Here is a 52,728-nt window from a genome sequence, read left to right as displayed (position 1 = left end):
GACTGATGTGAATCATCGGTTAGCTAAGACACTCGTTAGTATCTATGGCTCACGTACGCTCTTTGTTTTAGAAGATTTAACTAATGTGACGTTCAACACAGATGATTTACCTAAAGCTTTGCGTAACAGCCACCGTTCCTGGGCTTTCTTTCAGTTAGAATTATTCCTAACCTATAAAGCGGCAACAATTCAAAGTAAGGTTTTGAAGGTCAGTCCAGCTTTCACCTCTCAGCGTTGTCCGCAATGTGGCCTGATTGAGAAAGCTAATCGGCATCACGAGACGCATGAATATCACTGTTGCCGCTGCCAATATCGCTCCAACGATGATCGACTAGCGGCCATGAACATTAAGCTATTAGGTGAAGAATGGTTGCGTGGGGTCAAACATCCCCAAATAAAAAAGTAACGGCTACCGGGTAAACCTGGTAGTTAAACGGGTAGCTGTCAATTACCCGATGATGTTGCCACTACGAGTAGGAGTCTCAATTGAGATGTTGGACTACTGTGTCGCCAGACACGTGAGCGACAAGCCTCCGAATTTATTCGGAGGTAATTGACAAAGGTTTGCGGGGAGCTCGGCGAACAGTCGTAGGCCCCCTTTTTTAGGTCCACAAGCAACGAAAAGAAATTTCTCGTAGCCGAATCGTCAGAACGCCAAAATTTCTGGTATACTTTTCGGTAACGACTTATAGGAAAGGTGTTCCGGAAGTTATGCTGATTGCAGATACACTTTTAATCGTGCTCCTGGTCGCTGCCGATCAGTGGATCAAGCACGCGGTAGTGGTCAACATCGCCCTTGGCGGCGAGCACCCGGTCATTCCGGGGATACTCTCCTTGACGCACCTGCGTAATGACGGGGCGGCTTGGAGTATTTTACAGGGTCAAATGTGGTTCTTTGCGGTGATTGCCATCGTCGCACTAGGCATCATGGGCTACTTCTTTTGGCAATATCGTAACAAGGGGGATCACTGGGTTGAGGAACTCGGCCTAGCCCTCATGATGGCGGGAACCATCGGTAATTTCATTGATCGATTAACCCAGGGGTACGTGGTCGACATGTTCCAGCTCGACTTCGTTAACTTTCCCATCTTTAACTTCGCTGACAGCTGTTTAACGGTCGGCGTGATTCTAATTGCAATCGGTGTTTATATTACCGATCGGCAGGAGGCTAAATGATGCAAACAGAAGAATTTACGGTAACAGAAACGGAACGGTTAGATAAGTTAGTGGCCGATCAGGTGACGACCATCTCTCGTTCGCAGGCTAAATCAGCTATTGAAGCTGGTCAGATTACGGTCAACGGTGCAGTGGCTAAGCCTAAAGACAAGCCGAAGCCTGGTGACACGGTGCACGTCGAGCTCCCGGATCCGGAACCACTCGACTTGGAACCCGAAAATATTCCGTTGGATGTGATCTACGAAGACGATGACGTGTTGGTCGTCAACAAGCCCCAAGGGATGGTGGTTCATCCCGCTCCCGGGCACCCCAACCATACGTTAGTCAATGCCTTGCTGTATCACAGTCCACTGTCGAGCATTAACGGGACGTTGCGGCCAGGAATCGTCCACCGCATCGACAAGGATACGTCGGGGCTCTTAATGGTTGCTAAAAATGACCACGCCCATCAGAGTTTATCGGCCCAACTCCAGGCGAAGACCAACCTGAGAGAATATGTGGCCATTGTGCACGGTAACTTCAAGGAAGAAGAAGGGGTCATTCGTGCGCCACTAGGTCGCTCACCCAAGGACCGCAAGAAGCAGGCCGTGGTTGCTGATGGTCGTCCCGCCGTCACCCATTTTCGGGTGTTAGAGCGTTACGGCAACTACACGTTGATCGCCTGTCGTTTAGAGACCGGTCGGACCCATCAGATTCGGGTTCACATGGCGTACATCAACCACCCGGTCGCGGGCGATCCGTTATACGGGCCGAAGAAGACCTTGAAGGGTGACGGTCAGTTCTTACACGCTCGTGAGCTGGGGTTCAAACAACCTACAACGGGGGAACAACTCGACTTCACTGCGCCAGTTCCTGATAACTTTGCGCGGATGGTTCGTCACCTGCGTCAACAAGCCGGCTTGCCGGTTGACAAAGCAATCTAGTTTTTTTATGCTGAACGTACTAAGATAAACGGGTTTGCCGAATCAGGCGGGCGGGTTTCTTCACCATTTTGCCGAAGAAACGCGCCCGTTTCCTGCATTTACGTTAACACCGTGAAACTTGAAGGAGGAAATAAAGATGGCAAAGGTAGTTGTGGACGCAATGGCAATGCAACGGGCCCTGACCCGGATTACTTACGAAATCATCGAACGCAACAAGGGGGTCGATGACCTCGTCATTTTAGGTATCAAAACGCGCGGGGTGTACTTAGCCCGGCGAATTGCCAGTCGCTTACAACAGCTGGAAAATGTGACGGTGCCGGTGGGCGACCTTGATATCACGCCGTACAGAGATGATATCGAGCACGATGCCCAAACCGAGCCTAAGGTCACCGCGACCAACATCGACTTCTCCGTTGCGGGCAAGAAGGTCATCTTAGTTGATGATGTCTTGTATACCGGACGGACGATCAGAGCAGCGATGAGTGCCGTGATGGATCTCGGTCGACCAAAGAGTATCAATTTGGCCGTATTAGTGGATCGGGGTCACCGTGAATTGCCGATCAGAGCGGACTTTGTGGGCAAGAACATACCGAGCTCACAACGCGAACGTATCAAGGTCTCCGTCAGTGAAATCGACGACCGGGACGCCGTAGAGATCCAACAAGCATAACACTGGTAAAGGGGCCGATTTTGCATGGCAAAACGCTATTTGATTTTAGAAGACGGCTCGGCCTACGCCGGTGAAGGATTTGGTGCCGGCGCCACTACGAGCGGCGAAGTAATCTCTAACTTAAACCTTTTAGGCTATCAAGAAACGATTACCGATCAAATTTATCATAACCAGATTATTATTTTCGCTCAGCCAGCGATTGGTAACGTCGGCATCAACCATGACAGTTACGAATCGATTTTACCGACAGCTAAAGGAATGGTCGTGCGGGATGTGACCAACATTTCGACCAACCGGCTTTCCCGGCTGTCACTGGATGAGTTTTTACAGCAGCACAACATTCCCGGTATCAGCGGGATCGATACGCGCCACCTGATCCGTAAATTACGTCAGCAGGCCGGACCAATGAAGGGCAGTATCGTCGATGTGGCCGATGCGCACGCGTTTGACCAATTGAACGCAACGGTGCTGACCAATCGCCAAGTCGATCAGGTTGCGACCCCTAAGCCGTATCCCAACCCGGATACCGGCAAGAACGTGGTCGTGATTGACTTTGGCTTGAAGCACGGTATCTTGCGACAATTGTCGGAACGTCGCTGCAATGTGACGGTCTTACCGTGGACGGCGAGTGCCCAGGACGTCTTGAACCTGGATCCGGATGGGGTCTTACTGTCTACGGGACCAGGCTCACCCCTGGACTTAGGCGCGGGGGTCTTAGAAATGATTCGCGAGGTGCAAGCGGAGATTCCGCTCTTTGCAATCGGACTGGGACACGAACTCTTTGCCCTGGCTAACGGTGCGGAGCTAGCAGCTTTACCCGTGGAGTATCACGGGAGCAGTCACCCGATTCGGCGGATCATTACGAATGACATTATTTACGCCACGCAGGGCCAGGGTTATGCGGTCATCGCTAAGTCCATCGACCGCGATCGCCTGATTACGACCTACGTGGACCTGATCAACGGGACGGTGCAGGGATTACGGCACCGTGACTACCCGGCATTCTCCGTTCAGTTCTTTGCGGATGGGGCACCGGGGCCACATGAGAGTCGTGACCTGTTCGATGAATTCATGGAAGCTATGACAGCACGGGAGGGATAGGCTTGCAAAACTTAGATGATTTACAGAAAGTGTTGATCATTGGCGGCGGGCCAACTGAAATTGGTCATGAGACCGAGCTCGACAGTGCCACCGTGCAGATCATTACCGGGTTTAAAAAGCACGGCGTCCGCACCTCAATTATCGACAACAATCCTTTTTCAGTGGCCCTCGAAGAAATTCAACCCACAAATATGTACGTGCAAGCGGTCACGACCGCTAACGTGCGGCACATCCTTGAAAAGGATCGGCCAGACGCAATCTTACCGTCATTGGGTGGCTTGTTGGCCATTCAAATCGTCCAAGAACTCATTGAAAACGGTGATCTTGGTCGTTTTGGTGTGACCATTTTAGGGATGACGGCTAGTACGTTGCGGCAGCTCAATAACCCAGCCGCCTTGAACGCAACGCTAAAGGCCATTCACGAGCCCGTGATCGAAGCACAGATCGTTGATACGACCGATGAGGCCATGGGGTTAGTCGAATCGATTGGCTTCCCCCTGATCGTTAAACCGGTCTCGCCGCGGGTGGATACCAACCGGACCGTCTGTGAGAACGTTGATGAGATGTTGAATGCGCTCAGTCAGGGATTTCAGCAATCGCGCTTTGACCAATGTACCTTGGAGCGGAGCGTCGTTGGTTATAAGGAAGTTGAAATGGTGGCGATTCGCGATGTGGCCGATACTAAGGTCTTACTGTGCGGGTTAGAAAACGTGGACACAATCGGGATTCACTCCGGGGACTCCATTGTCGTCACGCCCCCCCAGACTCTGACGGACCGTGAGTATCAGAATTTACGGGATGCCACCTTTCGGATTGCAACGGAACTGGGAATCGTGGGGGTCTTACACATGCACTTTGCATTGAATCCGGCGAACCAGCATTTCTATGTGACTAAGGTTGCACCTTACTTTTCTCGAGGGGTCGCTCTGGCGGCCAGAACCACAGGCTACCCGATTGCACTGGTTACGGGTGCCCTGTTACTAGGCCAGCGATTAGTCGATATTAAGCTCCCTAGCCGCTATGTGAAGCAAACGGCGATCATGGAGCCGACCATTGACCATGTGAGCGTCCGCATCCCGTTATGGCCCTTTCAGGAGGTCCCAGATGCGGATCAACATTTAGACACGGCCATGAAGGCGGTAGGTTCCACGATCGGCATTGGTCGCTCGGTAGAAGAGGCCATGTTAAAGGCTGTCCGCAGCTCCCAATTTTCTCCGCGAGACGTCCTGCCTAGTGTCAGCAATCTGACGGATGGGGAAATGATCAGTCAGCTGATTCACCCACTGGCGAACCGGATTCTGGTCTTGATCGAAGCGCTACGGCGGGGGTATGCGCCCGATGAACTGAGCGAGTTGACGAAGATCGATAATTTCTACTTCGTGAAGCTGCAACACCTGCTGACAATTGAACGGGAGATCAAGGAAAATCCATTGGACGTGGAGACTCTGCAACGGGCCCGCTACTATGGCTTTGGTGACGGGATGATCGCTCGAATCTGGCAAACGGATACGGCGACGATTCGCCATCTTTCGGCCGAGGCGCACATTATGCCGACCTATAAGATGATCGAGCCGACTGCCGGAGAATTTGCGGAAGATGCTAGCGGTTATTACAGCACGTTTGAATATGAAAATGAAAGTCAATCACTGGGTGACCGGACGGCGTTAGTGCTTGGCCGGGGCGGAAACCAGTTGGGTCCCAATTCGGCGGCAGAGTACTTTACCACGGAAATGCTGAAGCAGTTGAAGCGCGCCGGGTATCACACGGTTTTGATGAACACCAACCCGAATGCGGTCGCCATTGCGCCAGAATTTTCGGACAAACAGTACGTGGATCCGGTGCAACTTGGCGACGTCCTGAATGTGATTCAAATTGAACACCCCGACATCGTTATCGTTCCAGGGAACCGCCACTATTTGACACGTGAATTGGGAAAGCTGGACGTGAACCTCCACGTCTTGCCACCGGACCAAGAGACTGGTGAGCAACCACCAAAGATCGCCACGATTGGGGTGAGCCTCTTTGTTCACGGTCAACAGAAAATCGCGGTAGGCGTGATGGATATGCTTGCACCGGGGATGAACAAGTCAGTGGCCCAGGTCACGGCCTTCCGGATGCCAGCGGAACTCCCCAAGTCAAAGCGCCTCGGTTTAGTGGAATTAGCCAAGCAAGCCGTGAGTGAACGTCAGGTGACGGGGATGATTCAGGTGCTGTTTGCGCCTAAGGGAGATACCAAGCAAATGACCGTTGTGGGTGTGCGCCCAACACGACTGACCGAAATGGCCTTCCTAAGCAAGGTCACGGGAGTCAATTGGGTCCGCATGCTGACCCGGCAGCATATTGAGACGTTGGACGATGGTGAACTCGCGAAGATCAAGATTGATCTGAACAGTAGTCGGGTGGCGTTGATGAATGCAGCATTCCCATTCCGGCAGCTGCACGTCTTGAATCGACCGGGAACGACCGATCAGGAAGTAGGGGCAACGATTGCCTTTGGGTCGAGTGAAGCACTGACTCTCAGCAACCTCAGTGACACGGCTGAGCTTGACCAGATTATCAACCGGACGATTGGCTGAGTTTCGGTTGCCAGCGTGGGCTGCGGTAATTGCCTGTTGAAAATGAAAACCAAACAATTGTAACTAACAAAAAAGCGACCTATCAGCATTTAACTGGTAGGTCACTTTTTTGTTTTAATTTAGTTGTAGTGACCAAGTAAAGTGAATTTAGCCGCTAATTATCGGCTAACCGCTCGACCAGATCACTTTCCGGCGTCACGTAGACGGTATGCTGTCCGGTGAAAATCACGTAGCCGGGTTTGGCCCCGTTAGGCTTATGGAGTCGCTTAACGGGCAGGTAGTCGACAGGGACGTTGCTGGATTCGCGGCCCTTCGAGAAGTAGGCGGCCAGATTGGCGGCTTCCATGATGGTCTCATCGCTTGGATTGTCCGCATGGATGATGACGTGAGAGCCTGGCATATCCTTCACGTGTAACCAAATATCGGTTCGCTTGGCGGTATGGAGACTCAACTGATCGTTTTGCAAGTTGTTCTTACCGACGGAAATCTTGGTGCCATCACTAGCGGTAAACCGGTCGGGCTTGCTGATCTTTTGGCGGCGCTGCTTCTTACTCTTCTTTTGATGGTCGTGATCGCGCAAGTAGCCGCCTTGTTGCAATTCCAAACGAATGTCGACGAGGTCCTTAGGTGCGGCTAGTTCAATCTGCGCCATGATATTGCTGAAGTAATCGACATCGGCTTGGGTGATTGCGAGCTGTTCGTTAACGTAGCTGACGGCATTTTTGGCCTTTTGGTACCGTTTGAAATACTTCTGGGCATTTTGGTTAGGCGAAAGCTGATTGGAAAGGGCAATCTTGATTGGCTGATTATTGTCGTAGAAGTTAGCCAATTCGACTTCAGTCTGACCCCGTTGAACTTGGCCCAGGTAGGTCGTCAAAACTTCACCCTTGATACGGTACTCATCGGCGTTTTCCGTTTCGGCGAGCGTCTTCTTCAATTTCTTCAGCTTATTACGATTCTTTTTTAGTTCATTACGAACCACCCGGATGAGAACGCTCCCTTGTTGTTGAACGCGGTCACGCTCGGCCTTATCCTGATAGTAGGTATCCAGAAGGGCACTCAGGGTGTCAGCGGTCTGTTGCGTTCCCGTGGTGGGGTATGGGAAGGCGATGAAGCTAGTCTTTCCCTTAGGCGTGATATCTAGCGTTGGTTGTGGTGCATCGAATCCCTTGAAGAACGCCGTAAAATTAACCACGGGATCGCCGGGTTCGTGGAGCTTGGCTGCTAGGGCCGCCGCGGTGTCCTTACCAAGGCCCTGATACTGTTGCTGGAGGGTGTGTGCGAGAACTTCCTGGTTGGGAAAATCGCGGACGGTTGCGGCGAGGTCGTCACGTGCACCGGCGAAGGGATCAACCAGATCTTGCTTGGGAGGCATGATGTACTGTGCCCCTGGCAAGAGGAGCCGGTAACGATTTTGATCGGAACCAACGTGCTTGATGGCATCTAAGATCTTCATAGAGGCACTGTCGACTAGGATGACGTTACTGTGCCGCGCCATGATTTCGATGATCAAGAGCAGCTCTTGTTGGTCACCTAACTCGTTACGGGATGTGAAGTGCAGGTGAACGACCCGGTCATTGGCGACCTGCGTAATGTCCTTGAGAATCGCACCCTGCAGGTACTTCCGCAGAATCATGGTAAAGTTGGTGGGAACCGGCGGGTTGACGTAAGGAATCTGCGTCACTTGGATACGTGCGTAGGTCGGATTGGCCGATAGGAGGATGGGATAGTTGTGGCTGTTCGCACGAACGGTCAGGACGATTTCGTTGGCGTAGGGCTGATTGATCTTGCTAACACGGCCGGTCGTCAACGTTTGGCTCAGTTCCTGAACCATTGCGTGGGTAAAGGATCCGTCAAATGACATGGGGTAACAACACCTTTCATAAATAGACTTTATTTTTTGTTAACCGGAAAAACGACACAAGTTCAAGTATAACGGCCCGAGCGGTGAAGTGCAAAGAAGTTCCCCCGTATTCCGATAGAATTCGGTGAAACTGTCATGAAATCGTCATAGTTTTTGACTTGTGATGAGCAAGCTGACCGTTGTACAATACAAGTAATGCCGCAGACCGCATCTTGTGATGCACAAACGGGTAGCGGCAAACAAAGGAGTGAGGGTCGAATGAAATCCAGTCTTGCAGCATTGATGGCAATTAATAAGGTGCAACAGACCTTGCTACAACGGATGACGAAACACTACCAGTTGACGGTTTCTGAGTGGCAGTTGCTGGACCACATTGGGAGTGGTGAGAATACCCAAGAGATTCTGGCAGAACGGACCAAATTAGATACCTCAACGTTGAGCCGGCAGTTAAAGGGCTTGGTCAAAAAAGAAATGGTGACTAAAGAAGCCGTCGGTCGGGATAAACGACAGTTGGTCTACACGATCACAACGGCGGGGACTGAGACAGTGACGGCCATCAATACGGCTTTTGAGAAGCTTTCGGATGACGTGTTTGAACATTGGTCCACCGATGAACGGAACCTGTTGCAGATCTTGTTAAACCGCTTGGATAAGAGTTTAGACCGACAGCGAACGGTTAAGTAACGATTAGGTAAGGAGTGAAGGATTATTCAGCAAAGACTAGTTGTGATTTCATTGGATGCGATGGGTAGTCGGGATCTGGACGAACATTTAGCAGAGTTACCGAACTTAAGACGATTAGTGGTGACCGGGACACGCGTCAGACAGGTTAGGGGAATCTATCCAACGTTAACGTACCCGTCACACACCACGATCATCACCGGCCAATATCCGGTCAAACACGGTATTATCAACAACACTAAGCTACAGCCACAACGTCAGTCACCGGATTGGTACTGGTATCAACGAGATGTACAAGTTCCCACGTTATATGATCTCGTTCGGCAACAACATCGTAAGACGGCGGCCTTTCTGTGGCCCGTGACCGCTGGCAGTCGAATTACCTACAATTTGGCAGAGATCTTTCCAAACCGTATCTGGACCAATCAGGTATTGGTCTCATTAAAGGCCAGCAGTCCGGCGTTTCTCTTACGCATGAATCAGAAATATGGTCACTTACGGCGCGGAATTCAGCAACCTGAACTTGATGATTTTATTACGGCTTGTGCGGTGGACACGTTGACAACGAAGAAGCCGTGGCTCACGTTGATTCACCTGGTCGACATGGACAGTATGCGCCACCGCTATGGCGTGCGCTCGGATGAGGCCATGGCGGCCCTAAAGCGGTTAGACACCCGGGTCGGTAAATTGATTGACGCCACGATTGCGGCTGGCACGTTTGCAACGACCAACTTTGCCATTTTGGGGGATCACTATCAGATCAATGTTGACCACATGATTCATTTGAATCAGCTATTCGCTCAGAAAGGCTGGTTAACCCCAACCGCTGAAGGTACTGTTAAGAACGATTGGCACGTGTGGGCGAAGTCGTGCGATGGGTGTACATATATTTATACCCGCAAGTTTGCGGATACCCAAAACCTCTTGCGGTTGATCAAGGAGACACCGGGAGTTGCGGCCGTGATCGATGGGGCTGCGGCTGCTAAACGGGGAGCTGATCCGCATTGCCAATTTATGGTCGAAGCACAGGCGGGCTATTACTTTACGGATGAGACGAACCGACCGGCCGTAGTCGAAGCCGTTGATCCGGACACATTGGGGCAACCGGACCGCTATCATGGAGTTCATGGTTATGATCCCGACAAACCAGATTACTTCACAACGTTGGTCTTGAATGGGCCAGCGGTGAAAGAAAATCAAGTCATCGCACACGCTAGTCTAGTCGATGAAGCCCCGACCTTCGCAAAGCTGCTGGGCGTTCACTTTCCGGGGACGCTTCCCGGTCACGTCTTAACCGAGGCGCTAAAGGAGGCGGCCACCGATGAAGCTGAATAAGGAACAGTGGAGTTGGGTCTTCTACGATTGGGCAAACTCTGGTTATGGCATCATCGTGACCACGGCAGTCTTGCCGATCTACTTCAAGACGGTGGCAGCGGCTAGTGGTGTGACGGCAGCCAATGCGACGGCTTATTGGGGGTATGCCAACAGTCTGGGCACGTTATTGGTAGCAATCTTGGCGCCGTTTCTGGGGGCACTAGCGGACTATCAAGGGTTTAAGAAACGACTACTGACGGGATTTGCAACCATGGGGATGGTGATGACCTTAGGCCTCGCCCTGGTACCATCAGCACACTGGCAGTGGCTCCTAGTCATCTATATTTTATCTGTTCTGGGCTATTCTGGAGGAAACCTCTTTTATGACAGTTTCTTGACCGATGTGAGTGACGACCAGCAAATGGACCGTATCTCCAGTACGGGGTATGGCTTTGGCTATCTCGGGGGCGTGATCGCTTTTCTACTCTTCATGGTGTTGCAATTCACCCATGGTTTTGGTCAACTGTCGAGTCTCGCAGTTGCACGGTGGGGCTTTGCCCTGGCCGCCGTTTGGTGGGTCATCTTCTTTATCCCGATGCTGAAAAATGTTCACCAACGACATTCGCTGAGTGTCACGCGGGCGCCGCTACGGCAAAGCTGGCAACGGGTGTGGGGAACGGTTCGACATCTGCGTCAACACAAGCAACTGGCCTGGTTTCTAGTGGCTTACTTCTGCTACATCGATGGGGTCGATACTATCTTCACCATGGCAACCTCAATTGGCCTAGATATTGGGATCGACAGTACGACCTTGATCTTAGTGTTGTTGGTCGTGCAATTGGTAGCATTTCCATTCTCGATTTTCTATGGCTGGTTAGCGAACAAGACTAGCACCCGAACGGGGATTTTAATTGCCATTATTGTTTACTTATTGATTTGTGCGGACGCACTCTTTTTGCGTTCAACGATGGATTTTTGGATTCTAGCTGTCTTAGTCGGAACCAGTCAGGGTGGGATTCAGGCCCTCTCGCGGTCCTACTTTGGTCGGCTCGTGCCCAAGGATCGGTCGAGTGAGTTCTTTGGCTTCTATAACATCTTAGGAAAATTTTCAGCCGTACTGGGTCCCATCCTCGTGGGAATCGTCACCCAGATGACGGGACAATCACGAATTGGGGCGGCGTCACTGTCGATTCTATTTGTGATGGGTCTGATTATTTTCTTGTTTATTCCTAAAATGACCACGAATCGCGCTGATCAGTGTTAAGTCGTGGTGTACCGCTGCTGGTGTCGACAAGAGTTCGATTCTCTTGAGCGGTATTACAACTGGCCCAGGGTGGCTCCTTGTAGGGGGGCTTGAGCACCCTCGCAATGGCAAAAAGGTGTGTTTCACCACATTTAATGTTAAACTTAACTTTTAAAATGCCGTTATAAAAGGATTTGCCATAAGTATTGGTTTTCATGGGTCCTGAAAAATGGTATTCTAGGTAGACGAAATGAAAGAAAAAGTAGGTGTAAGAATGAAGATTGCTGTGGTCACCGATAGTACCAGCTATTTGTCCGCAGAAGAGGTCGAGCGGTATCACATTCACGTTGTGCCGATTCCGGTGATCATTGATGGTCGCTCCTATGATGAAGACGTTGATATTACCACGAGTGAATTTTACGACCGCCTCCGTAACTCCAAGTCATTCCCCAGTACGTCCCAACCACCATTGGGGGAAATGATCAATTTATATAATCAATTGGCAGATGAGGGATACGATGCTGTCATCAGTATTCACTTGGCCAGCACGATTTCAGGTTTTGTAAACCAATTGAAAAATATTGCACCCACGATTGAAAACATTCGGGTGATTCCGTATGACTCACAGATCACGGTAAAATTGATGGGTTACTTAGCGATTGAGGCCTCACGGATGGCCGCTAAGGGTGCGGAGCCCGAAGAGATTATTGCGCGCTTAGATGACTTGCGGTCGACGATTGGGGAATATTTTGTCGTTGACGACTTACAAAATTTGGTGCGTGGTGGGCGCTTGTCTAATGCTTCTGGGTTTATTGGAAGTGTTTTACGGATCAAGCCCCTGCTGACATTTGATGATGAGACGCACGAGATTGTGGCCTTCGAAAAGGTTCGGTCGCGCAAAAAGGCACTGGCTCGTGTAGAGGATCTCTTTGTTGAGGCTCAGGCACAGGTCGACTACCCATTGCGGGCGTTAGTCATTAATGCAAACGATCCCGAGGGCGGTCAGAACTGGGCGGCCAAGATTGCGACCCAGTATCCGGAAATTCCGGTAGAGCAGTCCTACTTCGGTCCGGTTATTGGGGCGCATTTGGGTGAAAAGGCCCTGGCCTTAGCCTGGATCAAGGATTTTGATCGCGCGTAAGTCGTGCATGTTTGAGTGGGTTATGGTATGCTATTGCTTGTATTAAAAATTTACGGAGTAGGAAATAGGGCGTCAAGTGCCGGTGGAACGCAATGTGAACACCGGACGAAGGGGATTTCCCCGCGATCTTATTTCCGCATTGGCCGCAGCGATGTGGCAACTCCCTTAGGAGATGTCTGAATTGAAGACAATGGCAAAAACCCAGCTGCCCAAGCTGGACACGTTGAGTGTGGTTACAATGGGACTGTTGATGGCGCTACAACTGGTAATTAGTCGGTTCTCGATTGGGAACACGTTTATCAAGTTTAGCTTTACGTTCTTGGTGGTTGCCTTATTGGCCAAATGGTTTGGCCCATGGTGGGGCATGATGACGGCGGCAGTGGTCGACGTGGTCGGCACCTTGATTTCCGGCGGACCTTACTTTGTGGGCTTTACCGTATCAGCAGTCCTCGGGTCGTTGATCTATGCGGTATTTCTGTACCAGAAGCCAGTGAGCTGGGGACGCATTATTATTGCGTCAGTGCTCATCTCGGTGTTGGTCAACGCATTATTAAATACCTTATGGGTGACGATCATGTACCAGACGCCGTTTTGGAGCTTATTCCCAATTCGGGCGGTCAAACAGTTGATTACCACGCCAATTCAAATCGTATTGGTTTATCTGGTGCTTAAGAGTCACGTGATCCAGATGATTCAGGAAAGACTAAATCGTTAAAATTAGAGACACCATGTCGACACTGTCGGGATGGTGTTTTTCAATGGCGTGCGTTGGGAAACTAGTGTAGACTAAAATAATTACTTTAACTTATGAAGTCAAACCTGACCACCACTAATGCCACACTGTCTAACCAGCAACACGAACTAACCAGTCACCAAGGTTGGCGCAGTGACCAGCGCAACACTTTAATTTTTTATATCAAATAGGCATCGTCCCTTGCACGGCGGGGCAAACTCAGTTATAACGGAGACTAAAGAACACGACCAGAGGAGAATTTCGAATGAACCGGTTAACACAGTTATACGCGAAATATAAAGATGTTCTAGCTTACCTGATCTTTGGTGGGTTGACGACGTTGGTCAATTTGGTCGTCTTTTACGTGACGGTCACGTTGTGGGGGTGGAACTACCAAGTTGGGAATGTCTGGGCTTGGTTCTTATCCGTTCTGTTTGCTTACGTGACCAATCGCGTCTGGGTCTTCCATTCACACTTTGTGTCGGTGAAGCGTTTATTGAGCGAGGCAGTTTCATTCTTTCTGGCCCGTGGCGTGACACTAGTGATGGATATGGCCATCATGTGGGTAGGGGTCTCCCTCCTGCAGCAAAACGAAATGTTAACGAAGCTGGTCGATCAGGTCGTTGTGGTAGTGGCAAACTATTTCTTTAGCAAATGGTTTGTCTTTCGTAAGACGAAAACATCTTCAGTGGACGATTGAAAGACCCGTTGTAATCGTCCTACGGCAGAAACCGGGCGATGCCATAAGTGTTTAACTGGTTGATTAACATTTAAAATATTGATTTTGTAATGGACCGTTGTTCGTTGACGGTCCTTTTTGTTTGGTCAAATGATGGGTCGCGTGTATCGTTAGCTTCGTAAAGAAAACTTTTAGAATTGGGGTGACACGATTCATGACGATAGTGAAAATTTCAGGTAAGGGTCAGGTCGTTATTCCCGCTGAGATTCGAAAGGAACTGAATCTGGTTGCCGGTGACCAGTTAAACGTGACGCTGGTTAACGGCCAAGTGATGATGGCCAGACTACCAGCTGCGGTCGCTTGGCAGGAGATCATTGCTAAAATCTCGGTGGAACAGGTCGGGGTAGACGAGGCGGGGAACTTTGATATGACCCGTGCGCCTCACTTTGAACATTGGTTGCACGGTGAAAATAAATAATAAGACGAAAGTAGCACTCGAGCACGCTGAACTATTCAGTGTGCTCGGGTGCTATATTCATAGGCGATATTGCTAGTGATTATCAGGCAATGGCCTGGGGCCTTTGCCGATGTTTGGCCGCGATCCGGTAGTAAACGGCGATAGCGATGCCGCCCACAACCACGCCCATCGTATTTGAGATAACGTCATTGATGTCGCTACTACGGTTAATTAACCAGTGATGGGATAAGATATACTGAATGGTTTCAAAACTAGAACCGGCAAAAACACCTAATAGGGTAACTCCCCACATGGAAATTTTAGGGAAAACCCATTTGATCAGCATCCCTAATGGAATGGTCATTAGAATGTTTTCTAAGAAGCCCAGGTTGAACATGTCAAGATGGGTCAGATTGACACGGCCAAGCCCGGCTGGCATGATGTAAACGGCCGTACCTGTGAAGGCCAGTGGTGTGAATAAGATGGCACCGAGGCCTGTAAAATAGCTCAGAACGAGCAGCGCAAACCAACGTGTTCGCGTCCGTCGAACGGTAGTGATGATGAGCAGGCCACACAGACTGGCCATGAGTAAGATAATGAGTAAAGGTTCCCAGCGCATCGAATCACCTCCGAATAATGCTCCAAATGTTTCTAACGGTTAACATGTTGCTATCCTACCGCATTTTGCTTAGGCGTGGTCATTTTTTGCTTGGATTTTACGCTTTCTTTGCTGGCTTAGGAAAAACGTAAGGTAGCTGTCAAAGAAAGGTCATACTTCTTCACGCGGGTACTCTCAGTTCCAAGCTGATCAAAATAGTGGTAGGACGCGTGGGAGAACGCTTAAAGCTTACGCGACAGCAGCAGAACTTCACGCAACAAGACGTCGCTAGTCGACTACATGTTGCGCGTCAGACGGTTTCGAGTTGGGAGACGGGTCACAGCTATCCAGACATTGACAGCTTGCTTGCGTTAAGTAACCTGTACCAGCTTTCTTTGGATCAGTTGATGCGAGAGGACGCGCAGGTTGTTCTGGGGATTAAACGGCAAACCGTTCGCGGGCGGCTAAAAAATGTTCGTTGGCCATTGGTGGCCAGTGCAGCACTTTTTTTAGCTGTATGGGGATTATATTCTTTTTCGTCATTACCGCTTGAGCAATGGTTACCCTTAGTTGTTTTTGCCCAAGGGTTTTTGAACCTCTACGTTTTGAACGGGATTAACAAGTTTCAGCAACAGTTAGCGTTGACGCCAAAGCTACTGTTACGGGAACGCTATCCTTGGCTAGTTAGGGTTGGCTGGTTACCGGCGCTCCTATTTTTAGGAATTGGTGGGTGGCTCCTCGCGAGGACGAATTGGCTAGGGCCAGTCTTGTTTACGATGGGCATCATGCTGCTAGCTGCTTGGGGCATTATTTGTACGGAAAAGAAGATTTCTCGGTTGAAATGAGGTAATAAGCACATTAGCAATCGATTCTGGGATCATAAGTTAATTTATAAGCAGGGTTAGTTGCGTCAGGGAATAAGTCTGGTAAAGTTGAAGATATACCCTAAAAGATAAGAGGAGGAACCGCAAGTGACGATTACAGCACATCAAGCCTGGTTGGTCGATTTTTACAAGCAACGTAATTGGTATCAATATTCTCCCTTTGTTCACCTGAATTTTCTGACCGAGGAGGCGGGCGAAGTTTCGCGCGCCATTCGCGCCATCGAGATTGGTCGGGATCATCCGGGTGAGAAGAAGGCAACTCCTGAAGAGCTACAGGCGAACTTAAAAGAAGAGCTGGCGGACGCCTTAGATCAGGTACTAGTCATTAGTAGTTTGTATGGTATTGATGCGGAAGACCTCCTACAGGCAAGTGAGCAGAAGCTGAAGCAGCGGTTTAAGGACGACATGCCGCGTCATTAGTGAAGCGAAGGGTTCATTTTAAGTCAGGAATCATGACTAATCGTGGCTATTGGTTAGCTCACTTAGCACAATACCCAGCTAGTATGCATCATTGACCGAACTATTTGTAACTTCTGCTAATTAGATTCTTTTACTTTTCAAGTAATCAGTCTACACTGATTGATTATGCGAGGAGGAAACTTCCATGGATAAAAAAGCAGAAATTATTCGGCGGTATTTTCAATTATCGGATTTAGCATCTCATGATGAGCACGCTCGAGATCAAATAATTGCGCTCTTTGCAAGTACTGCTGTGGTTCAAGGCGCTAATGGGGTCATGGCTGACACACCGGTAAAAATTGCGAGTTTCTTTACGCATTTTTTCGAAGACAATCAGGAGCTACACCACCTATGTCGGGTCAATGTGACCGATGGGGACTACCAAGCCGAGTGGGCCGTTGCTGGCCGGAAGAGTAGTGGCCAGCTGTTTGCCTTTCACGGGTTTGACACGTATCAATTTGATTCAGACAATCAGATAACTTATTTGCAGGTCGAAATCCGCGATTAGGCGTCTGGTAAGTCTTAATCAGGTAACCAGTAAAAATTGGTTCTGGAAATCAGTGGATGATTTTCTGGAACCAATTTTTACTGCCTGAAAGGAGATATTTTTGTAAGCCGTTGCTGGATTTAGTCCAATCGCTGGCACTTTTGCGGTAAACTTGAATCAACAATCAAAGACGTTAAGGAAATCGAGGAAACCGTATGCTAAAAGACAAACAAATCGTATGGGCTATTCATCAAATGGAAGCGGACATTGGACCAGTGGGCCCCTCATTAGATGCCAGAACACCCTTCCAGTTTCTGGTTTCGGTGATTTTAAGTGCGCAGGCAACGGACGTGTCGGTGAACAAGGTCACGCCAACCTTATTTGCCAAGTACCCGGAGCCCAAAGACCTGATGGCTGCCAACGTGACTGACGTTGAGGCAATCATTAAGAGCGTGGGGCTATTCCATAACAAAGCACGTAACATTATCAAGACGGCTAGAATCGTCCATGAAGAGCTTGATGATGTGGTTCCGACCGACCGAAAGGGCATCATGGCCTTGCCAGGTGCGGGGCGTAAGACGGCCAACGTAGTGTTAAGCGATGTCTTTGGCCAACCGACCTTTGCGGTAGACACTCACGTTTCAGCAATCTCTAAGCGACTTCATTTTGTCGATCAGTCGGCATCCCCGCTGCAGGTTGAAAATAAGATCGTAAGTGTCCTGCAGCCGGAGGAACTGCATCAGGCCCATCATACAATGATTGAATATGGCCGGAAGTACTCGATGAAGTTAGCCCCCGAAAAAGAGGTTTGTCAGTTAATTATCGACTGTGATCAATTGGATGAGGAAAACGAAGCACAACCGTCTACTGATTAAGTTGAATATGGGCATTATTGAAAGGGTTCTAAGGCAATAGTGGTGTGACTAAGACTGGTTAGTTTAGTTGCGCTAATTAATTGCCCGCAGAACCTTTTTTGCTTATTAAAAACGCACTATAAATATGGCGCCAAATCGTTGTTGAAAGGGGATTGCCACTCGCTCAGGTTTGGTTTGTGAAATCAAACCAGTAATCACGGCGGCTGAATTTGCTCAAAAGACTAGCGTATGTTACAGTTAAATCCATTGAAAAATAAGGAGTGACGTTAATGAGTGCGGTAGATTGTCGCGCGATGTCCGACACGAATTCGTGTAAGTATTAGCAAACAGCAGGACCGACAAGTCAAATAACTGAAGGTTTCTCCATGCTGTTCGCTGCAAGGAGAACAAATTGAACTTAAAAGAAATTACCCAATTGGATCAAATCTTAGCCACAGTCGCCACGTATACCCATAGTAAACGGGCCGCATCCGCCTTACAAACAATGCCTAACCAGACCGATTTAGGTGCTGTTCGTAAGCAGTTGACCTTAACGGCGGAAGCCCACCGGTTATTAGCGAATAATGTGACGTTTACCTACTTTGATTTAGATCAATTGACGGCTTTACAGACAAAATTAGACCAAGGCTTATTATTAAATGCGCCACAACTGGACTTGATCAATCACTTTTTGATTAATCTGCGGCGTTTGACGTCTACGCTACAAGTTCATCAGACGCTGGCACCTATGCTAACGGAATTGATGACGGCAACGACACAGCTGAGTGGGTTACAGCAACGGTTAGAGCACATCATCGTTCACGGTCAGGTGGCGGACGATGCCACGCCTGAGTTGGCCGAGATTCGCCAAAAAATCGGCAAACAACGGCAGCAGGTTCAAACGGCACTGACACAGTTTGTGCAAAAGCATCCCCATTCCGTCCAAAGTAACCGACTAATCACCCGCAATGACCGGGTGTGTGTCCAACTCAAAGCGGGGGAAAAGAATCGGTTTAAGGGCCAGATCATCGATCAGTCGGCAACTGGGTCCACAGTCTTCTTTGAACCGGCTACGGCCGCTAAGAAGGGAGCTGTGCTTTCGGGCCTGCTTGCTGATGAAAGTGGTGAAGTTTACCAACTACTGGTGACCTTGACGGGCGACGTGGTCGATAGTTGGGACGCCTTGACTAAGAACCAAGCATTACTTAGCCAGTTCGACCAAATTATGGCGCGTGGTCAGTACGGCTTGGAAACGGATAGTCGGTTGCCTAAGCTGAATACGACGCAGCATATCAAAATCGTGGCGGGTCGTCATCCGTTACTGAAAGACGCCGTGCCCCTCGATATTAAGTTGACCCCACAGCAAGGTCTGATGATCACGGGGGCTAACTCCGGTGGCAAGACCGTTGTTCTGAAAACTATTGCCTTATTTGCCTTAATGATTCAGGTGGGGTTAGAGTTACCCGCTGCAGTCGGCACTGAAATGGCCGTCTTCAGTCAATTCTGGGTCGATATTGGGGATAATCAGAGCATCACAGCTCAGTTGAGTACGTTTGCCGCCGAGATGACAACGTTAGTAGAGATGACGGCGAACATCAAGCACAATGCCCTCGTGCTCCTGGATGAAATTGGGAGTGGTACCGATCCTGAGGAGGGGTCGGCCCTCAGCATTGCCATCATCGAGTACTTGCGACAACAGCACGCCACCATCATTGCGACGACCCACTTTAGCGCAATCAAGGAATACGCGGTGGCTTGTCCGACCTTCATGACGGCGACGATGGCCTTTGATCCCCAGACACTAAAACCGACGTATCGTTTGTTGCTTCATCAGGTCGGTGCCAGTGAAGCTATCTGGTTAGCGGAACGGTTGGGGTTGGCTGAGCCGATTATTGCGGCTGCACGCCAACGGTTAACAACTGAAGTAGACTAAACGAAAAACATTAACCTGAAAATTATCGGGTTAATGTTTTTTTATTTAGGGCTTGCCTTCAACCTACTCTAAGTTTGTATAATGGATTGTAAATTAGGGGGGATTAGATGAAATTAAGGGTCTTGGGTGTCTTGGTGGGAATCGGCTTATTGATTGGCAGTTTGGCTGGCTGTGCCGCGCGACCTACAGCGTCTAAATACCAACAGTCAACGACGCCGACGTTGTTCTTTCACGGTGGTGGGAGTAGCTATCGTGCTGAGGAGCATATGGCGAATGCGGCCAAAAAAGCTGGTGTCACCCAAACAATCATTCGCGCAATGGTCGACCGTCAGGGGCAGGTTCGGTTGGCAGGTAAAATTAAGCCGGGGGCCGTTAACCCCATCGTCGAAGTGAACTACGCAAACAATCGCCAACTGGATTACCGGATGCATGGCGTCTGGGCAACCAACGTGGTCAAGGCTCTACAGCAACAGTATCACTTTAAGCGTATCAACATGGTGGGTCACTCATTGGGCAATATTTCCCTGATCTACTATTCCCTAGTGAACCAACACAATCACAAGTTGCCTAAGTTAAGCAAGCAGGTCGATATTGCGGGTCACTTTGCGGGCTTAAATTTTAAGGGTATGCCAGCCAGTGTTCAGCAACCGGCTAACTTAAAACTTGATGCAACGGGAAAACCAAATCATATGAATGCGACTTATCGGGAGATGACGAAGCTGCGGCAGGTGTTGCCGAAGAACCAAGTCCGCGTGCTCAATCTGTATGGCGATATCGGCGGCCACACTGATGGCACCGTTCCGAACGTGGCCAGTTTATCGTTGAAGTATTTGGTGGCGCCACGAGCCAAGTCGTATCAGGAAATCAAATTTACCGGAAAGTTAGCGCGTCACAGTAAGCTACATGAGAATCCGCAGGTGGATCGGCGCTTGATTCAGTTCCTATGGGGCAAGGCCGATTAAAGTAGCGGCAGTTGTTTAGGTGAGTCACTTATCGCCAGTTCTTCAAGTCAACCGGACCTGAAGGGTGACAGATTTGTGCTAAAAAGGGTGTGGTCAATCCGTTTTTGACGGGATTAACCACACCTTTTTTAGTCGAGTTGCAGCTTACGATTCGGCAGGGTTGAAGCGTACATGCAACTAATGGCGGCCACACCAATGCCAAGTAAGGTGGCAAACGAGGACCCCCACAGGCTGGCATCCTGGAGATACAGTTGCTTGGTAATCAGATCGTAGGCAAAGCGAATCGGTGTCCAGTCATAGACGGCGTGTTGGTAAAATGGACTGAGCATCTGCGGCACGAACGTGATGACGCCCATTGAGATGATCCAAATGACTAAGAGAATGGGCCAGCCTTTGAGACCTAGTGTATCGAGAATTGCTGTTTGCAGCATCAAGAAAACAAAGCTGATAAAGCCAATCAATAGTAAAAACGGAATTGGCTGAGCAATCGGAACGCCATAGCAAACTTTGGTAAAGACGTAGATGGTTAAGGCAATTGCACTGGCCAGGACGGTGCCACTCAAGATTTGGCTGGTGACGCTGGTTACCGATAGTCGGCCGTCCGTGCGCTGGGGTTCAAATTTTTTGTGGTCCCGCCAGTTTAGTAGACTTGCAATCAGACTACCAATCCAACAGAAAATTGTAATCAACATGGGAGCCATGCCACTGAGCTTTTTAGTAGAGAGCGGATTGCGCGTCACGAGGGTCGTGTGAATCGGTGTTTGGAGTTTGCCCCAGTCCGTCGCGGTTAATGCGAGGTTGGCAGTCGTTGCAACTCGTTGGTATTTAGTGGCAATCTGCTGGTTGAGACGGGTGACGAGTTGTGGCAGTGCGGTAGTCAGTAGGTTGGCAACGGTGGCATTATTCCCTTGGCTAACGTATAGCGAGATACGGGCGGTTTGGGGCTGCGTCTCACCAAGTGCGCGAACCTGCGCTTGCTTAGCCTGAAATGAGGCGGTTTGGGCAAGCGCCGGTGTCTTCGTGGCGAGGGCCGTCAGTTTGGCAGTGACAATCTTGTCCTTAAGATAAGTTTGTTGCGTGGTTAATGCCTGACCAAAGCCGGAATGAATGACCATCGCACCGTAGTAGCGGCCGCTGGCGAAGCCTTTTGCCAACTCTGATTGATGGTGAACGGTGATCCACTTGATCTTAGCGTTGGTTTGACGGTTTTCACGTAAGAGCTTCTGTGACAGAGTATGGGCACTAGTGCCGGTATCGTTGACAACTAAAGCAATCGGTAGGTGACGAACCTTGGCCGTACTGCGCGCACCGACCTGAGCGAAAGCAAAGGTGGCGATTAAGAAGATACTAGCTAGAATGGTGAGCCAAATATTTTTACGTTTAAATACTTGTAACATGATACAGTCCCCCTTCTTGATTCCAATGGGCATATTAGACTAAAATAGCTTGTTCTAAAATGGTCAATTTCTCTGTGAATTAGGGGATACAGGAACAATTACAGTGAATGTGGGGACATATCCCAACAAAAATAGCGTTATTAATGGGAGGGGGAATTATATGATGGACTTAAGAATTCAGAAGACACACCGATTAATAGAGAGCGCTTTTATTGATTTGGTCTTAGCAAATGGCTTTAAAAAGGTCACGGTGAAGGACATTGCGGCGCGAGCAATGGTCAATCGCAAGACTTTTTATCAACACTATCAGGATAAGTATGATGTGGCCGATCAGATTACCCAGACCATTCTAGCGTGGTTCGATGACCTACTCACCAAGCGTGCCAGTCTGATGTGTGAAGGGGTAGGCATGAATCAGTCCTTTCGTCAGTTACAACCAGAATTAACCCAACTCTTGGATGAATGGCATCGGCCAATCAAATCGTTGATGACAATTCCACAAATTCAAGGGCGCCTACTGACAGGAATCAAGGATTTGCTGATGCGGCATTTAGAGCCGGTGTTGCAACGTCCAGCAACGGATTTAGAAGTAAACGTCATTGGTGGTGTTATGTTAGGCATGTTGACCTACGATTTTACGGCTGGTCGACCGCCAACTGCCGTGGAACTCAGCCAATTGACGCATAGTCTGGCGTTGGTCTTTGAGGGACGGACAACTTAAAAAGGATCGAAATAGGTGATCGGCTGAAGCGGTCCCTATTTCGATCCTTTTACGTCCAAATTTTCTTAATGTGATCGCTTGAGCCACCAGAACAGACCACCGAGTAGGAGGCCAATCAGTATGGCGCGAAGGCCCCAGCCAATGAGCCATAATGTAAACAGCTGTGACATAAGGTGTTCCCAATTTACCGTTAAATTGATCAGCATGCGTTAGACCTCCTGATTGTAAGTGAGCAGAATTCGACCAGCTGCGTGATCGGCCAGCAAATGGTGCTGGGCCGTCTTAACCGCCGTGAATGGCAACTGTGCTTGAATCATCGCTTTAAGCGTGTGTTGTGCAAGCTGTGCCAATAGCCAGCGGTAATCACCAGGACTAATTGCACCGCTGGCAAATGCGAATGGTAACTTTGATGGTGAGGAGTAGCGCTGCAGGGCCAAGGATAGGATTGGGGCAGATACTAAGTTTGCGGTCAGTTGGTCCAACAGAGTCACGGAACCGGCGAGATCAATAATCTGAGTGACGGCATTAAATCCGGCAATTTGGTTGGTCAACGGTCGATCATAGGCCACTACCTGGTCTGCACCCAACTCTCGTAAGAAATCGTGGCGACTGGAGTGACCAACGGCGATTACGTGCTGACCGAAAAGGCGTAATAATTGAATCAAATAGGTGCCAACGCCACCACTAGCGCCAGTTACCAGGATGGTTGCTCCCGGTTGCAGGTGGCTTTTCTTCACTGCAAAATACGCGGCGTCCGCGCCACCAATGAGGGTGGTGGCTGCGGCCAAAGACACATTCTCGGGTACTGGAAACAGCAAGGGTGGCACTGTCGAAACCAGCTGTTCCTGATGACTTCCTTGCAGGTGGACGCCAATAACTGGTTGATTGCGGAGCCGCGCATTGCGTAAGCGACCGACTTGGCGAACAATGCCACCGAAGCCATATCCCACTACGATTGGGAGTCTGACGGGGCGTAATTGGTGGAGCTGACCAGTTTCCGTGAGGACGTCGTAAGGCATCACTGGAGTGTAACGTGTTTCAATCCCTACGCCTAAGGGAGAGAGGTGGGGTGTTGGTTGATTGACGAGCTTTAGGGCGTCGATGCCTTGGTAGGAGTCTTGAACAATGGCTTGCATCAGACGGTCACCGCCTTAGTCGATTCAGCTAGCATCGCTAAATTTTTTAGTTTTTGCGCAAAGGCTACTTTGGCGATAGGGCTGATTAGCTTTAATGGGACGGGGAAGGCAGCGTTGTCGGGTACGCTAAGCGATTCAACGACTTCAGTATGGCCGCCTTTTTCGGTCAGCGTGAAGATCAGTTGGTAGGGCAATTGGCCTTCCTGACTGTTGTAGCCAATCTGGTTACCCGTAATCATTACCGTTACCCGTTCATGGGTGTTTAGCGCGGGAGATTGTCGAACGAGGTAAAACCCAGTGGCAGTCGGTGTAATCTGACTAATTTCGTCATCCCATAAGGGTAGATTCTCTGGGTGCGCCAAGATTGCGTGAACGCGGTCTAACGATGTGTGAATCGCGATGTTGTTTTGAAATAATAGTTTTGTCATAAAAAAGGCCTCCTTAATTGGATGGCCTTACTTTAAGTGAATTGTGTTCTGATTAAAAATCAGTAAACTGATATTTAGAAATTATCGGGAACTTTTTCATGAAATAAGTCGGTCAAAAACTGTTGCTTTTGGCGAGCTGTGGCTGCTTCGACGTTCCGACCCGCGCGTTCAGCGATTTCTGCAAGTAGTCGATAACTATTGGCCAACATGTAGTGGGAGTTGTGATCCGTGATGTAAGTGATGCCGGCTAACAATCGGTGGGTAGCCCGCTGCGGCTCATGTAAAAAGTAGGCGGTTAATGCTGCCAGATAAAAGATAATATTGCAATTTTCTTCATAAGGCCCCTGGTCGACATTGGCGAGAGCTTGGTTAATTAAGGTGGTGGCACTTTGCGGGCGCTGTTGTTGCGCACGAACAGTTGCCAGTGATGCCAGTGACAGACGGGTCAGGGTAGAAGGTGTGCGTCCTTCAGTCATGGTGGTGGCAAACTGTAAATTCTGTTCAGCCGCAGTCAAATGTGTGTCGACATGTAATTGGGCGACCCCCAGGTAATAGTAGTAAGCCTGTGTTTGCTGTGCAGTGGTAACAGCCGCTAGCGTGTGGGGGTTCAGTAAAAAATCGCGTAGTTCTAAATAGCGATGCTGATTGCACAGTGCCTGCATTTGAGTATTCAGGGCATCATCCCCACTGATGGCAAAGTCGGTGGCCAGGCTGATCTCGTCGAGTGAGATGGCCAACCGGTGACAGAGTGCTAGCAACAATTTGGCGTTGGGCGTATAGTGGTCATTTTCAATTGCGGAAAGCATGGACTGCGCGCAGATGCCAGCGGCAATGTCCTTTTGTGAGCGACCTTGTTGTTTACGGACAGTTTTGAGCGTTTGACCGAGCGACATCGTGGATTCCTCCTGAGAAAGTATTTAGGTCTAATTTACCCGGTTTGACATTAAAACACCAGTAAAGGATGATTGTGTGACAGTACGGTTAGAAGGAAGGCGAGACGGCATGCACTTGAGACGATACCAGCCAACGGATTTGGGGGCTGTTCTACAGCTATATCGGGACACGATTCGCCGAGTAAATGGGCAAGACTATTCATCTGAACAACTTACGGCCTGGATTGGACCAGACACACCAGCAGTTCGGCAACAATGGCAGACCTCATTGTTGGCACATCAGACCTACGTTGCCGTGGTAGGTAAGGTAGTGGTGGGATTTGCTGACATGACCGCAACGGGATATTTAGACCGATTATTTGTTAGTGCCGATTGTCAAGGCTTGGGGATTGCCAGCCGGCTAGTTGATGCTTTGGAACAAGCAGTGGTAGTGCCAACCTATACGACGGCTGCATCATTGACGGCGCAACCATTTTTTAAAAAGCAAGGTTATCAGGTCATGAAGCAACAAGTCGTGGTTCGCAATGGCATTGAACTGACAAACTTTCTAATGGCAAAAACGCCGGCTGACAACGGATAAAAAAGATGATTTAGGTTGATGAACAGACTGGCTAGAAACATATCGTTGGCGCATAGATCGTCATACAAGCGACGTCAGTCAACTGTGAATCATGTAAAAGTTGTACGGTCAACACTGCCAATGAAAAGAAAATGTTGCAGTTCCGTGGGGAGTTGACGACTAAACTGGATAGTTGATACCCCGTATCTTACGTACAGCGAGTTCGCTGATCGCTTTAACGGGTTCTTCCTGTATAGTGACTTTTCGAGGGGAAGTGGCAGCGATGTTTGAAAATTCTCGAGAGCGCTTTATGGCGTTTAATGATGGTGTCTTTGCGGTGATTCTAACGGTGCTGGTCTTAGAAATTAAAGCGCCGTTGAGCACTCAGCTGTGGTCAAGCAGTTGGCGTCACTTTGCGGTTAACATTTTTATTTATATTGCGAGTTTTTTGTTAGTATCGACCTATTGGTATTTTCATCAAAAATTATTTAGCCGAGTTAAGCAAATTAGCGGCACATTGATTATTTTAAATTGTTACTTTCTGTTTTTTCTGTCACTCATGCCGTTATTAACGCAATTATTGGCGATGAATCCGTTAGCGAGGTTGAACAACTTTATTTATGCACTGGCATATTTAATTTTTAATGGGTACCTGTGGTGGCTCTTTCACGTGGTTTATCGCGATCAGCAACAGGCTCATGACTGGTCCGCGACAGATATTCGTGAAGCCCAACGGTTATTGAAAGTTGTGCGGGGCACCGTGGTGGTTGGCGGAATTGCCTGTTTGGCGGCGTTGGTCTGGGGACCATTGGTACCAGTAATTGTGATTTTCAGTCCGTTAGTTCGAGACGTTGCCAAAGCAATTAAAAAATTTTGGCAGCAGTATCAGGCGTAGTTCTAAGCTGCCCCACCTGATACTGGGAAGTCTAGAAAAGTGCTTCTTAGCTGGCTTTTTGGTAAACTTAACAGATACCTAGCTGACTAGAAAATACAAGTAAATAGGACAAATACAATGACAGAGCAAACACACACAGGTGAAAATAGTATTGACGTCTTCAAAGCATTGGCTGATCCGATTCGACTAGCGATTATTCGCTATTTGGATAAATTAGACCATGAGGTTTCATGTGGAACCGTTGATCAAGCTTTACGGATTGGTAAGACATCCGGTTCGTATCATTTTAAGATTCTTCAGGAAGCGGGATTGATTACCGTGCATAAGGTTTCCCGTGAAAAATTTGTTGCACTAGACCGGTCAACTTTTGACCACTACTTGATTCATTTCTGGCAAAACTTATAGATGAATAGACCAATGAAGAGGAGACCACGAGGTGCTGCTCTTTTTTTGGTTATGGTCTTGCCAGTAGCTACCAGCCGTGTTATTTTCAAAGCATAGTTCAAAAACATTTGAACTATGCTTTGAAAATAGGAGATGGTGAAATGATAGGGGAAAAGGTTGAAATCAAATGGTTACTCACGCTGACATCGCTAGGATTTTTCATGGCCATGATGGACACTATGATCGTGACGACAGCGTCGACAGCAATTCGTACAGAATTTCAGATTTCAGTGCGGTCGTTGCAATGGGCCTTGAATGCTTACAACATAACTATTGCCGCTGTTTTACTGGTTGGTGTTGCCGTGGGTGAACGGTGGGGCCACCGAAAAGTTTACAATTGGGGCATCTTGATTTTTACGATTGGGTCCGTTCTATGTGCATTGGCACCCAGTATGAGCGGGTTGATTCTGGCCAGAGTGGTTGAGGGAGTGGGGGCCTCGGTGATGACACCCATGTCCATGGCTATTCTGACAAATGCGCTACCGGCTGAACAACGCGGGCGCGCTTTAGGAATCTGGAGTGGCATTGGGGGGCTTGCCTTAATCGTTGGTCCCTCACTTGGTGGTTTCATTGTGGCACGACTGACCTGGCAGTGGATTTTTTGGATTAACGTTCCTATCGGTATTTTGGCTATCTGGTGGTCCCTGCGGCACCTTCCGGAAAGCTATGGTCAGTCTGAACCAATTAATATGATTGATAATTTCTTAGTGGCGATTGCTTCGGCGGGGTGTGTGTGGGCTTTATCGGCAACGACCAGTGGTTTGACGGTGGCCCAATTGGGCTGGAGCATTGCAGTGGGTGTTACCAGTATTGGCTGTGGGGCGATTTTTGTTTACCGTCAATCACATGAAGGGACGCCGATGATCCCCTTACGGCTCTTTAGGAGTAAAGCTTTTGCTGGAGGGAATCTCGCAACAGCTTGTCTCTATGGTTCTATGTACGGTGTTGTGTTTTTCCTACCGCAGTATTTGCAGGCGAGTCAACGAGGGTCAGCTTTAATGGCTGGACTGGCACTTTTGCCCTGGACGGGGACGCTGGTACTCGTCGCACCGTTTGCGGGACAAGCGGTCGATAAATTTGGTGAGCGCGGGGTCGCTACGTTAGGGTTACTTTGTCAGGGTGTGGGCTACTGGTTGCTTGCACTATTAGCAGGTAACAACTATATCGATTTACTTGGACCGCTAATGCTGGCTGGCGTTGGATTGTCGTTAGCCGGACCAGCATTACAAAAGGCGGTCATTGGGGCAGCGCCGCAAAACCAGATTGGTAAAGCGGCTGGCATTTATAACACGTCGCGATTGTTAGGTGGTGCATTGGGAACAACGGTGGCGGTGATTATTTTTTATCAGTTTCATGGACCAACATTCGTCACGGGATTCCAAGCAACCATGGTGGGAACGGGCGGGATATCGCTATTGGGAATCGCTTGGTCATGGCATCTGGCGACTGGTGAGAAATAGCGGCTTCAGCTTGCAAGTCTAGTTGTGTGAATTAAGGTAATCGATAAAAGCTATTTTTGTTGCTAAGGGGCATTCTCATTAAGGGCGCAAATCCCAACACTGACAAGCGGTCACGATACATTAGATACAATATAAGGAGTCATCGTTTAACGGCGATGATTCCTTATTTGATTGCACCCATCATAATTTATTTTCTTCTGTTGGTTAACCTGATAGGATGTTAACCATCGGTGTAAGAACAGCAGACAAAAATCAAATTATATAACGTTGGAGGAAAAAATAATGGCACAGAATGTACGAGCAACACTTTGGCTGACAGCGGCAGCAACACTGATGGGGACGGGGCTATCCATGGATACACCCAGAGCTAGTGCCGATGATACGGACAAAATTAAATCCAGTCAGGTTAGTAGTCGACGAGCATCTATTTCAGATTGGATGCCCAGTCCAGAATTACAAAAGATTGTTTTAAGAACCCTGCAGCAAATGGGGAAACGCATTAAGACGGTTGAGGATATCAAGCCGTCTCACATGAATGACATTACAGAAATTATTGTCGATAAAGATAACGTTGTTGGTAGTGGTGTTCAGAGTCGTGTACCGGTGAGCTTGGAAGGCCTAGAGAAGGCAACCAAACTGCATACCTTGATCTTAGACGGTTCGGCTACGAACTATGACAATGATGGGAATACCACATATGGAGAACACCCCATCGTTTCGGCACAAGGAAACGTTGTCAATCTGAAGCCTTTAAGAGAGCTGAAAAATCTGCAAACACTGAAGTTACCAAACAACCGTCTTTCAGATGTTCGGCCATTGGCTGGGGTAACATCACTTCGAGACTTAGATTTGAGAAATTGTCAAATTGAGAATTTTGGTGTCTTGAGCCAGTTACAGTTAGATGACTTCAAGTGCGACAATCAGCTTATTTCTAAAACAGTTATTGTGAGTGGTAGCAAAATAAAGGGACGCATTTCTAATAAAACATTAACGGTTAAGAACCGGCGACTGGGTATGGATGCGGTTGATCGTTACGCGGTACCGATGTATACCAAGGAAACCCGACATAAGGACAATGGTACTTTACTATCAGCAACACCATTTTATCGGATTCACTTTAGCGGTGGTGATGGCAAGGACGATGGGGATCAGGGCGTAGTTTACAATGACTTAAAGTATCCAGAAGTTGTCGGCGATGATGATAATTTCACAGATGGCCAGCTTACTAACACCGCGGTTGTCAAGGATCGGTATGCGATGATCGGTGAGATTCGTGATCCTGTATTCACTAACACTGTCTTGTGGACATACATCGTCCATTACCGGTTCAAGGATGATTCTGAACCAGTGCGGGTTTCTTATGTAGATACTCAGGGAAATAAGATTGGTAAGGACGAGTTGCTGAAGGGTGGTCTTGGTGAAGACTACGATGCACAACCAAAAGATATCAAGGGGTATGTTTACAAAGAAACACAAGGGGAGCTAACCGGAAAATTTACTGACAAAGAACAGGTCGTTGTTCACGTTTTCCAAAAGATAGAAGACAACGATTCTGACTCAGATAATGGTTCGGACGGTAGTGATGGCTCAGATGGTAATAACGGATCCGACTCAGGAAATGGTTCCGACGGTAACAATGAATCAGACGGTAATGATGGTTCCGATGGCTCTAGTGGTAGTGACGGCGGTGATTCCGACGGTTCCAGTGACGGCAGTGACTCGGACTCGGGTAACGGCTCAGATGGTAACGGCAGCGATTCCAATGGGTCCGGTGACGGTAGTGACTCGGATTCAGGCAACGGTTCCGATGGCAGTGGCAGCGACTCAGATGCTAGCGATGGTGAAAATCCTGGCGGAAGTGATGGCAGCGATTCCAACGGTTCAAGTGATGGCAGTGACTCGGACTCGGGTAACGGCTCAGATGGTAACGGTAGCGATTCCAATGGGTCCGGTGACGGCAGTGACTCAGACTCAGGTAATGGCTCTGACGGTAACAGTGGTGACTCAGATGCCAGTGACGGCAGCGATTCAGATGGATCCGGAGACGGTAGTGACTCAGATAGTGATGGCAGTTCCGACGGTAATGGTAATGACTCGGATGCCAGTGATGGCAACAACGGTGACTCTGATTCGGGCAATGGTTCTGACGGCAGTGACGGTTCCGATGGCAACGACAGTGACTCGGATTCAGACAACGGTTCCGATGGCAGTGGCGGTGATTCAGACACCAGTGATGGTAGCGATTCCAATGGATCCGGAGACGGCAGTGACTCAGACTCAGGTAATGAATCCGACGGTAGCGGCAGTGATTCAGATGCGAGTGATGGTGAAAATCCTGGTGGAAGTGATGAGTCTGGCGGTGGAAACGTAACTGGTCCAGGAACCGGTGGTAATGGAAATGGTGGTCAGCCAGGTGACGGCAACGATTCCGACGGATCTGGTGATGGCAGTGGCTCCGGAGACGGTAGTGACTCAGATAGTGATGGCAGTTCCGACGGTAATGGTAATGACTCGGATGCCAGTGATGGTAACGACAGTGACTCGGATTCAGGTAATGGTTCTGATGGCAGTGACGGTTCCGATGGCAACGACAGTGACTCGGATTCGGGCAATGGTTCTGACGGCAGTGACGGTTCCGATGGCAACGACAGTGACTCGGATTCAGGTAATGGTTCTGATGGCAGTGACGGTTCCGATGGCAACGACAGTGACTCGGATTCAGGCAATGGCTCTGACGGCAGTGACGGTTCCGATGGCAACGACAGTGACTCGGATTCGGGCAATGGTTCTGACGGCAGTGACGGTTCCGATGGCAACGACAGTGACTCGGATTCGGGCAATGGCTCTGACGGTAGTGACGGTTCCGATGGTAACGACAGTGACTCAGATTCAGGCAATGGCTCTGACAGCAGTGACGGTTCCGATGGTAACGACAGTGACTCAGATTCAGGCAATGGCTCTGACGGCAGTGACGGTTCCGATGGCAATAATGGGTCTGATGGAAGTGACGGATCAGGTGGCAACGGAAACGGCAACGGTGGTTCCGATTCTGGCAACGGAAATGAGAACGACAACGGTGGTTCCGGTTCTGGTAACGGAAATGGAAACGGCAACGGCGGTTCCGGCTCTGGTAACGGAAATGGAAACGGCAACGGTGGTTCCGGCTCTGGTAACGGCAACGGTGGTTCCGGTTCTGGTAACGGAAATGGAAACGGCAACGGCGGCTCCGGTTCTGGTAACGGAAATGGAAACGGCAACGGTGGTTCCGGTTCTGGTAACGGAAATGGTAACGGCAACGGCGGTTCCGGTTCTGGCAACGGAAATGGGAACAACAACGGCGGTTCCGGCTCTGGCAACGGAAATGGGAACGGCAACGGTGGTTCCGGTTCTGGTAATGGTAACGGCAACACTGGTTCTGGTAATGGCAATAACAGTGGGAACAACAATGCTGGTTCCGGCAATGGTAGTAACAACGGCAATGGTACCACTGGTTCCAGTAATGGTAATAACAATGGAAGCGGCAGTACAGGTTCCGGTAATGGTAGTACCACTGGTGGCCATGGAACTGGCAGTACAGGATCGGCAGCAGACGAGCTAGTTAGCACACCTAGTGGTAGTGGTTCAGGTCACAGTGGCTCGGGTTCAACGGGCTCGACAGGTGGCAGTGGCTCGGGTTACAGTGGATCAGGTTCAACAGGTGGCAGTAGCTACGGTTATTCAAGTGGTAACAATGGTGGTGGTTCTAGCATGGGAACTCATAGTTCCAGTACTGGTGGCACCTTACCACAGACCGGCGAACAAAAGTCTGAATTGGCTTGGGTCGGCGCACTGCTCGCCCTGTTTACATTTAAGGGTTGGAAAAAGTGGCAAAAGCGAGACTGATTAGAGTGAGAATGTAATTTAGAAAGAAGAATAGTTAAAACCCAGTCTTTAGCAGATGTAGACTAAAAACCTGCTACATTTACTGGGAGATTTTAAAGCATTAAATTAATTTAAAAACCCGTATTTCCTTAGCGTTGACTATCAAGGGAATGCGGGTTTTTAGCATTGACTTCAGTTGTCTTTAGGAAGAATTCCACGTGTGCTTCATTAGGCGTCCTAAATGAAATTCCGAATACAATCGTCATTAATATTTATCGGTCAATGAGGACCACTTAGCAATCAAATTTAACCACTTAGCGTAATCAACGGGACAAGAGATCTGTAGTTATCGTATCCTCTCTGTAGACTTATAAAATAAACGTTACTAATTGTAATTCGGAGGGATTCAGATGCAAAATTTAGATTTAACTAATTGGGTTCTGGGCATGTGGTTAGTGTGGATGGTCGTCAAGCGCCAATTGGCACCGCGAGTGATTCGTTTCAAAGTAAAATTTCTTGGCTTGGTAATCTTATTGGGCATGGCGTCAATCAGTGATGCCTTTCAGAAGCAACACTTGCAGATTACGGTTCAGCAAGCCGTTATTTTTGGGAGCTTGAGTTTGCTAGGTGCGGTATTATTTGGCGCGTTGCGGGCCCAATCCTATCGTTTATGGATTAACGAGGCGGGCGTTGTGATGCGTCAAGGAAATTGGTTGACCCTGTTATGGTGGGTAATCGGGGTAGCGGTGCATCTAGGTGTCGATCAATTGTGGACTGGAAGTTCGACAACACTATTGCTGTATCTGGGAACTACCTTATTGGTTCAGCGTGGGACGGTTTGGTGGTTAGCACAAAGACTGTATCCAGTTGCGATGCAGGTCAATGGGGCTCGGCAAGTAACAAGTACACACCATCATGGCTAAATCAAGAAGGACCAAACCGGCTAGACTTTGAGATGAAAATTATCTCAGTTTGGTCGGTTTAGGTGTGCCACTCAAGACGTGCATCGAACTGGTTAGATACACGTTAGGTTAATAGCTAGATAAGTTTTACTAGGGCCCGAAGTTTTGCTGTTGCTTGAACTAAGTAGATTTAAGGCCTGAATGTCAAAAACTATTTACATCGAATGTCAAATATGTTTTACTATAAGTGTCAATAGTTTTTGACATCGCGAGGTGAAAAAATGCGGAATAGTATTGCTGTTCGGCGGAAACGATTGAAATTATCGCAGGCAGAAATAGCTGAATTAACCAAAGTGACGCGTCAGACCGTCAACGCGATTGAGAATAATAAATATGACCCATCCCTGACGCTGGCTTTTAAGTTAGCGGACGTTTTAAACACAACGGTTGATACGCTGTTTAGCTATCAGGCGAAGGAGGATGAAGAATGACACGAGCGCAAAGAATTGTTCGCTTAAGTTTTTGGAGTAACAATTTAACCACGATTATTTTGGGTATCCTGTTTTGGGTGAACATGCCATCTTGGTTGAACTTATTGGTGGTTGTTCTAATCACCGTGAACCTAGGCGGGTTCTGCTGGTACTTGTCAAAGTATTTGGGTGTCAAATCCTTTTCAGGACTGTATTTTGTTGACGATGAACGCGACCAGGCAGTTGCATTACGTGTGCACAACGCATGTATGAATACATTATTCACAAGTATTTGTCTTTTGATGTTAGGGGTCGTTATTCTGATGGGGTCAGATTGGCAGCTAACAGTCTCATCATTTGGTAACATTATCTTATTTTGCTTGTTACTGATTATCTTTGGGAGTAATTGCCAGTATTATTATCTGTGGCGAAAATATGATCGTGCTTAGTTTGCTGGTAATTGTCCTTAATGCTGTGACAGATAAGGTGGCCGCACGCAATGATGTATAATCCCGACCAATCAGTTTAAAAATGACCGGTCAATTAAAAAGGTGTGATTTGTCCTGAGTGGACCGAATCACACTTTTTTCGTCGGGTAGTTTTTCATCAAGGATGGCGAGAAGCAGCTGGTTCACCAAGCCGGCCAAACTGTTCAATCAAGCCAGCTAGTTGTTCTTGATGGCCGGCCTGCAGTGAGGCGTGCATCTGATTCGTGATCTGCAATAATTGGGCGTAAAACTGCTGTTGCTTTGCGAAGTCGGCAGCATTTTGCTGAATAATCGTCAGGACGTCATTGCGACAGCTCGCCGTTACTGGCTGGGTTCGTAAAGCCAGAATCTGAGCAATTTCAGATAGAGAAATTCCAGCTGCCTTTAGATTCTGAATAATCTGATAGTTGTTTAAATCATCTGCCGTGTAATCCCGATAGTTGTTCGGTAGTCGCTGGGGTTTCAGAATGCCAAGGGTATCGTAAAATCGCAGGGTATCGCGCGTAGTATGGGCGCAACGACAAAATTCAGTGGTGTTCATCATACAGGCCTCCCTCAGTAATTAGCCAAGTATAACATGTAGTGGCGGATAGGCTGCTGGGTGTATGGGGGCATGGACGTTAGTTAGGACAAAAAGCGGTCAATCGACGAGAAAAGCCCTTGAGCTGGGGGTGAACACCCATGTTAAGGTAATGACAATCAGGTGGTTGTGTATGGACTTGACGCAAATTTTTCGTAAACTGGAGGGTGAATCGAATGACTAGTTTTTTTCAAATTAATGCGCTGTTGCGATTCTTTATAGAGCTAGTGACACTGATGATCATAACTTTTTTAGGTTTATCAAAATATAAGTTGCCGGTTGGTTTACTACTAGGAATTCTAGTTCCGATTATTGTTTATGTGGTTTGGGCTACGTATATGGCCCCCTTATCGCCGCATCGAGCTGGACTACTTGGACGAATAGCGATTGAAATCATCATTTTTGGCTGGTGTGATTACCTGCTCATCACCCAGATATCTGTTCGTTTGGGAATTATGTACGGTGTTGTGGTTGGTTTGAACGCCATTGTGGCCCATATTGGGGACGGCCTGGAGGAGGGGCACCTATGAAGACGAAACAGTTTGGTCATATTTATCAGCTAACCTTTTTACCTCGTCTCTTTCCCATCAATTGCTACCTAGTTGATGAGGGAAGGGAACTGATGCTGGTGGATACGGGCATGTCATTTTGCACGAAAGGTATTCTAAAGGCCATCAAACGGCTAAAAAAACCGCTGACCCGAATTATACTGACTCACGCGCACGTCGACCACGTGGGATCATTAGATGCAGTCAAAGCGGAATTTCCACAAGCGTGGGTTTACATCTCTACGCGTGATGCCAGAATACTCGCTGGTGATTTGAATTTAGAAGCGCTGGAAGATCAAACAGAAATTAAGGGTGGGACGATTCAAGTTGAAACCGAGCCAGATAAACTACTGACTGCGGGTGATCACGTTGGCTCGTTGACGGCTTACCTGGTACCCGGTCACACGCCAGGTTCCATGGCCTTTTATCAGGCGAGTTCACAAGCACTATTGGCGGGTGACGCGTTCGTGGTTCAGGGTGGATTGGCAGTGGCCGGTGATAAGCGTTGGCGGTTTCCATTCTCAGCAGCAGCGACTTGGAGCTTATCAACGGCGATTAAAAGTGCTGAACGCTTGAATCAGCTGCCGGTTCAGTATTTGATGGTCGGTCATGGTAAAGTTATTCAGCGGGCAAATCGGCGGATGGCAGTTGCGATTGCGGGTGCAAAGAGGAGACAGGGGAGGCAATTATAGAAAAAATAGGAATGCTGCTCGCTTGTCATATGCACATTCAGTGTGTATGATTTGGATGCCGATGAAGCCACGCCAATGGTTAAACTGTTGAAAAAGTTTTGAGTAAAGAAGAGGTCGATACGATGGAAAAGGATATGGTTATTTATCCCGCTATTTTTAGTCAGGATGGGGACTATACACTCGTTCATGTTCCTGACCTACAAGGTGGATTTACGCAGGGCAATGATCCGTTGGATGCTGTGACGATGGCTGAGGATTTGATTGGCAACTTGTTGGCGGATCAGTCGACGTACCCACAACCTTCCAACCCAGAGAGTATCAAGTTAGAAACTGGAGAAGCTCTAGTTTATATTTCTGTTGACTTGGCAGCGTTTCGTATTAAGTATTCAAAAACGGTGCGTAAAAATGTTACGATTCCAGAATATTTAAATGAGATGGCTAAAGAACAAAAAATCAATGTTTCTCAAGTCGTAACGGAGGCCCTTAAGACGCGGCTAGGCGTTTAACTTTTTAAATCAAAACTATTTTCTAGAATTTTACTAAGACTGCAATCAGTAGATCATAAAACAAGGCTACCTAACGATTGACACATTAATTGTTAGGTAGTCTTGTTTTAGTGTGCGCATTTTAAATAAATTGAAAAGGCTTATAGGATCCTACAGCCGGCGCAATCACTTTTACCTGGTGAGGTTTACCGACCGGACCAGAAAAGGGAAAAGAAACCAATCACGAAAACAATTGCGAGGACTGCCCACCAATAGCCAGCCAAGAAGTCCCAGAAGTTCATCTTACCCAAGCGGCGAACGTAGCGGTTGTGCTTGGGGTCGAAAACGAATTCGGATGGATCGACCTTAGTCTCGTGCTCGGCACCAAAGACCAAGGTGTCTAGACTGACGTTGAAGATATCCGTTAGTTTAATGAGATTGTTCAAGTCTGGCGTTGAATCACCAGATTCCCATTTTGAAATTGCCTGCCGGGTGACGAAAAGTTGGCTCGCCAAATCATCTTGCGTGGTATTTTGTTCTTTACGAATTTTTCTGAGCTGTGCGGGAAACTTATTCATGGTTGCATCCTCCTGAGCGGTTAAAAACGTTTTTTTCTAAAAATAAGGTAGCCAACGACGATGAAAAGCAACGTGTAACTGAGGGCTCCCTGCAATAATTGCTGATTAAGGAGGTGGCTGGTATCGAAGTAGGTGGTGTAGTTATAATATTGGCGGGTTAGATTCGTCATGTTAAACGGGTTCCAACGCAGAACTTGCGTGAACTTTTCAGCGTTTAGTAAGTTGGCAGAGACAAACTGCCCCATGAACACCATCAGTAGACTGACGCTAATGACGACAGCATTGCTGTTGATTAGGCAAGAGAGCAGAAAGATTAGACTGATAATAAAAGTTGTCGTGAGTACATCAATTGCAACGGTTTTCAGCATGTTTTCCCAAAGCGGTTGTTGGTACAGGTAAATGGCGGACCAGGACACCGACCGATTCATGGGAATTGTATGGAGCCCCAACGTAAATAGCATGGCAAGCAGGTGGAGCCAGAGGTTATAAGCCAGAATAACGATATACTTTGATAAGTAGACTAACGCCTTATTAGGTGATTTATAGAGCAACGTTAGAATCGCGTTGTTCTGGAACTCCATGGAAAAGGTCGTGGCCCCAATGACGACTAGGATGAGCATTATCCAGTCAGGGGCATTATAGCAGGTCGCCATGAGCAGCTTACTTTCATTATACCCAATTGATAGACCAGTTAAAATCATGAGGATGAGTAAGACGAGCGGTGCCAGCCAAGTTAGTTTCCGATGATTGAGTTTATAGAATTCTTGATAAAGACTAAAAGCCATTTTAAATGTCCTCTCCTTAGCTAGATTAGATGCGCCGATTCTTAAATAAGGCATAGCCTAAAAAGATGAAAATGGCGGCGTAAATCAAGTTGCCCCCGATGATTTCAAGTGAACTTAAATGCGAGACGGCCGTGTATGGCGGGTTGGCCAGTTGTTGGGTGACGAAAATCATATTTAGTGGGTTCCAGCGCAGGATGGGGATTAAAGACGTAAAAGATTTCATGAGTGCAACTGAAATGCCAGCACCAAGAAAGCCTAACGCGAGTCCTACCCCAATCACCGCTGCGTTGAGTTTCAGTAGCATAATCAGCATGAACGACAGGGTCACGATGAATAGCGCGTAGATCAGTGTGCCCATGACATTACCCATGAGCAAATCAAGTTGCGTCTGATGATTGATGATTAATGCGGACCACGGCGTCCTGAAAAGAAATGATTTAAAGACAATCGTCAAAAGTGTGGCGATGAGCGTCAAGACGACGCTGTATAGCCAAACAACCGCCAATTTTGCCAAGTAAATTTGCCAGCGGCTTGTATTTTTATAAAGCAGAATCAAGATCGTCCGGTTTTGATATTCCATGGCAAAAAAGGTTGAGCCAATGGCAATCATAATGATCGGAATCCACTGAACGGCCCCAAACTCAAAGATGACTTGGGTCGTATCCGTTTTAGTCGTTAAGACGCTGTAGGCCATCAATAAAATCAGGGTGAGAATGCCAGCCACGGCCGATTTTTGATGACTAAACTTAAACAGTTCTGCGCGCAAGCTAGTCATCATGATGGTCACCCCGCTGCTGGTTCAAAAGCTGAACGACAATTTGCTCAAAATTGCTAGAAATTGGCGCTAATTCTTTCAGGTGCACGTGTTGTGCGGTAAGAATGTCTTGAATTTCAAAGATATTCTCGGAATTAATCCGGAATGTGTCACCATCTAAAACGTAGTGAATCCGGTTCTTCGTTAAGCTTTCTACAGTTAGCTGAGAATCTTCTGTGCGTAATTGATAAGCTTGATGACGCAGGCGTTCAAACTCTGCGATGGGCTGATCAACGATGACTTGCCCGTGATTGATGAGTATGACTTGGGTCATCACTTTTTGCAGTTCGCTCAGAATGTGACTGGAAATTAGAAAGGCTGTTCCTTGGGCAGCGTATTGGCGAATCAGTTGACGAACACCAATCGTCGCCTCGACGTCGAGGCCATTCATCGGTTCATCAAGAATGACGAGTTGCGGGTTATTCAAGAGGGCAATGGCAATGCCTAGTTTCTGTTTCATGCCCAAGGAGTACCCCTTGGCTGGGTCGTGAATATAGGTCGTCATGTTTAACTCGGAGATGAGACGTTGACAAGCTGCCGAGTCGCGCGCATACAGGGCTAGATTCTGTTGACCGGTTAGGAAGGGGTAGATTGCGGGGTGCTCAATCAAGGCTCCGACCTGAGCTAATGCGGCGTGTTGATTTTCTGTGACCGGGACCTGATCGAGCTGAATCTGACCATCAAATTTAGTGAGGCCTAGAATTGTCTTCATCAGGGTTGTTTTGCCAGCGCCATTGGGTCCAATCAAACCAATGATATTTCCTGGATGAATCTTAAAACTGGCGTCTGTGATGATTTGTTTGCGGCCAATATAAGTATTGACGTTTTGAACGACGAGCATATCGTTTTCCTCCTAAGCGTAAATTACTTGTGTGTCTTGATTAGTTCTACTGTTGCTCAATTTGCTAGTTGCCTACAAGCAATAGATGGCCGCCATTCCGCAAATAGAGAGGAGAATTCGCGCAACTACTAGTTTCGCAAGGACGCGTAAGTGTTGTCATAGCAACGTTGACCAGAGTTGCGTTGGTTTTAATCATTCTAAATGAATTGATCAAAGGTTATTTTGATTTTAATAATCCGGCATCAGTTCGCCCTTTTTGAGGGGAAGAAATAGTCGTGGATCAGCGGTTACTCATAGTTTGTTTCTCTAGAAATCATTGAAGAAAAGTAGCGAAAAATGCTTGTATCATACAATGTTAAGTATCACTCCTTTTATTAAATCCCCATAGTTATCCTTTTTGCAGTATACAAATATTTGTTTGTAAAGTTGCTATCGCATCGGCATGGTGATGTCAGCATTTCGCTATCATTTAGGGTTTAATGGAGACTGAGAGGAGTTGGTCTCCAATGACTGATGAAGAAAAGTTGCAACGGATTTATGCAGCGGCGAGTGAACTATTCATTCAACCAGGGTATCACGAAACGCAGATGCAAATGATTGCGCAACGGGCTCAGGTGGCAGTTGGCACCTTATATCGTCTTTTCAGTGGGAAAGAAGCCCTGTTAGATTATGTCTTTCTAACGACCTTACCGACAACGACAGGTATGTCCCCAACAACTTATCCTATCCAGCCGATGGATCCCCGTGACTTGGTTCGGCGAACAGAGTCTGCCTATGCCGACTGGAATCGTCAACTAGCAAAGCAGCAAACAGCCGACTTTGATCGGCTACTGACTGCTTTGTTTACGGCTTTTAAAAGGTATGGCCGTTACTTTTTAATCTTGGAGCACAATCCAACTGTCAATCCAGCCTTGACGGCACTTTATCGCGAACAGCGCCAAGCTATCTATCAGCGGGTGGGCGATTTTATCCAACGCCAGCAATCAGAAATCGCGAATCCACAATGCAACGGCATCGTTATCGTGGACCTTGTATTCTGGTGGTGTGCCCACAAACGCTATGATAGTTTTGAAACGGAGATGGCGCGCAATGATGATGAACAGATGCTGACGGTGGTGCGAGAAATGTTGCGGCGTAGTTATCAGTGAGCCCCTTAATTAGCTAACCAGCCCAAAGCACATGAAACAACTGGCAAAAATTGACCTTTTGTTCGGTGTGTTTAAACTGGGCAGCAATCGAATGAATGATTCGTTCATTCGATAAAAAGGGGGAAATGAAAAATGAAGTCTCATGAATGGTTGTATCTAAAACAGCATCCGACGCTTTGGCGAATTTTGCTGGGAATTCTGGTGGTCCCACTATTTTACGCGAGTCTATTGTTGGCATCGGTCTGGGACCCCTATGGTGAATTTCATCGGTTGCCAATGGCAGTGGTCGATCAAGACCAGGGAACGCGGACATTGGATTGGGGGAAGTCCGTCTCGCAAAAGTTAGTCGCTAGCAAGACGTTGCACTTTCAACGAATGACATTGCGACGGGCACAACGTGAATTGAAAGCAGGCCAATTATTTTTAGTTTTAAAAATCCCGGCAAATGCTTCAACGAAACTAAGTCAGCTGGCAACGGCGCCACAGCAATTAAAAGTGACGTATGACACCAATGCGGGCCAGAGTACGGTGGCTTCGAAGATGGGCGCTACTGCCATGCAGAAACTACAAGCAGAGTTGAACCAAACGACCATTCAGACCGAATTGCAAGTTAGTCAGCAGGCGGCGCTCAAGGCAGGCCAACAGTTGACGGTGACGGCTAAACAGCTAGGACAGTTGAGTCGGGCTAGTGCGGCGGGCTTACCGGCCACGCAAATTGCTACGGCCACACAGAAGATTAGTGGGGGATTGACACGTGGTGGTGAACAGCTTAGTGAGGTGCGTCGCCCAGATCAGTTACGGCAACTGGCAATGCCGGTAAAGTTAGTGCAACATGATGTCATTTCAGTTGCCAATAACGGTACTGGCATGGCTCCCTACTTTATGGCGATTTCGCTATTCGTGGGCTGCATCACGCTCAACATTATTTACGACGCCCGTCAACGTCATGGTGAGTACCGCAACTTTGTCCGGGCGTGGTTAGACAAAATGGGGTTTCTCTGGGAATTTGTCCTGTTAGCGGCTTCTGCCATGTGGCTAAGTGTGCGGTATGTAATCGGATTACGACCATTAGAACCGGGGAAGACATATCTGTTAAGCTTACTGATTGTCCTAGCGTTCTTCAGTCTGGTCACCTTTTTCCGACTATGGTTTGGGCTAACCGGTGCTTGGCTCATGCTCATGTTTATGCTCTTTCAGATTGGTGCTTCGGGTGGAACGTATCCAATCGAGCTTACCAATCCGCTTTATCGCGCCGTGCATGCTTACCTACCGATGACTGTGGCCATGACTGGGTTGCGGCATACGATATCACTTGGTGGTTCAATTACCGAGAGTATCTGGATTCTAGTAGGAATGGTCGGATTTTTTAGTGCGGGGACGTTGGCCTACTTTTATGCTCACCGGAAGGACCCAGTCGTTGTTTAATCAGATGTTGGCATAAGCAAACCAATCTCTGATTACTGATTTTATGACCTGTACGCATTAGGACAGCATAGGGCACGCTCAAGAATACAGAAATAAGGCCCCTAGCGATTAATGATCGTTGGGAGCCTTGTTTTAAACAGGGAACTTTTAAATGAATTGATCAATGGTTGCGATAACGCGCGCCCAAGTAACGGGATCGCACTTTTCAACGAATTGTAATTTTCTTTTTTCGAAATCCATGGATCGTATCAGATGAGTGACCACTTCACCTTTTATTTGTCGTGGCTGTTCAATCGTGATGTACGTGCCAAATGCCCGCTGTGTACTGGTAATCGGACAAATCAGACAGAATCCGGTTAGCTGATTAAAAATTGTTTTGCTGACGACTAAGCCGGGACGGCGTTTTTGAATTTCATGACCAAGGGATGGATCAAAATTGATGTAAACTAGGTCTGTCTGTGCAGGATTGTACATTAGTTATCTACCTCGTCCCATTCACGATCAGTTTTAGAAATACTATCGCGAAACCCAACCCAGTCATTTTTATTAGAAAATAAGTCATCACGTATAGGGGTCAGGACAAGGGTATCACCGATTTTAACAATCTTATATTTATCACCAGCTTGGGCTTTAAGCTCACTGGGAATGATGGCACCAACGGAATTGCCGATTTTACGAATAGTGGTTTCCATAAAATATCCCTCCCAACCAATTAGATTAAAGTTAGTATAACTGGATTTAACATAAAAGTCTAGAAAAGGAAAATCTGCCAGTGGCATTTTTAATATCCGGTTGCTTAGACCGTAATATGCCGTGAAACAAAGACCTGCTGAACAACGGCGATGGCGTTTAAAACGCGTGGAAATCCAATATACGGAATGCAGTGAATACACGTCTCAATAATTTCTTTGGGCGTTAGTCCAACGTTGAGACACCCATTGAGGTGTACCGTTAATTGGCTGCTAGTGTCTCCTTGTACTAACAGTGCGGTGATTGTGACGAGTTCTCTTTGCTGTAAGGTGAGGCCCGGACGTGTATAGATATCACCAAAGGCAAACTCCAGAATATACTGACCGATATCGGGCGAGATATCTTTTAGATTTGTCATGACGGCGTCAGCAGCTGCAGCATCCACTTGATTCAATAAGTTTTTTCCTTTTTCTAATCGATTCATAGAATCAGTCCTTCCAATTAGGATGTGCTAAGCTTAGAACCTGAAGTTTACTCCAGGTCAAGTATAAGCATTCAGTCGGGAGGTCAGATGCGATGGAAATTGGAGAATTTTCGCAAAGGGTGGGCTTATCAATTGATACACTGCGTTATTACGAGAAAGAAGGATTTCTGAAACCCAAACGAACTTTAGGAAATCACCGCGTTTACGATGAGCATGATTTGAAGTGGGTGGACTTTCTTAAACGGCTTAAGCAGACTGGTATGCCAATCCGTGAGATTAAGTGTTACTCTGAGCTCCAATCACAGGGAAACGCAACGATTGATGAGCGACTGAACTTACTGAAAGTTCAGGAAAAAAGATTGCAACAACAAGCCCAGCAGACTCAGGATTATTTAGATTTCATTCATCATAAGATGGCAGTATACCAACAGATGAAAACAGCAGAATCATCGGATAATGCTCACTAAGCTTGACAGAAACCAAGGTGCCTTGCGGTGACTAGCCTAATTGACGGATTACCGCCGCAACTTGATTAGGGGCTACGATCGTACGAGCAAAAGATCCAGCTTGTTCGAGTAGCTCCGACTTGCTGTCCACCCAAAAACTAGTGGCGGCCTGTGAGAGCATCTTGACGTCATTCATATCGTTACCAAAGGCGATGTAATCATGAATTCCTAATAAGGCTAACGTATTAGCCTTATTAATGTTTCGTGCAGTCAGATCTAGGTTACCTTCGCCAACGTGCTGCACAAGTTCTAGGTTCGTATGGTCAGTGACCAGTCGCACAATTTTTTCCAACTGTTGATCAGCCATCCCTAAGAGGATTACTTTAATGGCTGTTGTGATCTGTTCCAAGGGAACGTTATGGGCGAGATGGTCTGAATCGAGTTGCTTTGTGATCAAATTATCCGGTGAAACGTGCGCGGCATAATTCCAATCGCCATCGACCACATACTCTAAATTATAGTGGGTGATTAAGGTTTTCAGATAATCCCTATCTGGTATAGCAATTGGAGTCATAACCTTAATCGTATCAGCCTGTGAGACGATAGCGCCATTCGCGCCAATTAGCAGATTGTGCCGAAATTCAGGAACAATGGGGAGTAAATCCCTTATCGGACGAGCGGAAGCAAAGATTAAGTGATGACCGTGTTTTTCTAAGACTTTTAGACCTGCTGTAATCTCGGCTGAGATGCTTGTGCCGTTAAAGCTTAGCGTACCGTCAACATCAAAGACATAATTCATATTAGATTCCGACTCCTCATCGTATAGTTAAAATAAACGTGGCTGCTTTATAAATTACTTTATTCTTGGTAAGCGGTGAAAATAGGTTGGAGATAGCATACCATAATCTGCACCGAAAGCACACGGAATGAGGAAGCGTACACTGGCCGTCATATCAAAGGTGGTGCGGCTACATACGAATTTTATAAATAAAAAAATGAAGGCGACCATTCTGTGTGGTCGCCTTCATCTGTCTTACCTGCTAGTTTGAAGGGCTTAATGCAAAGTGAGCGATCATCTGTCCTAAATACTGCGGGGATTCAACACAGCCATTGCTCACCCAGTTGGCAGCGATATTGATTACGCCACCCGAGAAAAATAAGAGGTAGTAAGGATTGGTTATATTGGGGCCGTGTCCGCCAATGCGGTCCTGCTTGATGAGTAGTTTAAAAACAGTTTGGAAGGTTTGAACTAAAACGTCCAGCTTATTATTTTTGATCAGGAGCTGATAAGTTTCAGCTTCTGCTTTGGTGTGCTCAAAATAATGGGTCATCAGCTCAGGGAGCGTGACCTGGTCTGTTCTGGGTAATCGTCGTAAGTAATGCAGCATATTCTGCGTTTGGTAGGCAGTAATAATTTGATCAAAGTTTTGATAGTGACGGTAAAAATAAGTTCGTGAGACGTGCGCGCGTTGGCAGAGCTCAGTGATTGAAATCGTCGCTAATGGTTTAGCCATCATTAGCTCCAATAACGCGCGATAGATGGTTTCTAAGTTTTGCTGTTTGCGATCATGCGGATTCATCGGTTACAACATCCCCCTTTCTGTAACCCAAATCTAGTTTATCGTGATCGACGCGCATAAACTAACGATAACGCTTGAAGAGGGGGAGTTTATGATGAAAAAGACAACAGCGTTAGTTGGCACAATGGCCATTGGGATTTTTCTCTGTATTCTGGATACAACGGTGATGAACATTGCGTTACCGGCAATTCAAACGGGCCTGTCAACCAGCCTAGAACAATTATCCTGGGCGCTCAACCTGTATACCATTCTATTTGCGACGTTAACGATTCCGCTGGGCCGGTTGGCGGACATTTATGGTCGGCAGCGCTTCTACCTGCTGGGGCTCAGCTTATTCTTGCTGGGTTCACTATTTTCTGGATTGGCTGGCAGTGTGGCTTGGCTGATCGTCGGTCGCGGAATTCAAAGCTTGGGCGCAGCGATTGTTTTCCCAGCAAGTATGACCATTGGAATTCAGAGCGTACCGCTGGCGAAAAGAACCAGTGCCATCGCAACACTAGGCGTGACACAAGGTCTGGCTGCCGCAATGGGGCCGACAATTGGCGGAGTGGTGACACAGTTCTTTAGCTGGCGAGGAATCTTCTTGATCAATGTACCGTTTGCCTTACTATCATTAGTGCTTTGTTGGCGACTATTTGATCGACACGAAAGCCATCAGCAAAAGGAACGTTTAGATATGGGTGGGACGATTTTGTCCATGACAATGCTGTTTAGTTTGACCTTATTCTTAGTTAAGGGAAATGACTGGGGCTGGACGAGTGAGCAATGCTTGGGGTTGATCTTACTGAGCGTGCTTTCACTAATTGGTTTTATTGTGGTCGAAAGTCATGTCCAACAGCCGATGGTGCCCTTAGCGCTATTTAAGGACAAGCAGTTTGTCGGTTCAGCTATTGTCACGATCATGTCGGGCATCTTTCTAGTCGCCTTGTTAGTCTTGATGCCAAGCTTCTTTACTAAAGTTCAAAATAAAGGGGAGTTGTTAGCCGCGCTGATGATCACCCCGGCATCATTGATGATTTTTATCTGGTCACCAATTAGTGGTTGGATCTTGGGCAAAGTGGGTCCGCGCATGGTTATTTCGCTGGGAAGCTTGTCCATGATTGGGGGTTACGTCGCGATGAGCTGGATGAATCCCAATATTTATTGGCAGGTCTGTTTAGCGGCACTGTTAGTTGGTACGGGTTACGGTGTCGTAATCGGGCCCATTACGGTATTAGCGGCTGGCAAGTTTACGGGTAATCTATTAACGGCATCACAAAGTGTCATTGGGGTTTTCCGGCAAATAGGGACATCTTTAGCGGTCGCTATCTTTGTGTCGGCGTTATCTGCTAACTTAGTTACTTCCAAGACCAACATTTGGCTGTATTCACAGAATAGCGTTGAGGCGTTGCCCGTTACCGCCAAAGTAAAAAGTGATACGTTAACGCAGGTTAAGTCTCAATTAGCGACAGAGCAAACGCCTCAGCATGAACGGACCACATTTATTGGCAAAGCTAAAACCCGGAAATTGATTCAATCAACCTATCAGCAAACCCTACAGCAGCATCAGCTCATGAAGGCCCCAGCCCCAGTCAAACAAGCCGTTTATCAACGCGTCAGCCAGTCAGTAACGCAACAGGTGACTCGTGATAACCGGCTGTTGACAACCGAGGTGGCGACAATTAGGCATGAGACCAAACGCCAACTGACCCAAGCTTTTATGCGGCCGTATCGAATGGCCATGCCATTTACAGGTATCCTATTATTGACGGTCTTTCTGTTTAGGAAGCGGCATGATTATCTAAGTAAGGACGCTGAATAGCGTTGTTGATGCGCTTCTTTAGAAGTATAGGTAAGAAGAAAGATTGACGAGGGGGAATCTCTGATGACTAATACTGTCATTGTGTACGCTCATCCGCAAGAAACGAGTTTGAATCATGCTATTTTGCTGGCTGTGGAGACCCGATTGGCTCAAGCGGGTATTTCTTTTAACGTCTTGAATCTGTACGCAGATCACTTTAATGGCCAATATACGGCTGATGAATACCATTTATACCGTCAAGGGAAAACGTTGGATCCGTTGGTTAAAAACTATGAAACGCAGTTACGTCATTGCGAGCGGCTTATCTTTATTTGTCCAATCTGGTGGAATGACGTTCCGGCGATTGTGAAGGGGTTCGTGGACGTGGTATTTAAGCGAAACCTGTTTTACTTCGCCGGCAAACGTGGGATTCGGGGAAACATGCCGCAGCTAGAAAGTGTGCAGGTTTTAACCACGTCGACCTCACCGACCTGGTATCTAAAGCTATTTTGCGGTGATGCCATTCGCAAGGTTTTCTTGAACGGGACATTTAAGCAGTTGGGGATCAAGACCCGTTCTTGGCAGAACTTTGGTGGGGTCACTGCTAAAACGGCTAGTCAGTGCCGTCATTATTTGGCGAAAGTCCAACATGAGTTTTAAAGGGGGCGTTTCTTCATGGGAGAAAAATTACGGGGGAAGTTGGGGCTAAGTGCCCTTTGCTTGATTATGTTTATGGTGACACTAGATACAACAATCACCAATATTGCCTTGCCCGATATAACCAAGTACTTTAACGCGAGCCTCACAACTACTAATTGGATAAGCACAATCTATGTTTTAGCCATGTCAGTGTTTATTATCCCAGCGGCGAAATTTGGTGATCAGTTTGGTCGTAAAAAGGTCATGCTGTTGGGATTAGCTTTATTTGGCATCGGGTCGTTATTATGTGGTTTATCCGAGAACTTGATCTTTCTAATTGCGGTTAGATTTATGCAGGGCATTGGTGGGGCCATTGTGACGCCAATTATGATTCCGTTGTCGGTGAGTTTATTTGGCCGAAAAAAAGCGACTGATGCGGTGGGAACAATTGGTGCTGTGACTGCCGTAGCAGCAGCTGCTGGGCCACCAATCGGTGGTGTTATTCTCCAATATTTTGCATGGAAATATATCTTCTTTATCAACATCCCCATCGTTGTTTTGACATTTATTCTAATGCTGATCTGTTTTGACGAATCTTATGACCAGACGATTTCTAAGAGAATCGACATTTTAGGATTAAGCTTGTTTCTGGCCGGAATTGCGCAATTAACCTATGTTTTAATCAAGGGTTATGACCTGGGGTGGTTTTCCCAGTGGAGCATTGGACTAATGATTGGTTCTGTCCTTTGCATCGGGTTATTTATTTTGTGGGAAAAGCATACGCAGACGCCATTTATCGAGTTTGACTTATTCAAAGAAAGCACATTCACGGCATCGAGCCTGGTTTATTTTATTTGTGGCTTCGCCATTATCTGTTCGTCCTTGATCTTTAATTTTTATTTGGAAAATGTGCGGGCATACACGGCCCTCAAAGCTTCCTACGTGATTATGTTTATGTCGATCACGGTAATGGTCGTCATGCCATTAGGAACAAAACTACAAAGAAAATTAGGCTATAAACCCCTGATTACTGCTGGTATTGTTTTGATGGGCATTAGTTTATTGATGCTAACGCGGCTCAGTCAGTCAACCTCGTGGCTGGCAATGGTCTTGATGATGATTATTTTAGGCTCTGGATTTGGCCTAGGGTGTTTGGCCATCGTTTCAGCGGTTCAGTTCATTCCTCAAGACAAGGCAGGTATGGCATCGGGCATTGTTAATGCTAGCCGCCAGTTAGGAACGTGTCTGGGGATCGCCTTACTGGTCGGAACGATGACGCACACTACCAATTTGGCCAAAAGTAGTATTAAACGGGATTCTAATACTGCGATTTCCCGTTTAGCAATCCCTAAACCATTTTCAACCACGATAAAACAGGATTTAAATCAGGCGCTAAATTCTGAAACGACTTATGATTTACAAGTGAAACTAAGGACGGATTTAAAAAAGGATCAAAGTTAACCATACGCTAATGGACAACCACAGAATAGCAATTTAAAGCGGTTGTATAATGGAACGCAGGCCATCAAGGATGCCTATCGCTACGTAAATAAACGCTACCAGCAGTCTTTGAAACGATTGATTTCAGGGCAGAAGAAAATGCGAACCGCAATTGTTTCCTCACAAGATACGCAATATCAGTTACTGTTTGAATTGATAAAGGGTAACGTGAATGGCGTCGCGCAATTAGCCACTTATGAGAATGACTTAAAGCTTTTGTCGCAATCGTCAGAGACAGCGGCAAACGTGCAGAAGCAGCAATTACTATCGATGCTGATCGCGGTGTACCGAGTTGGATTGAATCCTACCGTTCAAACGGTATCGCAGTTCAAAGCTCAAATTGAACGACTTTCTCCCAACACCCAGTCGTTGCTAGCCGGGCAACAACAGTTATTGGCCGGTCAGATGGCCTTATTAACTGGGTTGAAAAAGAGTGACCACCTTCTAACCGGCTTAGATCAGATTCAAACGGGGCTTTCTGATACGGATTTAGAGCGACGGGTAACCAGTTATACCCAGACGCTCAGAAATTCAAAAAACACGCATTTAACAACGGCGTTTACCGATACATTCTTAGTTGCGGCAATTTTCATTTTACTTTTTACCATTGCGGGTATGTATACGGATAGGACTGGTGAATTTCACGAGGACGATACCTTGTCAAATTAGAATTATTAAAGAAACTTGTCTGTGGATTTCGTAAGTACATATGTGTATAATGTGCTTACGAAGTGAAGGAGCGTGATAATCTATGATTAATCCAGAAAATCTGAATGAATCCGTAAAGTTGTTTAAAAATGGAAATTCGTATGCTTTTCGTCTTTCAAAAAAAGATCGAGAATTCTTAAAAGTCGATGGTAATACTGAGTTTGAAAAAATCATTTCACCTGATGGTAAAGAGGTTATCTTTAGAAAAGTAGAAGCGGTCAGACCTAATATCTTGGAAACGGCAAACGATATTTTTGATGATCACGCTGATTTAATGAAGAGATTGGAAAACCTATGATTTTTTTAACCAAAGAAGAATTTGTGGCACTTAATCAATTAGTTTTAGGGCGTGCTCAGAGCCATTCCTTTGGCATACAGTACCCACAAGGATTAGACATTGTCGTGGAACAGCCACAGCAGGTGATTTTTGGTAAAGAATTGTACCCTAGTGTCTGGCTTAAGGCAGCTTTTATTATTCAAAAAATAACTAAGAAACATATTTTTGTGGATGGAAATAAGCGAACCGCGCTTTTGTCGGGGTTAACCTTTCTAAAAGTTAATGGTTATATATTAGCTTTTAGTGATGACGAGGGTGAAAGCTTAATCTTAAGCGTTACGAATAGTCCAGATAGTGAAGAAATTATGCTGACGCTTGCTGAGTGGCTTAAAACTCACCAGGCATAGACATGGTCGGTCACCCTTATTCGTTTAAGTAGCGGCCGGACATCGTTGGTTAGTATAATCGTCTCTTTCGGACAACCCCTTACTAGGGTATGATAGAAGTTAAGTTGAAAGATTCTCGAAGGAGGCCAGCAACACATGGCAGATGTATTATTAGTCATTGATCTTCAAAATGGTGTTTGTTACGGTGACAAGCCGGCTGCAAATATGCCCCAAGTGCTTGCGGGAATTAACGCGCGGATTGCAGCGTACCGTAAGGCGAAGAAGCCAATCGTCTTTGTCCAACACACGGACGAAGATTTAGTTCAAGGAACCCATGACTGGGAGCTGATTCCAGAACTGGACCATCGCGATGCGGACCCCGTAGTTATTAAGAACCATGCGAATGCTTTCTATCACACCAATTTACGACGCGTCTTAACCAGCTTTGCCGCTGAGTCATTAGAGATTTGCGGTGCGCAAACCGAGTACTGCGTCGATACGACGACCAAGGTTGCCCACGGAATTGGCTACGATCTCCAAATGACACCAGGTTTAACGACCACTGTAGATAATCAATTTATGACGGCTGAACAGACCATTGCCTTTTATGAAGGTATTTGGAATCACCGGTTTGTGACGATGCTTGAAGCCTAATGAATGGAAGCTCACCACTTGTTGGTGGGCTTTTTTATCGCAAAAATGAGTCAATAGGCAGTTGATGCTGCTTATTGGCTCATTTGATAGGCCTATACACTTTAATCAGTTACCATAAATAAACTGTGATCGCTAGTCGACTGGCAATCGTGTTCTAAAGGTTAAGGTGACGATAAAGGTCTGTTCTTCTATTTTTAACGTCATTTTACCGCCCAGAGTGGTGACGAGAGCACGAACAATGTTTAATCCCAGTCCGAGGCTTTGTGAGGAGTGGACGTTAGTCGTGCGAAATTGCTCGGTGAGGGTATCATCCCCCGTTAGGCGCTCAGCGGTGTGATTACGAAAGATTAGACTTAGGTGTTGCTCATCAGCTTTATTGAGACTAACGGTGGCAGAATCGGCAGCATACTTTAGCCAGTTGCCGACTAAATTTTGAATGATTCGTTGTAGTAAGAGCTGATCCGTAGTCAGATAAAGGTCAGGTGAAATTTTAGGCGTCACCTTAATTCTTTTAGCAGTTAAGTCGTCAAAGAAATTAAAAAGTTCGCGTTCTAGAAAACGAGAAACGTTGACAGATTCCAGGTTTAAGTGATTGGCCTTAGTGCGTACCAAGTTGAAATCCATCAGGTATCGTAGATAGTAATTCACCGAGGATAAGTTGTCCAAAACCCGTTGCAAAGTTGTGGGGGTTGCAGCAGATGGTCGTTGCTGAATCAACTGAACATAGCCTGTGGCCACGGTTAAGGGTGTCTTAATATCATGTGTCAGGTTCAGTAACATTTGTTCCAGATGGTGTTCACGCTGATATTCCGTTTGCTGTAAATGACGCGTCTTTTCCAGAAGCTGGTTCATCGCGATGGTCAGCCGTTGAATGCTACCAAAGTGGACGTTACTGGTAACGCCCGCGTTGGTCGTGTGGGTATTGATGTAGACGAGATCAGTTGTAATATGTCGCAAATCAACTAAGACAAAGCCGAGAACACTACTCAAGATTAAAACTAGAATGAGTAAAGTAATAATAAGTAAAATTGACATGAACTACTCCTTCACTAGACGAGACGGACGCCAATTCCCCAAACAGAGACAATGTATTTTTCATGCCCTGTCAGCGCGTTGAGTTTAATCCGTAGATTGCTGAGATGAACATTAAGGGTATTTTCGGCGTCCTGATAGGGCTCGCCCCATACCGTCTCGTATAACTGATGCCTTTAGGCCTGGTTGAGCACGCTAAAGCGTGCGAAACAATAAACCACCCGCTATGCGGGCGGATGGTAAATCAGTTATACCAAAAAGCCCCCC

58 protein-coding genes, 1 pseudogene and 1 riboswitch are annotated in these 52,728 nt (G+C 47.3%); of the genes and pseudogenes, 41 read left to right on the top strand and 18 right to left on the bottom strand.

Going from position 1 to position 52,728, the window contains the following annotated elements:
• The 6 genes from FAY32_RS14850 to FAY32_RS02810 all read left to right on the top strand — a co-directional run.
• A partial coding sequence (locus FAY32_RS14850) for a zinc ribbon domain-containing protein (RefSeq protein WP_225428273.1) occupies positions 1-406 on the top strand: 406 nt, incomplete at its 5' end.
• Between the two features lie 305 nt (positions 407-711).
• Complete coding sequence (gene lspA, locus FAY32_RS02830; RefSeq protein WP_143461960.1) at positions 712-1,176, top strand: signal peptidase II; 465 nt, start codon at positions 712-714, stop codon at positions 1,174-1,176.
• Positions 1,176-2,099, top strand: coding sequence for an RluA family pseudouridine synthase (locus FAY32_RS02825; protein WP_404820116.1), 924 nt, complete (start codon positions 1,176-1,178; stop codon positions 2,097-2,099). The genes lspA and FAY32_RS02825 overlap by 1 nt, the downstream gene beginning before the upstream one ends.
• A 136-nt stretch (positions 2,100-2,235) precedes the next feature.
• Positions 2,236-2,769, top strand: coding sequence for a bifunctional pyr operon transcriptional regulator/uracil phosphoribosyltransferase PyrR (gene pyrR, locus FAY32_RS02820; RefSeq protein WP_143461958.1), 534 nt, complete (start codon positions 2,236-2,238; stop codon positions 2,767-2,769).
• A gap of 24 nt (positions 2,770-2,793) precedes the next feature.
• The gene (locus FAY32_RS02815; protein WP_143461957.1) at positions 2,794-3,870 is read left to right on the top strand and encodes a carbamoyl phosphate synthase small subunit; all 1,077 of its coding nucleotides are present in this window, start codon (positions 2,794-2,796) and stop codon (positions 3,868-3,870) included.
• 2 nt (positions 3,871-3,872) lie between these two features.
• Complete coding sequence (locus tag FAY32_RS02810) at positions 3,873-6,446, top strand: carbamoyl phosphate synthase preATP-grasp domain-containing protein (protein ID WP_143461956.1); 2,574 nt, start codon at positions 3,873-3,875, stop codon at positions 6,444-6,446.
• 154 nt (positions 6,447-6,600) lie between these two features.
• On the opposite strand, the gene FAY32_RS02805 is transcribed toward FAY32_RS02810, so the two are convergent.
• Positions 6,601-8,310 (bottom strand): NFACT RNA binding domain-containing protein, encoded by a 1,710-nt coding sequence (locus FAY32_RS02805; RefSeq protein WP_143461955.1) that lies wholly within the window; start codon positions 8,308-8,310, stop codon positions 6,601-6,603.
• 258 nt (positions 8,311-8,568) lie between these two features.
• Here FAY32_RS02805 and FAY32_RS02800 point away from each other — a divergent pair, with 258 nt between their 5' ends.
• The 7 genes from FAY32_RS02800 (at position 8,569) to FAY32_RS02770 (ending at position 14,579) form a co-directional block, all read left to right on the top strand.
• Positions 8,569-8,994: a MarR family winged helix-turn-helix transcriptional regulator gene (locus tag FAY32_RS02800; RefSeq protein ID WP_143461954.1), complete on the top strand. Its 426-nt coding sequence runs from the start codon at positions 8,569-8,571 to the stop codon at positions 8,992-8,994.
• Between the two features lie 21 nt (positions 8,995-9,015).
• A complete protein-coding gene (locus FAY32_RS02795) occupies positions 9,016-10,326 on the top strand; it encodes an alkaline phosphatase family protein (RefSeq protein WP_225428277.1) in 1,311 nt (436 codons plus the stop codon).
• A complete protein-coding gene (locus tag FAY32_RS02790) occupies positions 10,313-11,569 on the top strand; it encodes an MFS transporter (protein ID WP_143461953.1) in 1,257 nt (418 codons plus the stop codon). Before FAY32_RS02795 ends, FAY32_RS02790 begins: the two co-directional genes overlap by 14 nt.
• 253 nt (positions 11,570-11,822) lie before the next feature.
• Positions 11,823-12,689 carry a DegV family protein gene (locus tag FAY32_RS02785; protein ID WP_143461952.1) on the top strand — a complete coding sequence of 289 codons (867 nt, stop codon included), beginning with the start codon at positions 11,823-11,825 and terminating at the stop codon, positions 12,687-12,689.
• A 51-nt stretch (positions 12,690-12,740) separates the two neighbouring features.
• Positions 12,741-12,837, top strand: a riboswitch (THF riboswitch).
• Between the two features lie 24 nt (positions 12,838-12,861).
• Positions 12,862-13,404, top strand: a complete 543-nt coding sequence (locus FAY32_RS02780; RefSeq protein WP_143461951.1) for a folate family ECF transporter S component — start codon at positions 12,862-12,864, stop codon at positions 13,402-13,404.
• A gap of 283 nt (positions 13,405-13,687) precedes the next feature.
• Complete coding sequence (locus tag FAY32_RS02775; RefSeq protein ID WP_143461950.1) at positions 13,688-14,122, top strand: GtrA family protein; 435 nt, start codon at positions 13,688-13,690, stop codon at positions 14,120-14,122.
• Between the two features lie 193 nt (positions 14,123-14,315).
• The gene (locus FAY32_RS02770; protein ID WP_143461949.1) at positions 14,316-14,579 is read left to right on the top strand and encodes an AbrB/MazE/SpoVT family DNA-binding domain-containing protein; all 264 of its coding nucleotides are present in this window, start codon (positions 14,316-14,318) and stop codon (positions 14,577-14,579) included.
• A gap of 82 nt (positions 14,580-14,661) precedes the next feature.
• On the opposite strand, the gene FAY32_RS02765 is transcribed toward FAY32_RS02770, so the two are convergent.
• Entirely contained in the window at positions 14,662-15,177 is a 516-nt protein-coding gene (locus tag FAY32_RS02765; RefSeq protein WP_143461948.1) for a VanZ family protein, read from the bottom strand.
• Positions 15,178-15,386: 209 nt separating this feature from the next.
• Here FAY32_RS02765 and FAY32_RS02760 point away from each other — a divergent pair, with 209 nt between their 5' ends.
• The 6 genes from FAY32_RS02760 to FAY32_RS02735 all read left to right on the top strand — a co-directional run bounded on the left by FAY32_RS02760 (position 15,387) and on the right by FAY32_RS02735 (position 20,735).
• Entirely contained in the window at positions 15,387-16,001 is a 615-nt protein-coding gene (locus FAY32_RS02760) for a helix-turn-helix domain-containing protein (RefSeq protein WP_158727528.1), read from the top strand.
• A gap of 126 nt (positions 16,002-16,127) precedes the next feature.
• Positions 16,128-16,460 (top strand): MazG nucleotide pyrophosphohydrolase domain-containing protein, encoded by a 333-nt coding sequence (locus FAY32_RS02755; protein ID WP_143461946.1) that lies wholly within the window; start codon positions 16,128-16,130, stop codon positions 16,458-16,460.
• A 184-nt stretch (positions 16,461-16,644) separates the two neighbouring features.
• Positions 16,645-17,007, top strand: a complete 363-nt coding sequence (locus tag FAY32_RS02750; protein WP_143461945.1) for a nuclear transport factor 2 family protein — start codon at positions 16,645-16,647, stop codon at positions 17,005-17,007.
• Positions 17,008-17,201: 194 nt separating this feature from the next.
• Positions 17,202-17,861: an endonuclease III domain-containing protein gene (locus FAY32_RS02745; RefSeq protein WP_143461944.1), complete on the top strand. Its 660-nt coding sequence runs from the start codon at positions 17,202-17,204 to the stop codon at positions 17,859-17,861.
• 391 nt (positions 17,862-18,252) lie between these two features.
• Positions 18,253-19,773 carry an endonuclease MutS2 gene (locus tag FAY32_RS02740; protein ID WP_143461943.1) on the top strand — a complete coding sequence of 507 codons (1,521 nt, stop codon included), beginning with the start codon at positions 18,253-18,255 and terminating at the stop codon, positions 19,771-19,773.
• A 107-nt stretch (positions 19,774-19,880) separates the two neighbouring features.
• Entirely contained in the window at positions 19,881-20,735 is an 855-nt protein-coding gene (locus tag FAY32_RS02735) for an alpha/beta hydrolase (RefSeq protein ID WP_143461942.1), read from the top strand.
• A 128-nt stretch (positions 20,736-20,863) separates the two neighbouring features.
• Here the strand turns inward: FAY32_RS02735 and FAY32_RS02730 are convergent, their stop codons facing one another.
• Complete coding sequence (locus FAY32_RS02730; RefSeq protein WP_143461941.1) at positions 20,864-22,132, bottom strand: YhgE/Pip domain-containing protein; 1,269 nt, start codon at positions 22,130-22,132, stop codon at positions 20,864-20,866.
• Between the two features lie 160 nt (positions 22,133-22,292).
• On the opposite strand from FAY32_RS02730, the gene FAY32_RS02725 reads away from it, so the two are divergent.
• Positions 22,293-22,853: a TetR family transcriptional regulator gene (locus tag FAY32_RS02725; RefSeq protein ID WP_143461940.1), complete on the top strand. Its 561-nt coding sequence runs from the start codon at positions 22,293-22,295 to the stop codon at positions 22,851-22,853.
• A gap of 209 nt (positions 22,854-23,062) precedes the next feature.
• Here the strand turns inward: FAY32_RS02725 and FAY32_RS02720 are convergent, their stop codons facing one another.
• The 3 genes from FAY32_RS02720 to FAY32_RS02710 form a co-directional block, all read right to left on the bottom strand.
• On the bottom strand, positions 23,063-23,989 hold the full coding sequence (locus tag FAY32_RS02720; protein ID WP_143461939.1) for an MDR/zinc-dependent alcohol dehydrogenase-like family protein: 927 nt from the start codon (positions 23,987-23,989) through the stop codon (positions 23,063-23,065).
• A complete protein-coding gene (locus FAY32_RS02715; RefSeq protein WP_143461938.1) occupies positions 23,989-24,417 on the bottom strand; it encodes an SRPBCC family protein in 429 nt (142 codons plus the stop codon). The genes FAY32_RS02720 and FAY32_RS02715 overlap by 1 nt, the downstream gene beginning before the upstream one ends.
• Positions 24,418-24,491: 74 nt before the next feature.
• A complete protein-coding gene (locus tag FAY32_RS02710) occupies positions 24,492-25,310 on the bottom strand; it encodes a helix-turn-helix domain-containing protein (protein ID WP_143461937.1) in 819 nt (272 codons plus the stop codon).
• A 109-nt stretch (positions 25,311-25,419) separates the two neighbouring features.
• On the opposite strand from FAY32_RS02710, the gene FAY32_RS02705 reads away from it, so the two are divergent.
• The 8 genes from FAY32_RS02705 (at position 25,420) to FAY32_RS02670 (ending at position 34,350) form a co-directional block, all read left to right on the top strand.
• Positions 25,420-25,890 (top strand): GNAT family N-acetyltransferase, encoded by a 471-nt coding sequence (locus FAY32_RS02705; RefSeq protein WP_143461936.1) that lies wholly within the window; start codon positions 25,420-25,422, stop codon positions 25,888-25,890.
• Between the two features lie 262 nt (positions 25,891-26,152).
• Positions 26,153-26,764: a TMEM175 family protein gene (locus tag FAY32_RS02700; protein WP_143461935.1), complete on the top strand. Its 612-nt coding sequence runs from the start codon at positions 26,153-26,155 to the stop codon at positions 26,762-26,764.
• Between the two features lie 117 nt (positions 26,765-26,881).
• Entirely contained in the window at positions 26,882-27,169 is a 288-nt protein-coding gene (locus FAY32_RS02695; RefSeq protein ID WP_143461934.1) for an ArsR/SmtB family transcription factor, read from the top strand.
• Positions 27,170-27,309: 140 nt separating this feature from the next.
• Positions 27,310-28,668, top strand: coding sequence for an MFS transporter (locus FAY32_RS02690; RefSeq protein WP_143461933.1), 1,359 nt, complete (start codon positions 27,310-27,312; stop codon positions 28,666-28,668).
• 282 nt (positions 28,669-28,950) lie between these two features.
• On the top strand, positions 28,951-32,550 hold the full coding sequence (locus tag FAY32_RS02685) for a MucBP domain-containing protein (protein WP_143461932.1): 3,600 nt from the start codon (positions 28,951-28,953) through the stop codon (positions 32,548-32,550).
• Positions 32,551-32,939: 389 nt separating this feature from the next.
• Positions 32,940-33,452 (top strand): hypothetical protein, encoded by a 513-nt coding sequence (locus FAY32_RS02680; RefSeq protein ID WP_143461931.1) that lies wholly within the window; start codon positions 32,940-32,942, stop codon positions 33,450-33,452.
• A 260-nt stretch (positions 33,453-33,712) separates the two neighbouring features.
• Positions 33,713-33,922 carry a helix-turn-helix transcriptional regulator gene (locus tag FAY32_RS02675; protein WP_143461930.1) on the top strand — a complete coding sequence of 70 codons (210 nt, stop codon included), beginning with the start codon at positions 33,713-33,715 and terminating at the stop codon, positions 33,920-33,922.
• The gene (locus tag FAY32_RS02670; protein ID WP_143461929.1) at positions 33,919-34,350 is read left to right on the top strand and encodes a hypothetical protein; all 432 of its coding nucleotides are present in this window, start codon (positions 33,919-33,921) and stop codon (positions 34,348-34,350) included. The genes FAY32_RS02675 and FAY32_RS02670 overlap by 4 nt, the downstream gene beginning before the upstream one ends.
• A gap of 157 nt (positions 34,351-34,507) precedes the next feature.
• On the opposite strand, the gene FAY32_RS02665 is transcribed toward FAY32_RS02670, so the two are convergent.
• Positions 34,508-34,933, bottom strand: coding sequence for a MerR family transcriptional regulator (locus FAY32_RS02665; RefSeq protein WP_143461928.1), 426 nt, complete (start codon positions 34,931-34,933; stop codon positions 34,508-34,510).
• A 212-nt stretch (positions 34,934-35,145) separates the two neighbouring features.
• On the opposite strand from FAY32_RS02665, the gene FAY32_RS02660 reads away from it, so the two are divergent.
• From FAY32_RS02660 to FAY32_RS02650, 3 genes are all read left to right on the top strand, one after another.
• Positions 35,146-35,499, top strand: a complete 354-nt coding sequence (locus FAY32_RS02660; protein ID WP_143461927.1) for a YrdB family protein — start codon at positions 35,146-35,148, stop codon at positions 35,497-35,499.
• The gene (locus tag FAY32_RS02655; RefSeq protein WP_143461926.1) at positions 35,496-36,209 is read left to right on the top strand and encodes an MBL fold metallo-hydrolase; all 714 of its coding nucleotides are present in this window, start codon (positions 35,496-35,498) and stop codon (positions 36,207-36,209) included. The genes FAY32_RS02660 and FAY32_RS02655 overlap by 4 nt, the downstream gene beginning before the upstream one ends.
• Before the next feature lie 122 nt (positions 36,210-36,331).
• The gene (locus tag FAY32_RS02650) at positions 36,332-36,715 is read left to right on the top strand and encodes a type II toxin-antitoxin system HicB family antitoxin (protein WP_143462131.1); all 384 of its coding nucleotides are present in this window, start codon (positions 36,332-36,334) and stop codon (positions 36,713-36,715) included.
• A 185-nt stretch (positions 36,716-36,900) separates the two neighbouring features.
• On the opposite strand, the gene FAY32_RS02645 is transcribed toward FAY32_RS02650, so the two are convergent.
• The 4 genes from FAY32_RS02645 to FAY32_RS02630 are packed head-to-tail and all read right to left on the bottom strand — an operon-like array spanning position 36,901 to position 39,712.
• On the bottom strand, positions 36,901-37,272 hold the full coding sequence (locus FAY32_RS02645; protein ID WP_143461925.1) for a helix-turn-helix domain-containing protein: 372 nt from the start codon (positions 37,270-37,272) through the stop codon (positions 36,901-36,903).
• A 20-nt stretch (positions 37,273-37,292) separates the two neighbouring features.
• Positions 37,293-38,057 (bottom strand): ABC transporter permease, encoded by a 765-nt coding sequence (locus FAY32_RS02640; RefSeq protein ID WP_143461924.1) that lies wholly within the window; start codon positions 38,055-38,057, stop codon positions 37,293-37,295.
• Positions 38,058-38,082: 25 nt separating this feature from the next.
• Positions 38,083-38,835, bottom strand: coding sequence for an ABC transporter permease (locus FAY32_RS02635; RefSeq protein ID WP_143461923.1), 753 nt, complete (start codon positions 38,833-38,835; stop codon positions 38,083-38,085).
• Positions 38,825-39,712 carry an ABC transporter ATP-binding protein gene (locus FAY32_RS02630; protein WP_143461922.1) on the bottom strand — a complete coding sequence of 296 codons (888 nt, stop codon included), beginning with the start codon at positions 39,710-39,712 and terminating at the stop codon, positions 38,825-38,827. The genes FAY32_RS02635 and FAY32_RS02630 overlap by 11 nt, the downstream gene beginning before the upstream one ends.
• Positions 39,713-40,218: 506 nt before the next feature.
• On the opposite strand from FAY32_RS02630, the gene FAY32_RS02625 reads away from it, so the two are divergent.
• Positions 40,219-40,860: a TetR/AcrR family transcriptional regulator gene (locus FAY32_RS02625; protein ID WP_143461921.1), complete on the top strand. Its 642-nt coding sequence runs from the start codon at positions 40,219-40,221 to the stop codon at positions 40,858-40,860.
• 132 nt (positions 40,861-40,992) lie between these two features.
• A complete protein-coding gene (locus FAY32_RS02620) occupies positions 40,993-42,285 on the top strand; it encodes a YhgE/Pip domain-containing protein (RefSeq protein ID WP_143461920.1) in 1,293 nt (430 codons plus the stop codon).
• A 147-nt stretch (positions 42,286-42,432) separates the two neighbouring features.
• Here FAY32_RS02620 and FAY32_RS02615 read toward each other — a convergent pair whose 3' ends face one another.
• From FAY32_RS02615 to FAY32_RS02605, 3 genes are all read right to left on the bottom strand, one after another.
• Positions 42,433-42,759: a type II toxin-antitoxin system PemK/MazF family toxin gene (locus FAY32_RS02615; protein ID WP_143461919.1), complete on the bottom strand. Its 327-nt coding sequence runs from the start codon at positions 42,757-42,759 to the stop codon at positions 42,433-42,435.
• Entirely contained in the window at positions 42,759-42,977 is a 219-nt protein-coding gene (locus FAY32_RS02610; RefSeq protein WP_143461918.1) for an AbrB/MazE/SpoVT family DNA-binding domain-containing protein, read from the bottom strand. Before FAY32_RS02610 ends, FAY32_RS02615 begins: the two co-directional genes overlap by 1 nt.
• A gap of 104 nt (positions 42,978-43,081) precedes the next feature.
• Positions 43,082-43,459: a carboxymuconolactone decarboxylase family protein gene (locus FAY32_RS02605; RefSeq protein WP_143461917.1), complete on the bottom strand. Its 378-nt coding sequence runs from the start codon at positions 43,457-43,459 to the stop codon at positions 43,082-43,084.
• Positions 43,460-43,551: 92 nt separating this feature from the next.
• Here FAY32_RS02605 and FAY32_RS02600 point away from each other — a divergent pair, with 92 nt between their 5' ends.
• Positions 43,552-43,926 carry a MerR family transcriptional regulator gene (locus FAY32_RS02600; RefSeq protein WP_143461916.1) on the top strand — a complete coding sequence of 125 codons (375 nt, stop codon included), beginning with the start codon at positions 43,552-43,554 and terminating at the stop codon, positions 43,924-43,926.
• A gap of 31 nt (positions 43,927-43,957) precedes the next feature.
• Here FAY32_RS02600 and FAY32_RS02595 read toward each other — a convergent pair whose 3' ends face one another.
• Complete coding sequence (locus FAY32_RS02595) at positions 43,958-44,704, bottom strand: HAD hydrolase family protein (protein WP_143461915.1); 747 nt, start codon at positions 44,702-44,704, stop codon at positions 43,958-43,960.
• A 241-nt stretch (positions 44,705-44,945) separates the two neighbouring features.
• On the bottom strand, positions 44,946-45,485 hold the full coding sequence (locus tag FAY32_RS02590) for a TetR/AcrR family transcriptional regulator (protein ID WP_143461914.1): 540 nt from the start codon (positions 45,483-45,485) through the stop codon (positions 44,946-44,948).
• A gap of 91 nt (positions 45,486-45,576) precedes the next feature.
• Between FAY32_RS02590 and FAY32_RS02585 the strand changes: the two genes are divergently transcribed.
• From FAY32_RS02585 to FAY32_RS02555, 7 genes are all read left to right on the top strand, one after another.
• On the top strand, positions 45,577-47,286 hold the full coding sequence (locus tag FAY32_RS02585; RefSeq protein WP_191988137.1) for an MFS transporter: 1,710 nt from the start codon (positions 45,577-45,579) through the stop codon (positions 47,284-47,286).
• Positions 47,287-47,349: 63 nt separating this feature from the next.
• Positions 47,350-47,925: an NAD(P)H-dependent oxidoreductase gene (locus FAY32_RS02580; protein ID WP_143461912.1), complete on the top strand. Its 576-nt coding sequence runs from the start codon at positions 47,350-47,352 to the stop codon at positions 47,923-47,925.
• A gap of 15 nt (positions 47,926-47,940) precedes the next feature.
• Entirely contained in the window at positions 47,941-49,365 is a 1,425-nt protein-coding gene (locus FAY32_RS02575; RefSeq protein WP_143461911.1) for an MFS transporter, read from the top strand.
• Positions 49,366-49,407: 42 nt separating this feature from the next.
• Positions 49,408-50,073, top strand: coding sequence for a Rossmann-fold NAD(P)-binding domain-containing protein (locus FAY32_RS02570; protein WP_143461910.1), 666 nt, complete (start codon positions 49,408-49,410; stop codon positions 50,071-50,073).
• Positions 50,074-50,155: 82 nt separating this feature from the next.
• Positions 50,156-50,410, top strand: a complete 255-nt coding sequence (locus tag FAY32_RS02565; RefSeq protein ID WP_143461909.1) for an AbrB family transcriptional regulator — start codon at positions 50,156-50,158, stop codon at positions 50,408-50,410.
• Positions 50,407-50,796, top strand: a complete 390-nt coding sequence (locus FAY32_RS02560; RefSeq protein WP_057732502.1) for a type II toxin-antitoxin system death-on-curing family toxin — start codon at positions 50,407-50,409, stop codon at positions 50,794-50,796. The genes FAY32_RS02565 and FAY32_RS02560 overlap by 4 nt, the downstream gene beginning before the upstream one ends.
• Positions 50,797-50,931: 135 nt before the next feature.
• Positions 50,932-51,429 (top strand): cysteine hydrolase family protein, encoded by a 498-nt coding sequence (locus FAY32_RS02555; protein WP_057732504.1) that lies wholly within the window; start codon positions 50,932-50,934, stop codon positions 51,427-51,429.
• A gap of 132 nt (positions 51,430-51,561) precedes the next feature.
• Here the strand turns inward: FAY32_RS02555 and FAY32_RS02550 are convergent, their stop codons facing one another.
• Complete coding sequence (locus tag FAY32_RS02550) at positions 51,562-52,464, bottom strand: sensor histidine kinase (protein WP_143461908.1); 903 nt, start codon at positions 52,462-52,464, stop codon at positions 51,562-51,564.
• 14 nt (positions 52,465-52,478) lie between these two features.
• Positions 52,479-52,637 (bottom strand): annotated as a pseudogene (locus tag FAY32_RS02545) (winged helix-turn-helix domain-containing protein); the annotation flags it as partial.
• Positions 52,638-52,728: the final 91 nt, after the last annotated feature.

Origin of the sequence: Levilactobacillus enshiensis (assembly GCF_007115095.1) — a bacterium.
GTDB classification, from domain to species: domain Bacteria; phylum Bacillota; class Bacilli; order Lactobacillales; family Lactobacillaceae; genus Levilactobacillus; species Levilactobacillus enshiensis.
The sequence above is the reverse complement of the archived record's forward strand: the minus strand, read 5'-3'. Positions and strand labels throughout refer to the sequence as shown.

Excerpts from the sequence above, each read along its gene's own strand:
- lspA (WP_143461960.1), top strand. The coding sequence starts at position 712 with ATGCTGATTGCAGATACACTTTTAATCGTGCTCCTGGTCGCTGCCGAT.
- FAY32_RS02825 (WP_404820116.1), top strand. The coding sequence starts at position 1,176 with ATGCAAACAGAAGAATTTACGGTAACAGAAACGGAACGGTTAGATAAG.
- pyrR (WP_143461958.1), top strand. The coding sequence starts at position 2,236 with ATGGCAAAGGTAGTTGTGGACGCAATGGCAATGCAACGGGCCCTGACC.
- FAY32_RS02815 (WP_143461957.1), top strand. The coding sequence starts at position 2,794 with ATGGCAAAACGCTATTTGATTTTAGAAGACGGCTCGGCCTACGCCGGT.
- FAY32_RS02805 (WP_143461955.1), bottom strand. The coding sequence starts at position 8,310 with ATGTCATTTGACGGATCCTTTACCCACGCAATGGTTCAGGAACTGAGC.
- FAY32_RS02800 (WP_143461954.1), top strand. The coding sequence starts at position 8,569 with ATGAAATCCAGTCTTGCAGCATTGATGGCAATTAATAAGGTGCAACAG.
- FAY32_RS02790 (WP_143461953.1), top strand. The coding sequence starts at position 10,313 with ATGAAGCTGAATAAGGAACAGTGGAGTTGGGTCTTCTACGATTGGGCA.
- FAY32_RS02785 (WP_143461952.1), top strand. The coding sequence starts at position 11,823 with ATGAAGATTGCTGTGGTCACCGATAGTACCAGCTATTTGTCCGCAGAA.
- FAY32_RS02780 (WP_143461951.1), top strand. The coding sequence starts at position 12,862 with ATGTCTGAATTGAAGACAATGGCAAAAACCCAGCTGCCCAAGCTGGAC.
- FAY32_RS02775 (WP_143461950.1), top strand. The coding sequence starts at position 13,688 with ATGAACCGGTTAACACAGTTATACGCGAAATATAAAGATGTTCTAGCT.
- FAY32_RS02770 (WP_143461949.1), top strand. The coding sequence starts at position 14,316 with ATGACGATAGTGAAAATTTCAGGTAAGGGTCAGGTCGTTATTCCCGCT.
- FAY32_RS02765 (WP_143461948.1), bottom strand. The coding sequence starts at position 15,177 with ATGCGCTGGGAACCTTTACTCATTATCTTACTCATGGCCAGTCTGTGT.
- FAY32_RS02750 (WP_143461945.1), top strand. The coding sequence starts at position 16,645 with ATGGATAAAAAAGCAGAAATTATTCGGCGGTATTTTCAATTATCGGAT.
- FAY32_RS02745 (WP_143461944.1), top strand. The coding sequence starts at position 17,202 with ATGCTAAAAGACAAACAAATCGTATGGGCTATTCATCAAATGGAAGCG.
- FAY32_RS02735 (WP_143461942.1), top strand. The coding sequence starts at position 19,881 with ATGAAATTAAGGGTCTTGGGTGTCTTGGTGGGAATCGGCTTATTGATT.
- FAY32_RS02730 (WP_143461941.1), bottom strand. The coding sequence starts at position 22,132 with ATGTTACAAGTATTTAAACGTAAAAATATTTGGCTCACCATTCTAGCT.
- FAY32_RS02725 (WP_143461940.1), top strand. The coding sequence starts at position 22,293 with ATGATGGACTTAAGAATTCAGAAGACACACCGATTAATAGAGAGCGCT.
- FAY32_RS02720 (WP_143461939.1), bottom strand. The coding sequence starts at position 23,989 with ATGCAAGCCATTGTTCAAGACTCCTACCAAGGCATCGACGCCCTAAAG.
- FAY32_RS02715 (WP_143461938.1), bottom strand. The coding sequence starts at position 24,417 with ATGACAAAACTATTATTTCAAAACAACATCGCGATTCACACATCGTTA.
- FAY32_RS02710 (WP_143461937.1), bottom strand. The coding sequence starts at position 25,310 with ATGTCGCTCGGTCAAACGCTCAAAACTGTCCGTAAACAACAAGGTCGC.
- FAY32_RS02705 (WP_143461936.1), top strand. The coding sequence starts at position 25,420 with ATGCACTTGAGACGATACCAGCCAACGGATTTGGGGGCTGTTCTACAG.
- FAY32_RS02700 (WP_143461935.1), top strand. The coding sequence starts at position 26,153 with ATGTTTGAAAATTCTCGAGAGCGCTTTATGGCGTTTAATGATGGTGTC.
- FAY32_RS02695 (WP_143461934.1), top strand. The coding sequence starts at position 26,882 with ATGACAGAGCAAACACACACAGGTGAAAATAGTATTGACGTCTTCAAA.
- FAY32_RS02690 (WP_143461933.1), top strand. The coding sequence starts at position 27,310 with ATGATAGGGGAAAAGGTTGAAATCAAATGGTTACTCACGCTGACATCG.
- FAY32_RS02685 (WP_143461932.1), top strand. The coding sequence starts at position 28,951 with ATGGCACAGAATGTACGAGCAACACTTTGGCTGACAGCGGCAGCAACA.
- FAY32_RS02680 (WP_143461931.1), top strand. The coding sequence starts at position 32,940 with ATGCAAAATTTAGATTTAACTAATTGGGTTCTGGGCATGTGGTTAGTG.
- FAY32_RS02675 (WP_143461930.1), top strand. The coding sequence starts at position 33,713 with ATGCGGAATAGTATTGCTGTTCGGCGGAAACGATTGAAATTATCGCAG.
- FAY32_RS02670 (WP_143461929.1), top strand. The coding sequence starts at position 33,919 with ATGACACGAGCGCAAAGAATTGTTCGCTTAAGTTTTTGGAGTAACAAT.
- FAY32_RS02665 (WP_143461928.1), bottom strand. The coding sequence starts at position 34,933 with ATGATGAACACCACTGAATTTTGTCGTTGCGCCCATACTACGCGCGAT.
- FAY32_RS02660 (WP_143461927.1), top strand. The coding sequence starts at position 35,146 with ATGACTAGTTTTTTTCAAATTAATGCGCTGTTGCGATTCTTTATAGAG.
- FAY32_RS02655 (WP_143461926.1), top strand. The coding sequence starts at position 35,496 with ATGAAGACGAAACAGTTTGGTCATATTTATCAGCTAACCTTTTTACCT.
- FAY32_RS02650 (WP_143462131.1), top strand. The coding sequence starts at position 36,332 with ATGGAAAAGGATATGGTTATTTATCCCGCTATTTTTAGTCAGGATGGG.
- FAY32_RS02645 (WP_143461925.1), bottom strand. The coding sequence starts at position 37,272 with ATGAATAAGTTTCCCGCACAGCTCAGAAAAATTCGTAAAGAACAAAAT.
- FAY32_RS02640 (WP_143461924.1), bottom strand. The coding sequence starts at position 38,057 with ATGGCTTTTAGTCTTTATCAAGAATTCTATAAACTCAATCATCGGAAA.
- FAY32_RS02635 (WP_143461923.1), bottom strand. The coding sequence starts at position 38,835 with ATGATGACTAGCTTGCGCGCAGAACTGTTTAAGTTTAGTCATCAAAAA.
- FAY32_RS02630 (WP_143461922.1), bottom strand. The coding sequence starts at position 39,712 with ATGCTCGTCGTTCAAAACGTCAATACTTATATTGGCCGCAAACAAATC.
- FAY32_RS02625 (WP_143461921.1), top strand. The coding sequence starts at position 40,219 with ATGACTGATGAAGAAAAGTTGCAACGGATTTATGCAGCGGCGAGTGAA.
- FAY32_RS02620 (WP_143461920.1), top strand. The coding sequence starts at position 40,993 with ATGAAGTCTCATGAATGGTTGTATCTAAAACAGCATCCGACGCTTTGG.
- FAY32_RS02615 (WP_143461919.1), bottom strand. The coding sequence starts at position 42,759 with ATGTACAATCCTGCACAGACAGACCTAGTTTACATCAATTTTGATCCA.
- FAY32_RS02610 (WP_143461918.1), bottom strand. The coding sequence starts at position 42,977 with ATGGAAACCACTATTCGTAAAATCGGCAATTCCGTTGGTGCCATCATT.
- FAY32_RS02605 (WP_143461917.1), bottom strand. The coding sequence starts at position 43,459 with ATGAATCGATTAGAAAAAGGAAAAAACTTATTGAATCAAGTGGATGCT.
- FAY32_RS02600 (WP_143461916.1), top strand. The coding sequence starts at position 43,552 with ATGGAAATTGGAGAATTTTCGCAAAGGGTGGGCTTATCAATTGATACA.
- FAY32_RS02595 (WP_143461915.1), bottom strand. The coding sequence starts at position 44,704 with ATGAATTATGTCTTTGATGTTGACGGTACGCTAAGCTTTAACGGCACA.
- FAY32_RS02590 (WP_143461914.1), bottom strand. The coding sequence starts at position 45,485 with ATGAATCCGCATGATCGCAAACAGCAAAACTTAGAAACCATCTATCGC.
- FAY32_RS02585 (WP_191988137.1), top strand. The coding sequence starts at position 45,577 with ATGATGAAAAAGACAACAGCGTTAGTTGGCACAATGGCCATTGGGATT.
- FAY32_RS02580 (WP_143461912.1), top strand. The coding sequence starts at position 47,350 with ATGACTAATACTGTCATTGTGTACGCTCATCCGCAAGAAACGAGTTTG.
- FAY32_RS02575 (WP_143461911.1), top strand. The coding sequence starts at position 47,941 with ATGGGAGAAAAATTACGGGGGAAGTTGGGGCTAAGTGCCCTTTGCTTG.
- FAY32_RS02565 (WP_143461909.1), top strand. The coding sequence starts at position 50,156 with ATGATTAATCCAGAAAATCTGAATGAATCCGTAAAGTTGTTTAAAAAT.
- FAY32_RS02560 (WP_057732502.1), top strand. The coding sequence starts at position 50,407 with ATGATTTTTTTAACCAAAGAAGAATTTGTGGCACTTAATCAATTAGTT.
- FAY32_RS02555 (WP_057732504.1), top strand. The coding sequence starts at position 50,932 with ATGGCAGATGTATTATTAGTCATTGATCTTCAAAATGGTGTTTGTTAC.
- FAY32_RS02550 (WP_143461908.1), bottom strand. The coding sequence starts at position 52,464 with ATGTCAATTTTACTTATTATTACTTTACTCATTCTAGTTTTAATCTTG.